This window comes from Deltaproteobacteria bacterium, assembly GCA_020848745.1.
Classification (GTDB): Bacteria; Desulfobacterota; Binatia; order UTPRO1; family UTPRO1; genus UTPRO1.
In genome coordinates, this window is record JADLHM010000149.1 from 1 (window position 1) to 57671 (window position 57671).

53 protein-coding genes, 3 tRNA genes and 1 pseudogene (1 of these 57 running past the window's edge) are annotated in these 57671 nt (G+C 70.2%); 19 read left to right on the forward strand and 38 right to left on the reverse strand.

What is annotated here, in order from left to right; all coding sequences use genetic code 11:
- The 9 genes and pseudogenes from IT293_21110 to IT293_21150 form a co-directional block, all read right to left on the reverse strand.
- On the reverse strand, window positions 1–1366 hold a 1366-nt coding region (locus IT293_21110), incomplete at its 3' end, for a transglutaminase domain-containing protein (protein MCC6767160.1).
- A gap of 218 nt (window positions 1367–1584) precedes the next feature.
- The gene (locus tag IT293_21115) at window positions 1585–2754 is read right to left on the reverse strand and encodes a hypothetical protein (protein MCC6767161.1); all 1170 of its coding nucleotides are present in this window, start codon (window positions 2752–2754) and stop codon (window positions 1585–1587) included.
- Window positions 2751–3917 (reverse strand): glycosyltransferase family 1 protein, encoded by a 1167-nt coding sequence (locus IT293_21120; protein MCC6767162.1) that lies wholly within the window; start codon window positions 3915–3917, stop codon window positions 2751–2753. Before IT293_21120 ends, IT293_21115 begins: the two co-directional genes overlap by 4 nt.
- A 56-nt stretch (window positions 3918–3973) precedes the next feature.
- On the reverse strand, window positions 3974–5131 hold the full coding sequence (locus IT293_21125; protein ID MCC6767163.1) for a hypothetical protein: 1158 nt from the start codon (window positions 5129–5131) through the stop codon (window positions 3974–3976).
- Entirely contained in the window at window positions 5128–6894 is a 1767-nt protein-coding gene (locus IT293_21130) for an ABC transporter ATP-binding protein (GenBank protein ID MCC6767164.1), read from the reverse strand. Before IT293_21130 ends, IT293_21125 begins: the two co-directional genes overlap by 4 nt.
- A 530-nt stretch (window positions 6895–7424) precedes the next feature.
- A pseudogene (locus tag IT293_21135) lies at window positions 7425–9503 on the reverse strand (glycosyltransferase).
- A gap of 169 nt (window positions 9504–9672) precedes the next feature.
- A complete protein-coding gene (locus IT293_21140) occupies window positions 9673–12060 on the reverse strand; it encodes a hypothetical protein (protein ID MCC6767165.1) in 2388 nt (795 codons plus the stop codon).
- 325 nt (window positions 12061–12385) lie between these two features.
- Window positions 12386–12459, reverse strand: a tRNA-Leu gene (locus tag IT293_21145).
- Window positions 12460–12486: 27 nt separating this feature from the next.
- Window positions 12487–12559 (reverse strand) — tRNA-Cys (locus tag IT293_21150).
- A 105-nt stretch (window positions 12560–12664) separates the two neighbouring features.
- Here IT293_21150 and IT293_21155 point away from each other — a divergent pair.
- From IT293_21155 to IT293_21165, 3 genes are all read left to right on the forward strand, one after another.
- Entirely contained in the window at window positions 12665–13453 is a 789-nt protein-coding gene (locus IT293_21155) for a DUF4124 domain-containing protein (protein ID MCC6767166.1), read from the forward strand.
- Between the two features lie 91 nt (window positions 13454–13544).
- Window positions 13545–14558, forward strand: coding sequence for a TIGR03617 family F420-dependent LLM class oxidoreductase (locus tag IT293_21160; protein ID MCC6767167.1), 1014 nt, complete (start codon window positions 13545–13547; stop codon window positions 14556–14558).
- Complete coding sequence (locus IT293_21165) at window positions 14555–14830, forward strand: hypothetical protein (GenBank protein MCC6767168.1); 276 nt, start codon at window positions 14555–14557, stop codon at window positions 14828–14830. Before IT293_21160 ends, IT293_21165 begins: the two co-directional genes overlap by 4 nt.
- A 371-nt stretch (window positions 14831–15201) precedes the next feature.
- On the opposite strand, the gene IT293_21170 is transcribed toward IT293_21165, so the two are convergent.
- Genes IT293_21170 through IT293_21180 form a run of 3 tightly spaced genes read right to left on the reverse strand, consistent with a single transcriptional unit; the run spans window position 15202 to window position 17264 of the window.
- Window positions 15202–15867, reverse strand: coding sequence for a uracil-DNA glycosylase (locus tag IT293_21170; protein MCC6767169.1), 666 nt, complete (start codon window positions 15865–15867; stop codon window positions 15202–15204).
- 22 nt (window positions 15868–15889) lie between these two features.
- The gene (locus tag IT293_21175) at window positions 15890–16228 is read right to left on the reverse strand and encodes a hypothetical protein (protein MCC6767170.1); all 339 of its coding nucleotides are present in this window, start codon (window positions 16226–16228) and stop codon (window positions 15890–15892) included.
- Window positions 16229–16283: 55 nt separating this feature from the next.
- Window positions 16284–17264 (reverse strand): hypothetical protein, encoded by a 981-nt coding sequence (locus IT293_21180; GenBank protein ID MCC6767171.1) that lies wholly within the window; start codon window positions 17262–17264, stop codon window positions 16284–16286.
- A gap of 172 nt (window positions 17265–17436) precedes the next feature.
- Between IT293_21180 and IT293_21185 the strand changes: the two genes are divergently transcribed.
- Window positions 17437–19242, forward strand: a complete 1806-nt coding sequence (locus IT293_21185) for a M3 family oligoendopeptidase (protein MCC6767172.1) — start codon at window positions 17437–17439, stop codon at window positions 19240–19242.
- A 16-nt stretch (window positions 19243–19258) separates the two neighbouring features.
- Here IT293_21185 and IT293_21190 read toward each other — a convergent pair whose 3' ends face one another.
- The 24 genes from IT293_21190 to IT293_21305 form a co-directional block, all read right to left on the reverse strand.
- Complete coding sequence (locus IT293_21190; GenBank protein MCC6767173.1) at window positions 19259–20539, reverse strand: patatin-like phospholipase family protein; 1281 nt, start codon at window positions 20537–20539, stop codon at window positions 19259–19261.
- A 54-nt stretch (window positions 20540–20593) separates the two neighbouring features.
- Window positions 20594–20667: transfer RNA gene (locus IT293_21195), tRNA-Gly, on the reverse strand.
- 23 nt (window positions 20668–20690) lie between these two features.
- Window positions 20691–21353 carry a CDP-diacylglycerol--glycerol-3-phosphate 3-phosphatidyltransferase gene (pgsA, locus tag IT293_21200; protein ID MCC6767174.1) on the reverse strand — a complete coding sequence of 221 codons (663 nt, stop codon included), beginning with the start codon at window positions 21351–21353 and terminating at the stop codon, window positions 20691–20693.
- A gap of 25 nt (window positions 21354–21378) precedes the next feature.
- Window positions 21379–22008, reverse strand: a complete 630-nt coding sequence (locus tag IT293_21205; protein ID MCC6767175.1) for a transglycosylase SLT domain-containing protein — start codon at window positions 22006–22008, stop codon at window positions 21379–21381.
- 116 nt (window positions 22009–22124) lie between these two features.
- On the reverse strand, window positions 22125–23741 hold the full coding sequence (nadB, locus tag IT293_21210; protein ID MCC6767176.1) for an L-aspartate oxidase: 1617 nt from the start codon (window positions 23739–23741) through the stop codon (window positions 22125–22127).
- Window positions 23742–23751: 10 nt separating this feature from the next.
- Window positions 23752–25176, reverse strand: a complete 1425-nt coding sequence (locus tag IT293_21215; protein MCC6767177.1) for an amidophosphoribosyltransferase — start codon at window positions 25174–25176, stop codon at window positions 23752–23754.
- A gap of 12 nt (window positions 25177–25188) precedes the next feature.
- The gene (gene purL / locus IT293_21220) at window positions 25189–27420 is read right to left on the reverse strand and encodes a phosphoribosylformylglycinamidine synthase subunit PurL (GenBank protein ID MCC6767178.1); all 2232 of its coding nucleotides are present in this window, start codon (window positions 27418–27420) and stop codon (window positions 25189–25191) included.
- Complete coding sequence (gene purQ, locus IT293_21225; protein ID MCC6767179.1) at window positions 27420–28163, reverse strand: phosphoribosylformylglycinamidine synthase subunit PurQ; 744 nt, start codon at window positions 28161–28163, stop codon at window positions 27420–27422. The genes purL and purQ overlap by 1 nt, the downstream gene beginning before the upstream one ends.
- Before the next feature lie 3 nt (window positions 28164–28166).
- Entirely contained in the window at window positions 28167–28427 is a 261-nt protein-coding gene (gene purS, locus IT293_21230) for a phosphoribosylformylglycinamidine synthase subunit PurS (GenBank protein ID MCC6767180.1), read from the reverse strand.
- A 54-nt stretch (window positions 28428–28481) separates the two neighbouring features.
- Window positions 28482–29846: an adenylosuccinate lyase gene (locus IT293_21235; GenBank protein MCC6767181.1), complete on the reverse strand. Its 1365-nt coding sequence runs from the start codon at window positions 29844–29846 to the stop codon at window positions 28482–28484.
- Window positions 29843–31156 (reverse strand): insulinase family protein, encoded by a 1314-nt coding sequence (locus tag IT293_21240; GenBank protein MCC6767182.1) that lies wholly within the window; start codon window positions 31154–31156, stop codon window positions 29843–29845. The genes IT293_21235 and IT293_21240 overlap by 4 nt, the downstream gene beginning before the upstream one ends.
- 4 nt (window positions 31157–31160) lie before the next feature.
- The gene (gene pnp / locus IT293_21245) at window positions 31161–33251 is read right to left on the reverse strand and encodes a polyribonucleotide nucleotidyltransferase (protein ID MCC6767183.1); all 2091 of its coding nucleotides are present in this window, start codon (window positions 33249–33251) and stop codon (window positions 31161–31163) included.
- A 95-nt stretch (window positions 33252–33346) separates the two neighbouring features.
- Window positions 33347–33628, reverse strand: a complete 282-nt coding sequence (gene rpsO, locus IT293_21250) for a 30S ribosomal protein S15 (GenBank protein ID MCC6767184.1) — start codon at window positions 33626–33628, stop codon at window positions 33347–33349.
- A gap of 70 nt (window positions 33629–33698) precedes the next feature.
- On the reverse strand, window positions 33699–34628 hold the full coding sequence (gene truB, locus IT293_21255) for a tRNA pseudouridine(55) synthase TruB (GenBank protein MCC6767185.1): 930 nt from the start codon (window positions 34626–34628) through the stop codon (window positions 33699–33701).
- Window positions 34621–34986, reverse strand: a complete 366-nt coding sequence (gene rbfA, locus IT293_21260) for a 30S ribosome-binding factor RbfA (protein MCC6767186.1) — start codon at window positions 34984–34986, stop codon at window positions 34621–34623. The genes truB and rbfA overlap by 8 nt, the downstream gene beginning before the upstream one ends.
- A gap of 5 nt (window positions 34987–34991) precedes the next feature.
- Complete coding sequence (locus IT293_21265; protein MCC6767187.1) at window positions 34992–35279, reverse strand: DUF503 domain-containing protein; 288 nt, start codon at window positions 35277–35279, stop codon at window positions 34992–34994.
- A 126-nt stretch (window positions 35280–35405) separates the two neighbouring features.
- Complete coding sequence (gene infB, locus IT293_21270; protein ID MCC6767188.1) at window positions 35406–38165, reverse strand: translation initiation factor IF-2; 2760 nt, start codon at window positions 38163–38165, stop codon at window positions 35406–35408.
- A gap of 14 nt (window positions 38166–38179) precedes the next feature.
- Window positions 38180–38443, reverse strand: a complete 264-nt coding sequence (locus IT293_21275; protein ID MCC6767189.1) for a DUF448 domain-containing protein — start codon at window positions 38441–38443, stop codon at window positions 38180–38182.
- 5 nt (window positions 38444–38448) lie between these two features.
- Entirely contained in the window at window positions 38449–39834 is a 1386-nt protein-coding gene (nusA, locus tag IT293_21280; GenBank protein MCC6767190.1) for a transcription termination/antitermination protein NusA, read from the reverse strand.
- 16 nt (window positions 39835–39850) lie between these two features.
- Window positions 39851–40387: a ribosome maturation factor RimP gene (locus IT293_21285; protein MCC6767191.1), complete on the reverse strand. Its 537-nt coding sequence runs from the start codon at window positions 40385–40387 to the stop codon at window positions 39851–39853.
- 260 nt (window positions 40388–40647) lie between these two features.
- The gene (locus IT293_21290) at window positions 40648–42489 is read right to left on the reverse strand and encodes a long-chain fatty acid--CoA ligase (GenBank protein MCC6767192.1); all 1842 of its coding nucleotides are present in this window, start codon (window positions 42487–42489) and stop codon (window positions 40648–40650) included.
- A gap of 8 nt (window positions 42490–42497) precedes the next feature.
- Window positions 42498–42989: a transcription elongation factor GreA gene (locus tag IT293_21295; GenBank protein MCC6767193.1), complete on the reverse strand. Its 492-nt coding sequence runs from the start codon at window positions 42987–42989 to the stop codon at window positions 42498–42500.
- A 111-nt stretch (window positions 42990–43100) separates the two neighbouring features.
- Window positions 43101–43550 carry a GatB/YqeY domain-containing protein gene (locus IT293_21300; GenBank protein ID MCC6767194.1) on the reverse strand — a complete coding sequence of 150 codons (450 nt, stop codon included), beginning with the start codon at window positions 43548–43550 and terminating at the stop codon, window positions 43101–43103.
- A 7-nt stretch (window positions 43551–43557) separates the two neighbouring features.
- A complete protein-coding gene (locus IT293_21305; protein MCC6767195.1) occupies window positions 43558–43722 on the reverse strand; it encodes a hypothetical protein in 165 nt (54 codons plus the stop codon).
- Between the two features lie 230 nt (window positions 43723–43952).
- Here IT293_21305 and IT293_21310 point away from each other — a divergent pair, with 230 nt between their 5' ends.
- From IT293_21310 to IT293_21330, 5 genes are read left to right on the forward strand one after another with little or no spacing between them, the layout of a single operon-like run.
- A complete protein-coding gene (locus tag IT293_21310) occupies window positions 43953–44672 on the forward strand; it encodes a ComF family protein (GenBank protein MCC6767196.1) in 720 nt (239 codons plus the stop codon).
- Window positions 44673–44715: 43 nt separating this feature from the next.
- Entirely contained in the window at window positions 44716–45309 is a 594-nt protein-coding gene (locus tag IT293_21315) for a methyltransferase domain-containing protein (GenBank protein MCC6767197.1), read from the forward strand.
- Window positions 45310–45342: 33 nt separating this feature from the next.
- Window positions 45343–46404: a phosphoribosylformylglycinamidine cyclo-ligase gene (locus IT293_21320; GenBank protein ID MCC6767198.1), complete on the forward strand. Its 1062-nt coding sequence runs from the start codon at window positions 45343–45345 to the stop codon at window positions 46402–46404.
- Window positions 46397–47062, forward strand: a complete 666-nt coding sequence (locus tag IT293_21325) for a phosphoribosylglycinamide formyltransferase (GenBank protein MCC6767199.1) — start codon at window positions 46397–46399, stop codon at window positions 47060–47062. Before IT293_21320 ends, IT293_21325 begins: the two co-directional genes overlap by 8 nt.
- Window positions 47059–48051 (forward strand): flippase-like domain-containing protein, encoded by a 993-nt coding sequence (locus IT293_21330; GenBank protein MCC6767200.1) that lies wholly within the window; start codon window positions 47059–47061, stop codon window positions 48049–48051. The genes IT293_21325 and IT293_21330 overlap by 4 nt, the downstream gene beginning before the upstream one ends.
- Before the next feature lie 4 nt (window positions 48052–48055).
- Here the strand turns inward: IT293_21330 and IT293_21335 are convergent, their stop codons facing one another.
- Window positions 48056–49333 (reverse strand): CDP-alcohol phosphatidyltransferase family protein, encoded by a 1278-nt coding sequence (locus tag IT293_21335; GenBank protein MCC6767201.1) that lies wholly within the window; start codon window positions 49331–49333, stop codon window positions 48056–48058.
- A 61-nt stretch (window positions 49334–49394) separates the two neighbouring features.
- Between IT293_21335 and IT293_21340 the strand changes: the two genes are divergently transcribed.
- The 9 genes from IT293_21340 (at window position 49395) to IT293_21380 (ending at window position 57076) form a co-directional block, all read left to right on the forward strand.
- Entirely contained in the window at window positions 49395–50102 is a 708-nt protein-coding gene (locus IT293_21340; protein MCC6767202.1) for an HAD family hydrolase, read from the forward strand.
- Window positions 50099–50797, forward strand: a complete 699-nt coding sequence (locus tag IT293_21345; GenBank protein ID MCC6767203.1) for an NTP transferase domain-containing protein — start codon at window positions 50099–50101, stop codon at window positions 50795–50797. The genes IT293_21340 and IT293_21345 overlap by 4 nt, the downstream gene beginning before the upstream one ends.
- Window positions 50797–51609, forward strand: coding sequence for a hypothetical protein (locus tag IT293_21350; GenBank protein MCC6767204.1), 813 nt, complete (start codon window positions 50797–50799; stop codon window positions 51607–51609). The genes IT293_21345 and IT293_21350 overlap by 1 nt, the downstream gene beginning before the upstream one ends.
- Window positions 51602–52924: an aspartate aminotransferase family protein gene (locus IT293_21355; protein MCC6767205.1), complete on the forward strand. Its 1323-nt coding sequence runs from the start codon at window positions 51602–51604 to the stop codon at window positions 52922–52924. The genes IT293_21350 and IT293_21355 overlap by 8 nt, the downstream gene beginning before the upstream one ends.
- 35 nt (window positions 52925–52959) lie before the next feature.
- Entirely contained in the window at window positions 52960–54000 is a 1041-nt protein-coding gene (locus IT293_21360; protein ID MCC6767206.1) for a Gfo/Idh/MocA family oxidoreductase, read from the forward strand.
- Window positions 53993–55111 (forward strand): CDP-alcohol phosphatidyltransferase family protein, encoded by a 1119-nt coding sequence (locus IT293_21365; protein ID MCC6767207.1) that lies wholly within the window; start codon window positions 53993–53995, stop codon window positions 55109–55111. The genes IT293_21360 and IT293_21365 overlap by 8 nt, the downstream gene beginning before the upstream one ends.
- Window positions 55112–55183: 72 nt before the next feature.
- Window positions 55184–55594, forward strand: coding sequence for a hypothetical protein (locus IT293_21370; GenBank protein ID MCC6767208.1), 411 nt, complete (start codon window positions 55184–55186; stop codon window positions 55592–55594).
- 44 nt (window positions 55595–55638) lie between these two features.
- Window positions 55639–56445, forward strand: a complete 807-nt coding sequence (locus IT293_21375) for an alpha/beta fold hydrolase (protein ID MCC6767209.1) — start codon at window positions 55639–55641, stop codon at window positions 56443–56445.
- 85 nt (window positions 56446–56530) lie between these two features.
- The gene (locus tag IT293_21380) at window positions 56531–57076 is read left to right on the forward strand and encodes a hypothetical protein (protein ID MCC6767210.1); all 546 of its coding nucleotides are present in this window, start codon (window positions 56531–56533) and stop codon (window positions 57074–57076) included.
- Window positions 57077–57091: 15 nt separating this feature from the next.
- Here IT293_21380 and grxC read toward each other — a convergent pair whose 3' ends face one another.
- The gene (gene grxC / locus IT293_21385; GenBank protein ID MCC6767211.1) at window positions 57092–57343 is read right to left on the reverse strand and encodes a glutaredoxin 3; all 252 of its coding nucleotides are present in this window, start codon (window positions 57341–57343) and stop codon (window positions 57092–57094) included.
- A 97-nt stretch (window positions 57344–57440) separates the two neighbouring features.
- On the opposite strand from grxC, the gene mazG reads away from it, so the two are divergent.
- Window positions 57441–57671, forward strand: partial view of a nucleoside triphosphate pyrophosphohydrolase gene (gene mazG / locus IT293_21390; protein MCC6767212.1) — the 5' portion only. The gene runs 627 nt beyond the window's last position; only the first 231 of its 858 coding nucleotides appear in the window; its start codon is at window positions 57441–57443; the stop codon falls past the right edge of the window.

Below are 57671 nucleotides of genomic sequence, written 5' to 3' on the forward strand. Positions count from 1 at the left end.
GCACGTCGTCGGCGTCGATGACCTGCGGGCGCAGGTCCCAGAGCGACGCCGCCTCGACCATGGGCACGCCGTCGATCAGGTTCGCCCGCGCCATGCTCCAGAGCGAGAGCAGCGGCGCCTGCGGATTGACCAGCACCAGCTCGCCCGGCGCGACCAGGCGATAGAGCACCGAGCCCAGCACCTTCCCGACCGATCGCGGAAACCCGCCCGCCACCACGAGCCGCGCGTCGCGCAGCGCCACGCGGTGCTCCCCGAGCTGCAGGAGCGCGTAGAGTCCGGCCTCGTCGCGCGTCGACACGAGCAGCAGGTGCGCTTCGGCGATCGCGTCGAAGTTGCTGGCGATCAGCCGTTGCAGATAGTGCTCGCGGAAATAGCGCGACTCGAAGCTCGCCGAGAGGAACACGACGCTGATCGACCGCTCGCGCGCGTCGGCCACGATACGCTCGATGATCGCCGGGGCCACCGGCACGTCGGTGATCAGGACGACCGACGCGACCGGTTTCTCGGCGTAGAACGCGTAGGTCTTCACGCGCTCGGTCTCGAGGTTCGCCTCGCGGACGCGGTTGATCGTGGTCGTCGGCGGCTCCGCCTCCTGCGCGAGCAACGCTTGCCGCGTCACCTGATGGATCAGCATGTCGTACCGGAAGCCGAGCTTCGCGGTGTGCTCGATGAGCGGCAGGTCGCCGTAATAGAGCGCGAGATGGTTCGCCGGCAGCGTCGCGTAGTGCCCGTTGGCGGGATCGAACGGCAGCCACCGGCCCCCGAGCCACGCTTCGACCCACGAGATCGTCGCGCGCTTGCGAGCCCCGTCCTCGAGGCGCAGGCCGCCGACGAGCCGCGCCGGGATGCCGGCGGCGCGAAAGAGCGCGACGAGCAGCCGGGCGCGTCCGCTCGGGCTGCCGCGCTCGCCATTCAGCACCGAGACCGCGTCGTCGGGCGCGTCCCGGCTCTCGCTCCGGAGAAAGGAGGCCGCGTACTGGAAGAGCGACCACGTCGTCTCGTCGACGCGCCCGGCGTCGCGCGTCAGCGCCGCGACGCGCCGGACGATCGCCGGGTCGGTCGACTGCACGCGCTCGCTCGGCCGCAGGTGCATCGGGTCGGGAGGCGGCGGGTTGTCCGCGAGCGCCAGGCGCGGCACGTCGTACCAGACGTCGGTCGTGCGCGCGGTGTAGCTGTACGCGATGGCGCCCTTCTGCGGCTTCACCGCCGCCGCCTCCCAGCCGACCCACTGGTTCGGGGGCTCGGCGTCCTCACGGAAACGAAAGGCGCTCGGGCGCACCGTGCGGCCGAGGATCGCCTGCCGGCCGTCCGACACCGGGACCAGCATACGCACCGACGCGACGTCATCGGTCGGATCGACGTCCATCGACACCGTAACGGTCCAGTATTGGATCGTCGGCTTGCGGGGGCGGACGCGCGCCTCGTCCGCCGGACTGAAGATGCGACCGTCCGCCGCCGGCGTCGGCGCGGCGCTCGGCTCGGCCTGCGGACGCTCCGCCCACGCGAGAAGCGCCGCGAGCACGAGGACGCCCCGGGCAAGGAACGGCCCCGCGCGCCGGATGATCTCCGCCCCGCGCCCCATCGTCACCGCGCGAGGTCGAGCATCGGCCCGAGGACGCGCGCCGGCGCGAAGTACTCGAGCGCGAGCGCGCGCGCGGCCCGGCAATGCCGCGACGGATCGGACGCGATCGCGGCGAACGCGGCGCGCGCGTCGTCCGCCGTCCGGAAGGCGAAGAGCCCCTCCCCGACCGGCAGGTGAACGTCGAAGCCGGTGTCCTGGTTCACGACCGGCCGTCCGGCCGCGAGGTAGCAGGCGCTGCGGTCGCTGAACCACCCGCTCCGCAGGCGCACGTTGACGTCCTTCGCGACCGTGAACTCTCCGCGCGATCCGCGGACGAACGCGCGATAGACCTCCGGGTCGCTCGACACGGCGAGCGGGTCCACCACCTCCCATCCGGCCGCGAGGAGTCGCGCGAGGTCGTCCGGCCGGTTGGCGACGTCCATCGCCACCCGGAAGCGCTCGCCGGTCGCGCCCGGCAGGTCGAGGAACCCGAACCACTCGGTCCGCTTCCGCCACGCGAAGGTCTCGCCCTCGAACGTCACGTCGCGCCCCGTCGCGTCCCACTTCCCGATCGTCGTGAACGCGGCGGCCGGATCCATCGGCAAGGGCTCCCACAGCTCGGCGACGATCGGCTGGCGGATGGGCCGCCAGCGCACCCCGCCGGTCGGGACGCGGCACGCCGCCGTCCCGATGTTCTCGCCGAGCGTGAAGTGCGCGTCGTGCTCGGCCACCACGGCCGCGAGTCCGGCGTCGCCCCCGGCGAGGCGGAGCTGTGCATAGGCCGGGTCGAGGTCGACGTACGCCGCAACGGCCCGCGGCCGCCGGGCGCGCGGCACCCGGTTCACGCCCGCCACGTTCACGAACACGTCGGCCTCCGCGAGCGCGGCGCGCGTCCGTGCCTCGCCGGCCCCGTGCCAGCGGTCGGCGCCGGCGTCCCAGAATCCCCACGCATCGCCGAAGCCGTGCGCGCCGAAGAACGTCGCGGCCGCGCGCACGCCGTGGTCGTAGTCCCCGCTCCGCATGCCGTCCGCGCCCGGCACGTAGGCGTCGGCGTAGTACGCGGTGTCCTCGTAGAAGAAGACGTCGCATCCGAGCGTCCGAAAGCCGGCGAGGAAGTGCAGCGCCTGCCACGCGTAACCGCCGAGCGGATAGCGGACGAAGTACCCCGCGACCACGACGCGCGGCGCGCTCACGCGCACCCCGCGTCCGCGAGCAGGCGCCCGAGGACGCGCTCGGCGCCGAACGCCTCGGCCGCGACGGCGCGCGCCGCCGCGCAGCGCCGCGCGTAGCCCTCGCGCACGCTCCCGAGCGCCGCTGCCGCGTCGGCGAGATCGGCGAAGGGCAGGATCGCCTCGCCGAGCGGATAGTGCGGCGCGAGCCCGGTGTCCTGCACGATTACCGGCCGGCCGAGCGCCAGGTACGCCGTCGAGCGCGAGCTGAACCACCCGCTGCGGGTGGCGACGTACGCCTCCTTGGCGACGCTCAGCTCGCCGCACGAGGCCGCGAGGTACGCGCGGTACGCGGCCGGAGTCGCCGACGCCTCACGCGCGTCGCGCAGGCACCAGCCGGCCGCCGCGAGCCGCGCGCGCGGCGCCGCGCCCGCGAGCGCCACCTCGAGGCGCTCCGACGTCCGTTCCGGCAACGCCAGAATCTTCGCGAACTCGACGTCCTTCCCTCCGTACACCCGCCCGTCGATCACCGGCGGCGTCACGTCGATCTTCCACGACATCACGGTCGTGAAGGCGCCGTGGTCCGGCGGCGCCGACGCCGGCCAGTCGTCGAGCACGATCGGCGGCCGCGTCGGATGCCAGGAGAGTTCGACGGTCGGGATCGCGCAATCCGGCGCGCCGAGATTCGCGGCGTAGGAGAAGAAGACGTCGTGCGACCGGATCATCGCCGCCGACTCGCGCACCGCCGCGGCCGCATCGCCGGTCGTCGCGGCGGCGAGCTTCGCCTGGCTGTAGCACGGGTCGGTGTCGACATAGGCGTGGACGCCGCGGCCGCGGTACTCGTCCCGCAGCCAGCCGCTCCCGGACACGTTCAGGAAGAGATCCGCCTCGCGGCACCGGCGCACGAGCGCCTCCGCGCCGAGCCCGTGCACGACGCCGCACGGGTCGCGAAACGCCCAGGCGACGCCGTCACCCGCGGCGCCCATGGCGCGCGACAAGTAGCCGACGTTCTCCTCGCAGGCGTCGGTGAACGTCTCGCGACGCGGCGAGTACACCCACTGACCGGTATCCTCGAGGTAGGTCACGTGGTGCCCGAGCGCCACGAGGCCGTGCACGTACTGCAGGTAGTCCCACGTCACGCCTCCCACCGGATAGGTGGCGATGAGACCGGTGACCACGATGCGCACGGCGCGCACTGTAGCGCCAGACGCCCGGACGGTCACGAGGGGCGGCGCCACCGCGCTCAGCGGAGCCCGGCGGCGCCGAGCATCGCGCCGATCACCTTGTCGGCCGCGAAATGCTCCTCGGCGATGGCGCGCGCCGCGCGCGCGTGCCGTGGCCAGTCGGCGACCACCGCGCGCACCGCGGCGACCGCCTCCTCCGGCGTCGCGAACGCGAGGAGGCCTTCGCCGCTCGGGATGCGCTCGCTGAAGCCCGTCTCCTGCGTCACGACGGGCCGGCCGGCGGCGAGGAAGCAGACGCTGCGATCGCTGAACCATCCGCTGCGCGGCCGGACGTAGATGTCCTTCGCGACCGTGAACTCCCCGCGCGACGCCTCGACGTACGCGCGATACGCCTCGATGTCCGCCGAGATCGGCCGGGGATCGACGAGCGACCAGCCGCGCCCCGCGAGCTCGGCTCGCACGCGGTCGTCACCCGGGTCCATCGCCAGCTCGAACGGCACGCCGCTCGCGCGCGGCACGTCGATCATGGCGAGGAAGTTGAGGTGCTTCGACCAGCGATAGGTCTCGCCGCGGAACACCACGTTCTTCCCCTTGTTCTCCCAGGTGGCGACGCTGGTGAACGCCCGTCCTTCCGGCGCGGGCCGCCAGAGCGCGGGAACGACCGGCGGACGCGTCGCGATCCAGGTGAAGCGTTCCGCCGGCACCCGGCAGGAGGGCGTCCCGAGGAGCTCGCCGTAGGTGAAGAGCACGTCGTGCGAGGCGAGGAACCTCATGCTGTCCTCCTCGCCGTTCGCCACGCGCATCTGCTCGTACATCGGATCGGTCTCGACGTAGCAGATCTTCGCGCCCTGCCGGTGCTCGTCGCGGAGCTCGGTCGCGCCGCAGAGGTTGAAGATGGCGTCGGCGCTTCGATAGAGGGCGCACACGGCGGCGTGATCGCGGCCGTGCCAGCGGTCCGCGAGCCCGTCCCAGTAGGCCCAGCGGTCGGCGAAGTCGAAGCGCCGCATGACGTCGGCCAGGTAGGCCACGTTGGCGTCGGCCGCGACCCCGAGGCCGCCGCTTCCCGGGTCGTAGGGCGGCGCGCCCGAGTCCTCGACGTAGTACACGTCGCAGCCGAGCGCGCGCAGGCCGACGAGATAGTGGATCGCCTGCCAGGCGACGCCGGCGAGCGGATACTGCCCGGCGATGCCGAGCACCACGACGCGCGGACCGCTCACGCCGGCTCCGCCCCCTCCCGGCGGCCGAACTGCGCTTCGTAGAGACGCGTGAACGCGCCGCCGCGCGCCACGAGCTCGTCGAAGGTCCCCTGCTCGGCCACCGTTCCTTCACGCAGCACGACGACCCGATCCGCGTGCCGGATCGTCGAGAGCCGGTGCGCGATCACGAACGTGGTCCGGCCGCGCATCAGCTCGCGGAGCGCGGCGATGATGAGCGCTTCGGTCTCCGTGTCGAGCGCCGACGTCGGCTCGTCGAGGATGAGGATCGGCGCGTCGCGAACGATCGCGCGCGCGATCGTCACCCGCTGCTGCTCGCCGCCCGAGAGCGTCGCGCCCTGCTCGCCGACGGGCGTCGACAGCCCCTGCGGTAGTCGCGCCAGGAGCCCGTCGAGCTGGGCGAGCCGCGCCGCCCGCGCGATCTCGAGCTCGGTCGCTTGCGGCCTGCCGTACGCGATGTTCTCGCGCAGCGTCGTCGGAAAAACGAGCGCCGGCTGCAGCACCATCGCGATCCGGCTCCGCAGATCCCGCAGGCGGTACTCGCGGAGGTCCACGCCGTCGAGCAGCACGCGCCCTTCCACCGGATCGTAGAAGCGGCCGACGAGGCTCACGAGCGTGCTCTTGCCGACGCCCGTCGGCCCGACGATCGCGACCACCTGCCCCGCCTCCGCCACGAAATCGACGTCGCGCAGCACCGGGCGGTCGGCGGCATACGCGAAGTGCACGCGCTCGAAGCGGACCTCTCCGCGCGGGACGGTCGCGAAGGTCCGCGCGCCGTCGCGGAGGTCCGGCGCCGTCGCGAGGATCTCGAGCGCCCGCGCGGCGCCGGCCCGCGCGCCGTGGACCATGCCGATCGTCTGACTGATGCTGTTGATGGGCGCGTAGAGCGAGGCGAGGTACGTCGTGAAGACGAGGACCTGACCGATCGTGAGGGTTCCGCTCAGGACCTTGGTCGCGCCCACCCAGAGTACGAGCGCGGTCCCGACGGCGATGATCACGTTGATCGCGCCCGAGTAGAACGTCTGCATCATGTACATGCGAAGATTGGCGCGCAGACTCTCGGTGCTCGACGCCGCGAACTGCCGCGCTTCCTCCTCCTCGGTGGTGAACGCCTGGATCACGCGGATCGCCGCGATCCCGCGCTGCGTCACGGTGTAGAGCCGGCTCTCCTTCTGGCGCGCCTCGGTCGCAATCGCGTTGATCCGGCGGCCGAGGATCGTGATGCCGAGGAAGATCACCGGGCAGATCGCGAGCGCGACGGCCGTCAGGAGTCCGTCCATGCGCCCCATCACGACGACCATTCCGCCGAACAACACGAGCGACGTGATGATGGGGAACACCCCGTTCATGCTGAGCGTCTGGATGGCGAACGTGTCGGCGGTCACGCGATAGAGGAGGTCGCCGACGTCGCGGCTGGTGTGGAACTTGAGCGAGAGCCGCTGCAGGTGCTGGTAGAGATCGAGACGGAAGTCGTTGACCATCCCCTGCCCGATCGTGATCGTCGTCGCGTTGTTGAGCGTACCGAGCGCGGCGAGCGCGACGTACAGCAGGACGAGGCCGAGGCAGGCGGCGAGCAGGAGCTGCATCGGTCCGAGGCCGGCGGCCGGTCCCCAGGCGATCGGCGCGCCCGTCAGCACGTTGTCGACGACGATCTTGAGGGGCCAGGGCTTCAGAAGCTCGCACGCGCCGATCAACACGACTTGCGCCAGGGCGAACAGGAAGGCCGCGCGGCGCGGGCGAAGGTAGTGCGCGACGGCGCGCAGCAGCGGGAAGCGGGGAGCGCGCGCGGCGCCCCCCGTCGCGGCCGCGGAGCTCAGAAACCCGCCTCCATCGGCCCGAGCCCGATCTGCTGCGCCACGATCTCGAGCACCTGGTACATCGTCCGGCCGAGCCGGACGGCTTGATAGAAGATCGAGCCGGCCACGAGGGCGGCGAGCACCAGCGCGACCGTCAGCAGCTCCGGCACGAACAGGTACGCGCCGATCGCCACGAGCCCACCGGCGCACCAGAGCGCCAGCTTCGCCGCGCGCGACGTCTTGATCGCGCAGCGCACGTTGAAGAGCCGCTTCGTCCCGCCGTGGTTCTCGACCGCGACCCGCAGCTGCGACTTGGTCGCGATGCCCCGGCGGATCTCGAGGTCCCAGTCGCTCCAGCCGAGATCGTGCGCGATGAGGTACTTGCGCGGCAGCAGGAACCGGATCACCCCCTCGAGGAGCTCCTCTTTCTCCTGGCCGCCCTCGCTCCAGTAGCGCAGGAAGAACTCGCGGCCGAGCCAGCGGATGCGCGGCGCCTGGCGCATCTCGGCGAAGCGGATGCGCTCGACGTCGGTCAGCCCCTTCACGCGCCAGCGGTAGCGCTCGTAGCTGCGCAGGAGGGGCCCGAGGTAGATCAGCATGGCGACGAGCAGCCGGCCGCGCCAATGGTCGAAGCGCGGGTCGATGCGGGCGTTGCGGGCGCTCGCGGCGGCGGACACGAGCGTGATCGCGAGGGGCAGCGCGGCGAGCGTCAGGTACTTGCCGGCGGCGAGCGCCGCGATCAGCAGCACCGCGGCGACGGCGTTCCACTCCAACGTGAACGGCAGGAAGGCGAAGATCGACGACGGCGGCTCGTAGAGCGTCTGGAAGAGCCCGCGTCCGAACGTCCCCGAGTAGATCACCGGCCGGCGCGAGAAGAGCGAGGTCGTGAACTCGCCGTAGATCCGCCCGAGCCAACGCGACTGCCCGAGCATGTTGAAGCGATACGGATGCTTGAAATACAGCAGCGCCTCGGCCTTCCCGTAGCCGCGCTGTTGACTGAAGTAGTCCTTCACCGTGTTGCGGCGGAAATGCCAGACCATCGCCGAGGGGCTGAAGCCGATGACGTGCCCCTGGTTCTGGAGACGCCAGCAGAGATCGACGTCGTCGCCCGCGGCCGTGAAGATCGGCTGGAAGCCGCCGACCTGCTCGAGCGCCCGCTTCCGGAAGGCCATGTTGCAGCCCGGGATGTGCTCGGCGATCTCGTCATTCAACAGCACGTGGGTCGGTCCGCCCGGTGACGCCGCCACGTAGGCGGCTACCGCGCTGTCTTCCGACGGCGGGAAGTTCGGGCCTCCCACCGCGACGAACCCGGCCTGGAACTTGTAGACGAGATACGTCAGCCAGTCGGGATCGACGACGCAGTCGGAGTCGGTGTAGGCGACGATGTCGCCCGACGCCGCCTCCATGCCGACGTTGCGCGCGACCGAGAGCCCCTTGTTCGGCTGGTTGACGAGGGTGAAGAGGCTCGGACGGGCCTCGACGTACCGTTCGGCAATCGCCTGCGTCGCGTCGCGCGAGCCGTCGTTGACGATCACGACCTCGTAGTTCGGGTAGCGGATCCTCTCGAGCGACGCCAAGCAGGCGTCCATCGTGCGCTCCGCGTCGTAGGCGCAGATCACGACCGACACCTTGGGATACTGGCGAAGGGCCGGCGGCAGGGGCGCCGCGTACTGCGCCCGGATCGCGTGGAACGCGGGCTTGCGCTGCCGCTCGCGCGTCACCAAGCCGAACGACCAGTCCTCGATCTGGAAGCCGCCCGTGAACCAGTCGTCGGTCCACGAGAAGATGCAGGTGCCCGCGAGCCCCGACTCGAAAGCGGCGCGCACCTGCCACGCGAGGGTCGCGGCCTGCGCGTCCTCGCCGAGCCGCACCGAGTCGATGCCGTGCTCCGTCAACACGAGCGGCCGGTCGCCGGCGATGTTCTGCAGGCGTCCGAGATAGCGCCGGAACGCGTCTTCCTGGTGCAGGTAGACGTTGAAACAGACGAAGTCGAGGAACTCGAGGTCCAGATACTCCGTCGGCGGAAAGTTCGCGTAGCTCACGAGCGCGTGCGGCGCGAGCGCCTTGATGTCGTCGTACAGCGCGCGCAGGAACGCCTGCATCCGTTCGGGACCGTACCAGCGGACGATGTCGGGCGGGATCTCGTTGCCGATCATGTAGGCGAACACCGCCGGGTGCCCGGTTGACTCGCGCACGGCGCTCCGGATGGTCTCGCGGATCCCGGCAGCGACCGCCGGCTGGTCGAGGAAGCAGACGTGCTCCGCCCATGGAATGCCGACCATGACGCGGAGGTCGTGCGCCTCGGCGCGGTCGAGGAGCCAGCGCGGCGGGACCGTGAACGTCCGCAGGACGTTCACGCCGAGCTCGCCCATGAGCGCGAAGTCGCGCTCGACCATGTCGCGCTCGGGAAATTGCGTCCCGTGCGACCCGTCCTTGAAGGGCCCGTACGAGACGGCCTTCATGAAGAACTTGCGGCCGCCGGCGAAGAAGAACTTCCCCTGCACCTGTAGCGGTCCGGCGTCGCTCGCCGCCGCGAGCGCCACGGTACGAGCGGCGTGGCTCGCCTGCGCCGGTGTCATGCGGTCGGCGAGGCCATCGGAGACATTCCCTGCCCTCTTTTCACATGGGTCGGGGACGGACAAGCCGAGGCGCCGCTCGCCCTCGCGGCGTCAGCGCGGACCGACGCGCGCAGGGCCGCCCCTCCGTGCAGAGAGGTCCGGCCCCGCGCCGCAGGGTCGACGGCCTATCTTACGGCAGGCCCTTCGCGGTGCCCTTGATCGTCACGCGCCCCGGACCGGGCAAGCCGGCGACGTTGTTGACGGCCGCCGCACCCGTCGGACCGACGCAGAACACCGCGCCGAGCGTCGGATGGGACGTGTCGTTCATCGGCGTATCCTCCATGCCGACGGCGACGAGCGTATCCGTGCCGTCCAAGGCATTCGCTTGGAAGGTGCCGCCGCCGGTGAGGAAGCATTGGCGACTCGCGACCTGGCAGCTGCCGGACCCGCCGCCGCAGTCGGCATCGGCGAGGCAGCCCCGCTGCGCGTGCCCTGACGCCACGCTGCAGTTCTGATCCGTCGGCCCGACCGAACACTCGCCCTCGCCGTCCCCGTCGCCGTCGAGGCAGTCGAGGGTCGCCGTGTTGGTGTTGTCGAGGCACGACGCCGGCTTGGTCGGCTCGCCCGGTCGCGCGCAGCTGCCGCCCGGGCAGGCCGCGTTGTTGCTGCACGGCGCGCCGTTGTTGGCTCCCGAGAGGCAGCGTTTGCCGCCGCACTGGGTGGCGCCGACCGCGACGCAATCGGCATTGGTGCTGCACGGCGACGCCGCCGCGTTGTTGCACGTGTCGCAGAGGCACTTGTTGCCCGGCGCGTTGGTGCAATTCGGACTGTCCGCCGTGAGCGTCTTGATGACCGGATCGGTCTTGCTCGAGAGGTCGATCGGCAGGGTCGCGATCACGCCGCCCGGGGCCGGCGGGCAGTCGAGGCTGGTCGTCCCGAAGTCGGCGCGGCTCGGGATGGTGCCCCCACCGTCACACCCGAGCCCCATGCGCTGTCCGCCGTCGCAGGTCCCACCGGCGACCCCGTCGTTGTTTGCGGCGTCACCGATGCAACGCGGACACGGGTTGTCGATCGCGATGCCGTTGAACACCCGCGAGCGGAGGTTCACGACCGTATTCGCCTCGCCGCTCTCGATGTTCGCGGTGCCGGAGACCGGGCCGAAGAACTGATTCAGCACGCAGGTCGTGACGCCGCCCGCGGCGAGCGGCAACGGCGAGCCGAAGTAGTACTCGCAGGTGCCGCCGCCCGCCGTGCACGGCGCGTTGCTCGTACACTTGATCGACTGGTCGTTGCTGCAGCGCCGGTCGTTCAGCTGCCCCGTGAGCGCGTTCGCGATCGGTCCGGAGATCGGACACGTGCCGCACGGTCGCTTGGTCGCGGCGCAATTGACGGCCACCGTGACGTCCCCGTTGCTGATCACGGGCGCGCGGTGCGAGATGCCGGTCCACCCGGTGTCGAGGATGCTCGCGGGGTCCGCCGCGTCGCCGCTGAACGTGATCTTGGTCGGGCACGCGCAGGTGCACGACATGCTGCAGACCTCGAGCCCGTTGCCGGAGCCCGCGCAGGTGCTCGAGCCCGGCGGGTCGCACTGCTCGTTGCCATTCACCTGACCGTCACCGCAGCTCGGCGTGCTCGTCGCGATCGGCGTCGGCGTCGCGGTGCGCGTCGGCGTCGGCGTCGCAGTCGACGTGCGCGTCGCGGTGACGGTCGGCGTCGCCGTGCGGGTCGGAGTCAGGACCGGCGTCGCGGTCACGGTCGCGGTCGCGGTCGGAACCGCGGTGAGCGTCGCGGTGGGCGTGGGCGCCTGAGTCTGCGTCGCGGTCGGCGCGACCACCGTCACGGTCGGCTGTACGGCGGTGGCGGTGACGGTCGGCGCGACGACGGTGGCCGTGGCCGTGGGAGCGACGACCGTCGACGTCGCGGTCGGCTCGGGGGTCGCGGTCGCGGCGACCTCCGTCGGTGTCGCCGTCGCGACGGGCGTCTCCGTCAACGTCGGCAGGGGCGTCTCGGTCGCGACGGGCTCGGGGGTCACGGTGACGGTCGCCGGCACCTCCGTCAGCGTCGGCAGCGGCGTCTCGGTCGCGACGGGCTCGGGGGTCGCCGTCAGCGTCGGTACGGGCGTGGCGGTCTCGGTCGCCGTCGGAACCGGAGTCGCGGTCGGCGTCGCCGTCGGATCCGGCGCGACGCAGCTGTCGCAGCACGACTCGACCACGGTGCCGCCGCGGCTCGTACAGAGCGACGCCGACGCGAGCGGCCGACAGCGGCTCGTCACGTCCGAGCCGGGAAGCTTGCATGCGACGGTCCCGTCGCGCTTGCCGCAGACGGAGCGGATCGCGCAGCCTTCGATCTTGGAGCGACACTTCTTCGGCAGCGCCCCCTCGCGCGCGAGGCGATTGACCACCCGGCTCACGCATGCCGTGTAGCGGCTGTGATTCTTGGCCTCGACACACGGGCATTCGGCGTCGATGGTCGCCTGCACGACGCAGCGCGCCGCCTCGCAATCGACCGGCGCGGCCTCGGCGCGCACGACAGGTAAGGCCAGGAGCATGGTGGCGAGAACGGCGGTGACGAGCTTCATGACGACTCCCTGGTTGTGCGACCCGTGTGGTTGCGGGCCTCGATTTCGGCGCGATCGCGCGCTCGGGTCATTGGCCTGGCTCGATGAACGGATTGCGGCGGCACCCGCGCAGACCTGTCATCTGCCAGACGAAGGGCCTGCGGCGCAACTATTTTCGCCCGCGATGACGGCCGTGTGGACGCGGCGGACGCCCTCGCCCTCCGTATGGCGGATGCATTGCCCGGCGCGTCGAACCTCGGCGCCACGGGTCGCTCGAGACGCGCGGTGCTCCGAGCAGCGGCCACGTCCCCGCGGCGCGCGCTGCGGCTCACCGCTCCCCAACTGATGCTGGTGGAGGGATTCGAACCCCCACTGGGCTGATTTTAAGTCAGCTGCCTCTGCCGCTTGGGCTACACCAGCGAAGGACGAAACACGGAAGGAAACGAGAGGCGGCGAGCGGATTCGAACCGCTGCATCGAGGTTTTGCAGACCTCTCCCTTAGCCACTTGGGTACGCCGCCCTAGGGAGGCGACGTCGTACCATGCGGTCGTCCCGACCGGCAAGGCGCCTCCGCCCGCCCGATCCGCGATTGCCTGGACGCCGCATCGGGCTTAGATGTCGAGACGTGCCGACGATCACGCGTCTCGCAACGGCTTGGCTCCTGGTTCTCCTGATCGGCCCTCCGGCTCGCGGCGAGGTCTACCGCTGGGTCGACGAACACGGAGTGACGCATCTCGACGACACGCTCGGGAACGTCCCCGAGACGGCGCGGGGCGACGCGAAGGTCTTCCAGTCGCGAGCCGCTCCCGCCCCGGCGAGCCCTTCGGGACCCGCGCAAGCCGCCTTCGCGAACGGGATCGCGCGCGACCTCGGGCTCGTCGCGAGCGACACCCAGGACGCGGTCTCCACGCTCGGGCTCGTCGGCATCTATCCGAGCGCGGGATGGCATCCGGCCGGGCCGCTGACGCCGACGATCGTCGAGGAAGTCGCGCGCGCGGCGCGCGCGGCGGCGCGGGCGCGGCGACTGCCGCAGGCGGAGGCGAGCGTCGAGGCCTCGGTGCTGCGCATCGCTGCGGGGCTCGGCGTCGCGGGGCCGCCGCCGAGCGCGGCGCCCGAGCCCGCGGTCGCCGAGCCTCCGACGATCGTCGTCGCCCCCAACATCGTGGTCGAGCCTCCGCCCCAGCAGACGGTCGTCGTCCACACCGTCGAGCGCGAGCGCACGCCGGTGCTGACGCATTGGGGCTGGGATCCTGGGTTCGGTGGCGGCATCCCGTTCGCGCCGATTCCGAGCGGTCCACAGGGGCCGATTCCGGATCGGATCACGCCGCTCTCGAACCCCGCCGGGCACCTGCGCGGGCCGGCCGTGCCTCCGCGTCCCGGTCCGCAGCCGTTCCGCCGCCCGCTCACGTTCTGAACGACGCACCGCCCGTCGCTGGCGCCGCGCCGCGCGTCTGGCTATCACGCCGAAGGCGCCCGCCCGTGCGGGTCTCGCCCTGGAGGATGCCATGAAGCTCGATACGGTCTTCGCCCCGACCTCGCTGGCCGACGTTCCCGCGCTCGCGCGCGCCGCCGACGAGATCGGCTTCGCCGGCCTCTGGACCGCCGAGACGAGCCACGATCCGTACCTGCCGTTGGCGCTCGCGGCGGAACACAGCGAACGCATCGAGCTCGGGACGTCGATCGCGGTCGCGTTTCCGCGCAGCCCGCTCGTCCACGCGCAGATCGCCTGGGACCTCGCGGCGCAGTCGAGGGGCCGGTTCGTCCTCGGTCTCGGCACGCAGGTCAAGGGCCACAACGAACGGCGCTTCGGAATCACCTGGGATGCGCCCGGCCCGCGCCTGCGCGAGATGATTCTCTGCATCCGGGCCATCTGGGACTGCTGGCAGAACGGCACGAAGCCGCGTTTCGAGGGCAAGCACTACCGCTTCACGCTGATGACGCCCTTCTTCAGCCCCGGCCCCATCACGCACCCCCGCGTCCCGATCTGGATCGCGGGCGTGAACACCTACATGCTCGAGCTCGCGGGCGAGCTGTGCGAGGGGCTCCACGTCCATCCGTTCCACTCGATCCGCTATCTGCGCGAGTCGCTCCTGCCCGAGGTCGAGCGCGGCCTCGCCAGGGGCGGACGGAAGCGGAGCGACATCGCTCTGGCGACCAGCGCCTTCGTGATCGCGGGCGACACCGACGAGGAGATCGCGCGCGCGAAGGACGCCGTCCGGATGCAGCTGGCGTTCTACGCGTCGACGCGCGCATACGCACGCGTGCTGGAAACGCACGGCTGGAGCGCTACGTCCGCGCGACTCAACGAGAAGGCGGCCAAAGGCGACTGGGGCGGCATGGCGAGCGAGATCACCGACGAGATGCTCGACGTCTACGCCGTGACGGCGCGGTGGGACGAGGTCGCGGGCAGGGTCCGGGCGCGCTACGAGGGCATCCTCGACCGCGTCGCGCTCTATCTGCCGTTCCGTCCCGGCGACGACACCGAGCGCTGGCGCCGGATCGTACGCGCGTTCGCGTGAAGCGTCCGCGCCTCGGCGGGGTCACGCGCATCGTCTTCGCGCTCGAGGGCGGCCGCCGCATCGTGAAGGTCCAGGGCGCCGGCCTGGCGGAGGCCGAGCGCCGCCATCTGCGTCAGCTGGTCCGCCCGCTCGCGATCCGGACCGGGGTCGTGACGATCAAGCGGGACTGGCTCGGCCGGCGGCGCGTCGCCTTCAGCCGCGACATTCCGGACCCGATGCAGCAGGTCGTCCGCAATCTCGTGGGCAACTTGTCCCGCCTGCGCTCGCTCTGACACACGGGCTGTGCCGCCCGCGCGCCGCCGCGTACCACACGCGCGGGAAAACCCAGGAACGGCGCATGCACCGGCGGTGGCATGGACTTCGCACTCGCAAAAGCACGTCCGCGGCGAGCGGAACGACTCATGCCGATGCCGACTGCCCACGCTTCCGTCTCCTCCTCCTCCCCCGCTCACGACCTTCCGCTCGCCGCGGCCGCCGCATTGCTCTCTCTCGTCGCGTACCTCGAGCCCGCCGCCCGCGTCCCAGCGGGTGCGCTCACCCTTTCCACCCTCCTCCTGCTGTGGCTCGGCGCCGTGCGCCGCCGTAGCGCGTCGATCCGCCCCCCCAGGATCTGACGCGGCGGCGGTGACCGGCGCCGAGCGTTTCACTCCTTCCCGACGAGCACGCGGGCGCGGTCGAACACCGCGGCGAGCATCGCCGCCGTGAGCTTGCCCGTCTGGGTGTTCTGTCGGCTCGGGTGGTACGACGCCACCACCATGAGGCTCCCGAGCATCGCTTCCGCGCCGTGTCCGAAGCGCGGCAACGGCCGCGGCAGCTCGCTCCCACGGGCGCGCTCCATGGCGAGCACGGTCGCGAAGGCGATCTGGCCGAGCGCGACGACCACCCGGACCCGCGTCAGGAGCGCGCGCTCCTCGAGGAGGAAGCCCCGGCAGCGGGCGAGCTCGTCGACGGTCGGACGGTTGTCCGGCGGCGCGCAGCGCGCAGCAGCCGTGACGTAGGCGTCGCGCAATCGCAAGCCGTCGTCGCGGCGCTCCGAGCGCGGGATGCTCGCAAAGCCCGCGCCGTGCATGGCGCGCATCAGCCAGAGGCCGCTGTCGTCGCCGGTGAACATGCGTCCCGTACGGTTGCCGCCATGTGCCGCGGGCGCGAGGCCGACGACGAGCAGGCGGGCGCGCGGATCGCCGAAGCCCGGGAGCGGCCGGCCCCAATAGACTTCGTCGCGGAACTGGCGGCGCTTGATCCGCGCGACCTCCTCGCGATACGCGACGAGCCGCGGACAGGCGCGGCAGCGGATGATCGCGTCGGCCAGCCGGCCGAGCGCGGCGCGGCGATCAGTCGCCGACGTAGCGAACCTGGTTGTCGCGGACCATCACCGCAGAGGGAATCTCCTCGTCGGCGAGGCCATGTTTGACGCTCAGGTGCTCGACGAACGCGGCGCGCGCGCGGAAGCTCTGCGCGTGCGGGGCACAGTAATACGGCGCCTTGTTGATGCTCACGACGCCGGGCACCGCGTGGTGCGCGCCCCCGAACGGGAACGTCACCCCCGTGTCGTACTCGAGCGGCACGTCGATGAAGAGATCGGCCCGCGGACCGCCGCGCCAGCCTCGCGGTCCGTCCGCATGGGCCGTCATCGCCCCGACCAGTATGCCGAGGAGCACCATCGCCCGCATCGCCGGCGAGTATGCCAGCCGCGCGCCGGACGCGGAACGTCGATTCGCCGCGCGCTCACCGGCTTCCGCCCCACGCCCCGAGTCGCGCCGCCGCCTGACGCGCGCGCTCCCACAGGAGCTCGACCGCCTGGTCGGGATTCCAGCGCCCTGCCATCTCGCCCGGCAACAGCATGTGCGTCGTCCGCGGCGCCTGCTGCAGGCTTTCGTCAAGGAAGGGATAGCGCTCCATCCAGCGCGGCACTTCGGAGTCCGAAAAGTACGCGAGCGACAGGGCGCCGGCACCACGTTGATCGACGCGTGCGTGCGCGAGCTCCGCGGCCTTGTAGCGACGGATGTCGCGCGCCGTCTCGTGATAGCCGACGGCCTCGGCGATCACGCCGCGCACGGCGGCGCCGCCTTCGCCATCGATCGAGAGCGCGGCGATCGCGTTGGTCGCCTCCGTGAGCCGCCGCTCGTACGCGGCGAGCGGCACCGCCAGGCGCGCCGCCTCATCGACGGTGCCCAGCAGCGCCGCCGCGGCGACGGCCTTGGCCGCGAGCTCCGCCGATGTTCCGTCGCGCGCCGGCAACGCCGCTTCCCGCAACGGCGTCGGCGTCGCGCGCGGGGTGGCCACGGGCGAAACCGCGGACGGCGGAACGCGCGCCCGTTCCGCTTCCGGCGTGCTCGCCGGCTCGGCGAGCACAACCGCCGGCTCGGGCGCGGCGAGCGCCGCCATGACGAGCTTTCCGTCGCGCTCCGCCGCGACGAGGACGAGAAGCCCCCTGGCGAGCGCCTCGGCGGCGGCCGCCTCGAGGTCCGCGCAGCCGGTGATGCGGCGGCCGTTCGCCTGCCTGACGACGTCGCCGACGCGCAGGCCGCTGCCGGGTGCGGGAGAACCCCCGACGACCACTCCGCCGCCGCCGTCCAGAAGAGGACGCTCCTCGACGGCAAGCGACACCGCGGCGGGGAGGTCGCACTCGCGCGCCGCCTGCGCCGGCGAGGCCAGCGTGAGCGTGAGCGCGACGGCGTTCCCGAGACGCGCGATGACCGCGACCATGCATCGGAACGGAACACCCGCCACTTTCCCCGCCGACTTCCCCTCCCTCGAGCATCGTCGAGCAGAGGCGGCTCCCCGCTCCGCTTCATTCGGCGCGCGTCCCGACCATGGCATGACGCGCGACCAAACCACAGCGCTCGCGCCATTGCCAGTCGGCTGCTACGTGTCCTGGATGATCGCTCGACACGGTGACGGCGCCGGCGCCGGGAGCGCGGCGACGCACGCGAGCGCGTCCGGCGTGCGCTGGAACCTCCGCGAACTCTATGAGGACCCCGCCGACCCCGCGCTCGAGCGCGACCTCGCGGCGGCCCGGGAGCGCGCGGCGGCGTTCGTCGCGACGTGGCGCGGACGCATCGCCGCCGCGTCCGCCTCCGACCTGCGCTGCGCGCTCGAGGAGTACGAGGCCCTCCAGGAGCTCGCGCAACGCCCCGGCTTCTACGCATCGCTGCTGGCGGCGGCCGACACCCAGGACACCGTCGCGCTGGCGCTCGAGCAGCGCACCACCGAGGCGCACGCCGATCTGCGGACGACCCTCGTCTTCTTCGAGCTGGAGCTGATCGCGCTCGACGACGCGCGCGCCGACGCCCTCGTCGTCGATCCAGCGCTCGCGGACTACGCGCACTTCCTCACGCAACTCCGGCGCTTCCGACCGCACGTCCTGAGCGAGCCCGAGGAGCGCATCCTGACCCGCAAGGACCTCGGCGGGCGCGCCGCCTTCGTGCAGCTCTACGACGAACTGACCGGAGCCTTTCGCTTCCGCATCCGCGACGAGGATCTCACCGAGGGCGAGGTCCTTGCCCGTCTCCACCATCCGGAGCGCACCGAGCGGCGGTCCGCGCTCGCCGCCTTGCTCGAGCCGTTCGCGGCCGCCAAGGTCCCGCTCACCGCGATCATGAACGCCATCCTCCTCGACCACCGCATCGACTGCGAGCTGCGGAGCCACGCGGACGTGACGCACCCCACCCATCTCGCCAACGAGATCGCGCCCGAGGTCGTGGCGACGATGATGGCCGCCGTGGAGCGGCACCGGCCCGTGATCCACCGCTACCTGCGCCGCAAGGCGATACTCCTCGGCCTCCCGCGCCTCGGCATCGCCGACGTGTACGCCCCGCTCGACGATGCGGGCCCGGCCATCCCGTGGGAACGCGGGCGGACCATCGTGCTCGAGGCGTTCGGACGTTTCGACGGCGGGATCGCCGCCATCGCCGACACGCTGCTCGCGTCCGGACACGTCGACGCCGAGATCCGCCCGCGCAAGCGCTCCGGCGCCTTCTGCGCCGCGCTCGGACCGTCGCAGGCCCCGTACGTGCTCTCCACCTACACCGAGACCGGCCGCGACGTCGCCACGCTCGCCCATGAGCTCGGCCACGCCGTGCACTACGCGCTGGCGTGCCGGCAACGCCTCCTGCACTACGAGCCGCCGCTCGTCCTCGCCGAGACCGCGTCGGTGTTCGCCGAAATGCTCGTGACCGATCACCTCCTCGCCACGACGGCGGACCCGAGCATCCGTCGCCGGCTCCTCGTCGAAACGCTCGACGAGATGTACGGCACGGTCTTCCGCCAGCACGCACTCACGCGCTTCGAGATAGCGGCCCACGCGGCACGGCGCTCCCGCCGCCTCGACCACGACCAGATCTGCGAACTGTGGATGGCCGAGCAGCGCGCGCTCTTTGCCGACAGCGTGGACCTCGACCCGGCCTACCGCACCGGCTGGAGCTACATCCCGCACTTCATCCACAGCCGCTTCTATTGTTATTCCTACGCCTTCGGCGAGCTGCTGACGCTCGCGCTCTTCCAACGTTACAAAGAGGAGGGGGCGCGCTTCGTGCCCGCCTATCTCGAGCTCCTGGCCGCCGGCGGCAGCGCCACGCCCGAGGCACTTGCGAGCCGACTCGGCTTCGATCTCCGCGCGGCGGCGTTCTGGGACGGCGGCTGCGCCGCGATCGCCGCGATGGTCGACGAGATCGAGCGCTCGTAGGCACCGGCCGCTCGCGTCAAGCGGCGAAGAGCGCGGCGATCTCGTCGCCCTGGCTCGCAGCGTCGCGGCGACCGAGGGCGAAGAGCTGGCGCGTGTAGGCCGCATCGAAGAGCACGTAGGACAGGAGATCGGCCTCTCCTTCCGGCACGCCGTGCGCCGCCGAGCGCATGACCAGATCGGCGACCAGGCGCGCGGGGCTCAGCGACCGCGAGCGCTCCGCGTAGCATCGCCCCGCCAACCGCCCCAGATCCTCCGACGGACGAATCACGCAATCACGGACGACCCGATAATCGGTGCCGCGACTCGCCCGGATGATCTCGTTGATCCTCGGCAGGAACTCCGGCCCGAACGCCTGTTGGCCCCCGAGGAGAAGCGCGTTCATCAAGCGCATGCGTTGCAGGTCGTAGTCGACATGGTCGAGCAGCATCGCGTTCAGCACCTTGCCGACGAGATACGCCGGGTTGCCGTACGCCTGCTCGCGCGGGCTCGGAATCGGCCCCGGTGGGTCGGGATCGGGCGGGTGTCGGAGCGCGACCAGGAGCAGCCGATCCGCCCCGAGGCGCAGGGCCGGCGAGAGCGGCGTGTTCAAGCGCAAGCCGCCGTCGCAATAGAAATGCCGCCCGATGCGCACCGCCGGAAAGAAGAGCGGGATCGCGGCCGAGGCGAGGATGTGGGCGGGGCCGATCCCCGACGCGCGCGCGACGACGTAGGGGTCGTACTCCCAGGGCTTCAGGCTGACGCGCGCGCCGTCCACGAACACGACCGCGCGTCCCGACGCGATCTCGGTGCACGAGACGCAGAGTACGCCGCCGCGCGCGCGCAGATTGCCGCGCAGCTGCCGCCACGGAATCTGCTGCCTCACCATCTCCTCGAGCGCGCTCGTGTCGAGCAGTCCGGGAATTCGGCTCGGCATCGGGACGGAACTGCGGCCGCCCGCGGCGCCCGTCGTGAAGGGGAAGCTCACGAGTCGGGTCGGAATCCGGAGAAGATCACCGAGGCTCAGGCGATAGACGCGTTCGAGCGACATGGACTCCCACGTCGAGGCGAGGCGCGCCGCGCGGGCTGCCACCTCCTCCTGGAGCGTCGCCATCCAGTAGGCGGCATGGATGGATCCGACCGACGCGCCGCTCACGATGTCGAACGTCGGCAGGAAGCCGAGCCGTTTCGGCAGGTCCTCGATCAGGAACGCGAGGACGCCGGCTTCGTAGGCGCCGCGAGCGCCGCCGCCGGCCAGGATCAGCGCGATCCGCGGCCGGCGCTCGACCGCCATCGACGGCGTGTCCGACGGGATCGTCATGCGGCGCCCAAAAACGAAGGCCCCGGCGAGGTGCCGGGGCCTGGATGCCGAGAGAGCGGGTGAAGGGCTTCGAACCCTCGACCCCGACCTTGGCAAGGTCGTGCTCTAGCCAACTGAGCTACACCCGCAGAAGAGCGGCACCATATGGAGGTCATAGCGACCTGTCAACAATGTCGCCGTTCGCGACGTACCGCGCCCGCACCGCTCGATACACACGACAGTGGTAATCCACGGCGGACCAGAGCCCGAGGACGAGCGCGATCCAGAGGAAATACGTGCCGCCGAGTTGGAAGTCCACGTAGCAGTAGCGGTAGTGCAGCAGAAGGCCGGTGAGCGCGAAGATCTGAAAGATCGTCTTGTACTTGCCGAGCTCCTCGGCGCCGAGCGTGATGCCCTCGCTCGATGCGATGCTGCGGAGGCCCGTGACCGCGAGCTCGCGGCCGACGATCACGACGACGAGCCATGCGGGCACGCGAGCCGCGCACGGCACGTCGGGGAGCGGCACGCACGGCATCGCCACCAGCATGATCAGGACCGAAACGACGAGCAGCTTGTCCGCGAGGGGATCGAGGAACTTGCCGAGCGTCGTGACGATGCCGTACTTCCGCGCCAGGTACCCGTCGTAGTAGTCGCTCAGCGAGCCCACGACGAAGAGCACCGCGGCGACCGCACCCGCGGACGGTCCCGGATCACGCAGGATCCAGACGAGCACCGGCACCAGCGCGATGCGGAAGAGCGACAGGAGATTCGGCGTCGTCCACAGGCGATTCGCTGGATCGCGCGCGGCGGTCGGCGTCGGGGATGCTACGGCCATCGGGGCTCCGACGGCCGCGCCCGTCTCACCGCGCGCTGGCGATCGCCTGCTGGAGATAGTCCTGCCGGAAGCGCAGGACCCTGTGCACGTAGTTGCGCGTCTCCTCGAACGGCGGAATGCCGTTGTACTGATCGACCCATCCCTCGCCCGCGTTGTAGGCCGCCAACGCCAGGACGACGTTGTTGCGATAGCGGTCGAGGAGCATGCGCAGGTGCTGCACGCCGCCTTCGATGTTGTCGATCGGCGCGTGGATATTGCGGACCCCGTGCATCTGGGCCGTCCCGGGCATCAACTGCATCAGGCCGCGCGCGCCCTTCGGCGACACTGCGTTCGGCTGGAAGCCCGACTCGGCCTTGATGACGGCCTTCACCAAGGCTTGTTCCACGCCGTAGCGGCGCGAGACGTTCGTGATGATCGGATCGAAAGCCCGCGACTCGGCCCGTACCCGGCTCGGCCCGACGCGGAAGCTCGCCATGGCGCCGCCACCGAGCGCGCTGATGCTCGGAAGCTCGCGGATGACGACCCGGTAGAAACGCTTGTCGGTCGGAACGTTCGTGTAGTGGATGACGCCGAAACGATCGACCCGCTTGTAGATGTCGGCCGAGACGTCCGCCGCGCCGAGCAGCGCGAAGACGAGCGCCCCGCCGATCACCATCCACCCACCCCGGCGTCTTCCCAGACCCGCCGCCATCGCGATGCACCATAGTCAACTCCACAGCGGACCGTCAATGCGAATTCGCCGTCCCGTGGCCCGTCGAATCCGTCGCCGCGTCAGATTTCTGACCCCGGGAGGATGGTGTCGTGCCGCCAGTGGACGTCGTCCCGCTCGGGACAATCGATCGTGTAGTGCAGGCCGCGACTTTCGCGACGGGCCATCGCACAGCGCACGATGAGCTCCGCCACGGTCGCGATGTTGCGAAGCTCGAGCAGGTCGCCCGTGACCAGGAAGTCCCAGTAGTACTCACGAATCTCGTCCTGCAGCATCGCGATCCGCTTGCGCGCCCGCTCCAGGCGCCGGTTCGAGCGCACGATGCCGACGAAGTTCCACATCGTCCGCCGCACCTCGTCCCAGTTCTGCGTGACGACCACCGACTCGTCGCTGTTGACCGCCGTCCCGGAGTTCCATTCGGGCAGTCGCGGGGGCGGCGTCGAGTCCTCGGCGAGGCGGACCCGCGCGTGCCGCGCCGCGCGGTGTCCGAAGACGAGGCCCTCGAGCAGCGAGTTCGAGGCGAGACGATTGGCGCCGTGGAGTCCCGTCATCGCGACTTCGCCGCAGGCGTAGAGCCGCGGAATGGACGTGCGACCGTCCATGTCGGTCGCGACCCCGCCGCAGAGGTAGTGGGCGGCGGGAACGACCGGCATCCATTGCCGTGTCGGATCGATGCCGAGCTCTCGGCAGCGGCGGACGATGTTCGGGAACCGCTCCTCGATCCAGCTCGCGGGCTTGTGGGCGATGTCCAGGTACACGTGCTCGAAACCGTGCACCTTCATCTCGTGGTCGATCGCGCGCGCGACCACGTCGCGCGGCGCGAGCTCCGCGTCGCGATGGTAGCGCTCCATGAAGAACGAGCCGTCCGGCAGGCGAAGACGCGCTCCCTCCCCCCGCATCGCCTCGGTGATCAGGAAGGATTTCGCCTCCGGATGGTACAGGCACGTGGGATGGAACTGGAAGAACTCGAGGTTCCCGACGGTGGCTCCCGCCCGGTAGGCGATCGCAACGCCGTCTCCGGTCGCGACGTCCGGATTCGTCGTATAGAGGTACACCTTGCCCGCGCCTCCGGTGCAGAGGATCGTCGTGCGCGCACGCATCGCGCGGATGTGACCGGTGGCGCGCTCGTACACATAGGCTCCCCAACACGTCGGAGGGTCCGGCGCCCGACCGCGCTTGCGGTCGATCAGGAGATCGACGGCGAGCGCGTTCTCGAAAACCACGACGTTCGGATGACCGCGCAGCGCTTCGGTGAGAGCGCGGACGATCTCCCGGCCCGTGAGGTCACCGGCATGAAGGACGCGGCGCCGCGAATGACCCCCTTCCCTCCCGAGATCGTATTCGACGGCGTCGCCGGCGACATGCGCGTCGAAGCGCGTCCCGAGGGCGATGAGATCGCGGATGCGGTCGGGTCCCTCGCGCACGACCATCTGGACGACGTCCTCGTGGCAGAGGCCCGCGCCAGCGACGAGCGTATCCTCCGCATGGGAGGTGAACGAGTCCTCGGGGCTCCAGACGGTCGCGATGCCTCCCTGGGCATACGACGAATTGCTCTCGCCGCTTTGGTCCTTGGTGACGAGAGCCACGCGCCCGTGGTCCGCCACGCCGAGCGCGAAGGTCAGGCCCGCGATGCCGCTGCCGATGACCAGGTACTCCCAGGTGTCGTCGGACGGCGCCATCGACGGCGGCTCAGCGCTCGTCCTGCGCTTCGAACAGCACGAGCTGGCGCGGCGCGCCGGTGTCCTCGAACGGCACCGGGTAGCGCCCGGTGAAACAGGCGTCGCAAAAGCCGGGGTGCCGCCCGCCGAGGAAGGCGTACATGCCCTCCTCGGTCAGATACGCCAGCGAATCGGCGGTGATGTAGCGCCGGATCTCGTCGACGTCGTGCGACGACGCGATCAGCTCCCCGCGCGTCGGGGTATCGATGCCGTAATAGCAGGGATTCGTCGTCGGCGGCGAACTGATACGCACGTGCACCTCGCGTGCGCCGGCATCGCGGATCATCTTGACGATCTTCCGACTCGTGGTGCCGCGCACGATCGAGTCGTCGACCACGACCACGCGCTTGCCCTCGAGCACGTTGCGCTGCGCGTTCAGCTTCACCTTCACGCCGAAGTGGCGGATCGCGTCGCGTGGTTCGATGAAGGTGCGTCCGACGTAGTGGTTGCGGATGAGGCCCATCTCGAACGCGATGCCGGCCGCTTCCGCGTAGCCGATCGCCGCCGGCACGCCGGAATCGGGGACCGGGATCACGATGTCCGCGGGGACTCCCGACTCGCGCGCCAGCGTCCGCCCGAGCTCCTTCCGCGCCTGGTAGACGCTGCGCCCGAAAACGATCGAGTCTGGACGCGCGAAATAGATGTGCTCGAAGATGCACGCAGCGCCCGGCGTCTTGGCGAACGGGTGGTACGAGACGAGCCCCTCCCCGCTCATGACGACCACTTCCCCGGGCTCGATCTCGCGCTCGTACTCAGCGTCCATCAGGTCGAGCGCGCACGTCTCCGACGCGACGACCCACGCGCCCTTCACGCGCCCGAGCACGAGCGGGCGGAACCCGTGCGGGTCGCGGACCGCGATCAGCTTGTCGGGCGAAAGGAACACGAGGGAGTACGCTCCCCGCACCTGACGCAGGGCCTCGACGACGCGGTCCTCGAGCGTATCGGCCACGGCGACCGCGATGAGATGGATGATCACCTCGGTATCGACGGTCGATTGGAAGATCGATCCCCGCGCTTCGAGCTCTCCGCGCAACCGTTCGGCGTTCACCAGGTTGCCGTTGTGCGCGAGCGCCAAACCGCCGCGCCCGTACTCCACGACCAGCGGCTGCGCGTTCTTCAGATGCTGCGACGCGCCCGTCGTGGAGTAGCGGTTGTGACCGATCGCGGCCCGGCCACGCAGCTTCCGGACGATCGCTTCCGGAAAGATGTCGGTCACGAGCCCGAGGCCGCGATGCGAAACGAGCACCTGGCCGTCGGAGGAGACGATGCCGGCGGCCTCCTGGCCGCGATGCTGTAGGGCGCAGAGACCGAGGTATGCGAGATTCGCCGCCTCGGGGTGACCGAAAACCCCGACGACGCCGCATTTCTCGCGAAAGCCGCCCTCAGTCGTGGGCATCCTTTTCGCGTATCACGACCCGCACGAGCCAGCGAGCGCCTTGGCGAGGCCGGTTCGCCACGTCTCCCGGAGCGTCGCCACGTCGACTCCGACGAGGTCCCCGATCTCGAGACGTTGCCCGCGCACCTCGCCGATCACCGAGATCGGCACTTCCTCGCGACGCGCGATCTCGCGGAGCCGCGTCAGGTGTCGCCGTCGCACGGAGACGATCATGCGCGCCTGGCTCTCGCCGAAGAGCAGCGCGTCCGGCCGGAATCCGCCTTCGATCTCGACGCGCGCGCCAAGCGGCGGCGCCGTCTCGCTCGTGATGCAGCATTCGGCGAGCGCCACCGCGAGCCCGCCCTCCGCGACGTCGTGCGCCGAGCGCAGCAAGCCCTCGCGTGCCGCCGCGACGACCGCGCGGATCAGCCGCCGCTCGATCTCGAGGTCGATCCACGGCACCCCGCCCCGCACTTGATGGTGGACGACGGCCAGGTACTCGCTGCTGCCGAGCTCTTCGCGATTCCGGCCGAGCAGCACGACGGCGTCGCCTTCGCTCTTGAACCATTGCGTCACGTGCTGGCTCGCGTCCTCGAGCAGCCCGACCATGCCGATCACCGGCGTCGGCGGAATGCTGCGGCCCTCGGTCTCGTTGTAGAAGCTGACGTTGCCGCTGATGACCGGCGTGCCGAAGGCGAGGCATGCATCACGCAGACCGGCGATCGCCTGCTGGAACTGCCACATCACCTCGGGCTTCTCCGGACTCCCGAAGTTCAGGCAGTTGGTCACGCCGATCGGCTCGGCGCCGCTCGCCGCGAGGTTGCGTGCCGCTTCCGCGACCGCGCTCACCGTCCCCACGTACGGGTCCACGAGGCAGAGCCGGCTGTTGCAGTCGACGGTCATCGCGACCGCCTTGTCGGTGCCCGGGAGGCGGACGACCGCGGCGTCGGAGCCCGGACGCACGACGGTCCCGCCACCGACGTAGCTGTCGTACTGCCGGTATACCCACTCGCGCGAGCAGAGGTTCGGCGATTCCAGAAGCCGGACCAGCGTCTGGTTGTAGTCGGCCGGCTCGGTCAGATCCTTCAGTTGCAGCTTCGCGCTCTCGTCCGTCTCTCGAGGTTCGATCGCGGGGCGCTCGTACACCGGGGCGTCGTCGGTGAGCGGCGCGATCGGCAGGTCGACGACGACGCGGCCTTCGAACGTGCAACGCAAGCGCCGGGTGTCGGTGACGCGTCCGATCACGGCCGCCTCGAGGTCCCACTTGTCGAAGACGGCCTTGACGGCGTCCTCGGAGCCCTGGCGCACGACGAGCAGCATGCGCTCCTGGGACTCGGAGAGCAGGATCTCGTACGGCGTCACCCCCGGCTCCCGCAGCGGGACGCGCGACAGGTCGAGGTCGATGCCGGTGTCGCCGCGCGCCGCCATCTCCGTCGAGGACGACGTGAGACCCGCGGCTCCCATGTCCTGGATGGCGACCAGGTGGCGGCTCATCTCCGGCGACATGAGCTCCAGACAGGCCTCGAGCAGGAGCTTCTCGGTGAACGGATCACCGACCTGCACCGTCGGGCGCTTGCTTTCCGACTCGGCGTCGAATTCCGCGGAGGCAAGGAGGCTCGCGCCGTGGATGCCGTCGCGGCCCGTACGCGAGCCGACGTACATCACCGGATTGCCGACCCCCGTAGCCCGCGCGCGGAAGATGCGATCGGCCTGCACGACCCCGAGTGTGAACGCGTTCACCAGGATGTTGTGGTCGTACCCGGGATCGAAGGAAACCTCGCCCCCGACCGTCGGCACCCCGATGCAGTTTCCGTAGTGACCGATGCCCGCTACGACGCCGCGCACGAGGAACGCCGTCCGCGAGTGATCGATCGATCCGAAGCGCAGCGAATTGAGATTCGCGATCGGCCGTGCGCCCATCGTGAAGATGTCGCGCAGGATGCCGCCGACACCAGTGGCGGCGCCCTGGAACGGCTCGACGAACGACGGGTGGTTGTGGCTCTCGATCTTGAAGACGACCGCGAGGCCGTCGCCGACGTCGATCGCGCCCGCGTTCTCCCCGGGCCCCTGCAGCACGCGTGGACCGGTCGTCGGCAGGCTGCGGAGATGGACCCGCGAGCTCTTGTAGCTACAGTGCTCGGACCACATCACGGAGAAGACGCCAAGCTCCTCGATGGTGGGCGCGCGTCCGAGCGTGGACTCGATGTGTTCGTACTCCTGGACCGTCAGCCCGTGCGCCAGCCCCGTCTCGACCGTGACGCGCATCAGGGACCCGACAGCACTTTCGAGCTGGTCGGCGCGGCCGACACGTCGACCGCCCCACTCGCGCTGGCGATGATCGAGAGGAAGATCTTCCGGCCGTCCTCACCCCCGACGATCCACTCGCACGCGTGCTCGGGGTGCGGCATCAGGCCGAAGACGTTACCGCGGGCGTTGCGCACTCCGGCGATCGCCCCGAGCGACCCGTTCGGATTGGCTTCGGGCGTGACCCGCCCCTCGGCATCGGCATAGCGGAGCACGATCTGCCGACCGGCCTCCAAGGACCGCAGGGTCGCCTCGTCGGCCACGTAGCAGCCTTCGCCGTGCTTCACGGGGAGATCCAGGACGTCGCCGCGCCGGCAGCGGTTGGTGAAGATCGTGTCCGCATCCTCGACACGGACGTGCACCCGGCGGCACAGGAAGTCGAGCTCGCGGTTGCGGATCAGCGCGCCCGGAAGCAGGCCTGCCTCACAGAGGATCTGGAAGCCGTTGCAGATCCCGAGCACGACTCCGCCCTCGTTCGCGAACCGCTCGACGGCCCGCATGATCGGCGAAAACCGCGCCACCGCGCCGCATCGAAGGTAGTCCCCGTACGAGAAACCCCCGGGCAACACGACGCAATCGAGGCCGTCGACGCCCGTGTCCTTATGCCACAAGCGCACCACGGTCTCGCCGAGCAGGCGCTCGAGGACGTACACGGTCTGGGCGTCGTCGTTCGACCCGGGAAAAGTGATCACGCCCCAGCGCATGACTCAGCTCGCATCGGCGACATCGACCTCGAAGCGGTAGTCCTCGATCACCCGGTTGGCGAGGAGACGCTCGCACATCTCGCGCAATCGCGCTTCGGCGCTCTCCCGACTGACGTCCACCAGATGGAGTTCGAGATACTTGCCGATCCGCACGTCGCCGACCTCCGGGTACCCGAGCGCGTGCAAGGAATGCTGCACGGCCTTTCCCTGCGGATCGAGGACTCCCGTCTTCGGGGTCACGTACACGCGCGCTAGCCAACCCATGCTGCCGTCCTCGCTGCGAGAAGTCGCCCGTGCCCCGTCACGCGCCGGCAAAGATCATCTGGCCCGCCCACGCGACGTTCGGACCGCGGGCCGTTGGCGCGTCTGTCGACGCCGAGAAGCCACACTGGTACCCAAGCCCCGGCGAAAGAGCAAGTCGACGTGCTCGAGATGACGCGCGGGATCGAGCAGCCCTGCGAGCTCGCGCGCCGTGAGGCGCTTGCGGATCTCCGGCTCGGCTGCGAGCGCGTCGACGAATCGCGCCTGGCCGGCGAGCGCGGCGTGCGCGGCGCGCTGCACCCAGCGATACGCATCCTGCCGGATGGCGCCCTTCTGCACGAGAGCGAGCAGCACGTTCTCGGACAGTACGACGCCGGCGCTGAGGCCGAGATTGGCGCGCATACGCTCCGGACGCACCACGAGATTCTCAAGTACGCCGGTCATGCGGGCGAGCATGAAGTCGAGAGCGATCGTCGCATCCGGCGCGATCACCCGCTCCACGGACGAATGACTGATGTCGCGCTCGTGCCAGAGCGCGACGTTCTCCAGCGCCGCGCCGGCATACGCGCGAAGCAGCCTCGCCAACCCCGTCACGTTCTCCGACAGAATCGGGTTCCGCTTGTGGGGCATCGCCGAGGAGCCCTTCTGCCCCGTCGTGAACGGCTCCTCCGCTTCGCCGACCTCGGTACGCTGCAGGTGACGGATCTCGACCGCGATGCGCTCCAACGAGGCGCCGAGCACGGCGAGCGTAGCGAAGAACGTCGCGTGGCGATCGCGGGCGACGACCTGGGTCGCAACCGGCTCCGGAGCCAGGCCGAGCCGCGTCAGGACGTACGTCTCGACCTCCGGGGCGACGTTCCCGAAGATGCCGACCGCACCCGACAAGGTGCCCACCGAGATCTCGCGGATGGCGGCGACGAGGCGGTCGAGGTTGCGCACCGCCTCGGCGTGCCAGCTCGCCACCTTCACGCCGAACGTGACCGGCTCCGCGTGCATTCCGTGCGTACGGCCGATCATGAGCGTCTTCTTGTGGGCGAGCGCGAGGCGCCGCAGCGTCGCGATCAACCGTTCCTGGCCCCGCACGAGGAGCTCGCCGGCGGCTTTCAGCTGCAGAGCGAACCCGGTGTCGAGCACGTCCGACGACGTCAGGCCGAGATGCAAGAACCGGCCATCGGGGCCGATCGTCTCCGCCACCTGCGTCACGAAGGCGATGATGTCGTGCTTCACCTCCGCCTCGAGCTCGGCAATGCGGACGGGATCGATGCGCGCGCGTTTGCGGATGGCGACGACCGCCTTCATGGGCACCGCCCCGCGCTTGGCCATCGCCTCGCAGGCGAGGATCTCGACCTCGAGCCAGCGGCCGTAGCGCGCGGCATCCGTCCAGACCTCCCGCATGGCGGGCAGCGTGTACCGATCGATCATGCGAGCAGTCCTCCGAAAACGTCCGTGTCGAGGACGCGTTCCTTCACGTCGCCGAGCAGCACCAGCGCGCATGACTCCGGCGTGAAGAGCCGCGCCGCGGTCGCCACGACCTGGTCGTTGGTGACGGCCTCGAGGCGCGCCGCGAGCTCGTCGGTCGCCACCTGGCGCCCGAAGTACATCTCGTGCAGCGCCAGGCGCTCCATGCGTTGATCCGAGGTCTCGAGGCCGAGCAGCAGCGTCCCCCTGAGCTTCCCCTTGGCTCGCGCGAGCTCTGCGGTGGGGATTCCCTCGCGGCGAATCCGCCGGAGCTCGCCGACCACGATCTCCACGACCTCCGCGACCCAGCGCGGGCGCGTCCCGGCGGCAATGCCCAGATAGCCGGTGTCGCGGTACGAGCAGAGGAACGAGTCGATCGAGTAGGCGCGACCGCGGCGTTCACGTACTTCCTGGAAGAGCCGCGAGCTCGGGCTGTCCCCGAGGACGGAGTTCAGCACCACGGCCGCATCACGATCCGGATCGCCGACGGCGACCCCGCGCGTTGCGAAGCAGAGCTGCACCTGCTCGAGCCGCCGCCGGTGCACGGTCACGCCCCGCGCCGGCACCGGCCAGTCCCCATCTTCCACCGGCGCCGAACCGGACAGGTCGCCGAATCGCCTTGCAATCTCCTCGACCAAGGCGTCGTGCTCGACGTCTCCGGCCGCCGCGACGACCAGCCGGTCGGGCCGATAGCGCCGCTGCACCCAGGCGCGGCACACGTCGCGATCGAACCCGGCTACCGTGTCCCGTGTCCCGCAGACCGGCCGACCAAGCGCGTGCCCGGGCCAGTACGCCTGATGGAAGAGATCGTTGATCAGATCGTCCGGCGTGTCCTCGATCTGCGCGATCTCCTCGAGAACCACGTCCCTCTCGCGTGCGATCTCCTCGGGCGCGAAGCGCGAGGCGAGGAAGATGTCGCTCAACAGATCGACTGCCAAGGGGACGTGCTCACCGAGCACCTTGGCGTAGTAGCACGTGTGCTCGCGATCCGTGTCGGCATTGAGCACACCGCCGACGGCATCGATCGCCTCCGCGATCTCGGCGGCGCTCCGCCGCTCGGTGCCCTTGAAGAAGAGGTGCTCGAGGAAATGCGAGAGCCCGTTCTCCGTCGCGCCCTCGTAGCGCGACCCGCTCTCGATCCAGAGCCCGATCGCCGCCGAGACCATCCCCGGCGTGCGCTCCGACAGGATGCGGATCCCGTTCGGCAGCGTCGTCTTGTCGATACGAACGCCTGCCGCCGCGTCGACCGACGCGGCGGCGTCTTTCGACACCATGGCGTTACCGCGCGTCGCCCGCCGCCGCCAGGGCCTCCTTGCGCGAGAGACGGATCTTGCCCGTCTTGTCCACCTCGAGCACCTTGACCATCACCTCGTCGCCCTCCTTGAGAACGTCGCGCACTTCCTTCACGCGCTCGGGTGCGAGCTGAGAAATGTGCACGAGGCCATCGGTCCCGGGAAGAATCTCGACGAACGCGCCGAAGTCCATGATCTTCTTGACGATGCCCTTGTAGATCTTCCCGACCTCGGCCTCGGCCGTCAGGCGGTTCACCCAGTCGATCGCCTTCTGCATCGCGACGCCGTCCGACGACGCGATATAGATCGTGCCGTCGTCCTCGACGTCGATCTTGACGCCGGTCTCCTCGATGATGCCTCGAATCACCTTACCGCCGGGTCCGATGACGTCCCGGATGCGGTCCACCTTGATCTTCAGGGTGGTGATGCGGGGCGCGTACGCCGACATGTCGCTGCGCGCCTCGGCGAGTGCTTCCTTCATCTTGCCGAGAATGTGCAGGCGGCCTTCACGCGCCTGGTAGAGCGCGTCGCGCATGATCTCGCGCGTCACGCCGCCGATCTTGATGTCCATCTGCACGGCGGTGATGCCGTCGCCGGTGCCGGCGACCTTGAAATCCATGTCGCCGAGGTGATCCTCGTCCCCGAGAATGTCGGACAGCACGCGGATCTCGTTGCCTTCGCGGATGAGCCCCATCGCGATGCCCGCGACTGGCGCCTTGATCGGCACCCCCGCGTCCATGAGCGCGAGCGAGCTGCCGCACACGCTCGCCATCGACGAGGAGCCGTTCGACTCGAGAATTTCGGAGACCACGCGCACGGTGTAGGGGAAGCTCGACCCGTCGGGCATCACCGCCGCCACGGCCCGCTCCGCGAGCGCCCCGTGGCCGATCTCGCGCCGACCCGGCCCACGGAGGAACTTCACCTCGCCGACGCTGTACGGCGGGAAATTGTAGTGCAGCATGAACTTCTTGTAGACCTCGCCGCCGAGCGCATCGATCTTCTGCTCGTCCGACGACGTGCCGAGCGTCGCCACCACGAGCGCCTGCGTCTCGCCGCGCGTGAAGAGCGCCGAGCCGTGGGTCCGCGGCAACACTCCCACCTCCGACGTGATCGGCCGGATGTCGGTCAGACTGCGTCCGTCGATGCGACGTCGCTGCTCGACGATCAACCCGCGAACCGCATCGTAGTGCGCGTCCTCGAACGAAGCCTTGATCTCGCGCTCCTTCTCGGGGAACTCGGCGGCGAGCGTCGCGAGCAGCTCGGTGCGCACCAGCCGCACGGCGTCACTCCGCTCGTGCTTGCCGGCCGTCTCCATCGCGGTCCGAATCTTCGGAAGCGCGAAGTCGCGGACCCGCTTCTGGAGGACGGTATCGACCGCCGGCGGAACGACCGTCCGCTTCGGCTTACCGAGCGCCTTTCGCAGCTCGTCCTGGAGATCGAGGATCTTCTGCATCTCGCGATGTGCGGTGAACAGCGCATCGAGGATCACGTCCTCGGAGAGCATCTTCGCGCCGCCTTCCACCATCACGATGGCGTCGCGGGAGCCGGCCACGATCAGCTGCAACTCGCTGTCGCCGTACTGCGAGGTCATCGGGTTCACGACGAGTTGGCCGCCGATGCGCCCCATTCGAATGCCGGCGATGGGACCGTGGAACGGGATGTCCGAGACTTCGAGAGCCGCCGACGCGCCGATCAACGCCGGCATGTCGGCGTCGTTCTCCTTGTCGAACGACAGCACGGTCGCCACGATCTGCGTCTCGCAGCGGAAGCCGTCGGGGAAGAGCGGTCGCAGGGGACGGTCGATCAATCGCGAGTTGAGGATCTCCTTCTCGCTCTGTCGACCCTCGCGCTTGAAGAAGCCGCCCGGGATCTTGCCCGCGGCGAACGTCTTTTCCTGGTAATCGCAGGTGAGCGGGAAGAAATCGACGTTCTCGCGCGCCTCCCTGGCGGCCGTCGCGGTGACGAGGACGACGGTCTCTCCGTACTGCACCAGCGCGGAACCGCCGGCCTGCTTCGCCATCCGCCCGACCTCGATCGAAAGAGGCCGTCCGTGGAAATCGATCGCGACTTTTTTCATCTCACCTGCTCCCGTCCCGTGTCGGAACATTCCCTGAAGACCGTGTGGTAACGCAGCGAGAAACGGGATGGGTAGAGAAGTGAAAAAAAAGACGCTTACTTGCGGATGTTGAGACGTTCGATGACGGTCTTGTAGCGCTGGAAATCGATGCGTTTCAGATAGTCCAGCAACCGCCGCCTCTGCCCCACCAACTTCAATAAGCCGCGACGCGAATGATGATCTTTCGCGTGGGCTTTGAAGTGTTCGGTCAAATACCCGATGCGATCACTCAGCAGTGCAATCTGGACCTCGGGCGAACCGGTATCGGTCTCGTGCCGTCGGTAGTCCGCCAGGATCCCCTGGGTACGCGCTGCCGCGCCGCTCGTTCCTTCTCCCATGTCGTTTCTCGTCAAGTGGGCAGCAGTACCATGCGATACCCGGGATGTAAAGTGAGCGCGGGCCTCACGCTCATTCCGGCTCGCCTCGCGTGCGCTCGACCATCACCCGCGCCAGCTGCCAACGGGACCCATCCGACGTCGCCGTCGCGATCGCGACCAACTCCCCCCGCGCGCTCGCCAAGCGCACCACCTCGCCCGCTCCCCGGGGAGGCCCGAGCGTCCCGAGCACCCGCTGCTGTCCGCGCCGGATCGACACGATGGTGCGCGAATCGACCTCGACCGCCCGCAGCGTCCCGAGCGCCTCCGAGGGGGTCACGAGCGCCAGCGCGCCCTCGGCCGCCACCCGCGCGAGATCGTCGAGCCTCACGGCGTCCCGGACGTCGAAGGGGCCGCAGCGCGTCCGGCGGAGCGCCGCCAAGTGCGCGGCCGTTCCGAGGGCCCGCCCCAGATCCTGCGCCAGAACCCGTACGTAGGTGCCCCGCGAGCACGTCACCGCGAACGCGAGGCGATCAGCGGCGAGCCACGCCACGTCGAAGGCCGCGATCCGGACCGGACGGGGGGCCCGCTCGACGGTCTGCCCTGCGCGCGCCAGGCGATAGAGCGGCACGCCGTCACGCTTCAGCGCCGAGTACATCGGCGGCGTCTGCAGGATCTCACCGCGCAGCCCGGCAACCGCGGCCGCCAGGTCGGCCGTGGTGAGCGGCGGCAGCGGTCGTTCCTCGAGCACCGCCCCGGTGCGGTCGAGCGTGTCGGTCGCGGTCCCGAGCGCGATCTCACCGACGTACCGCTTCTCGTCGTCGGCGAGAAAGGCCGCGATCTTCGTTCCCTCGCCGATGCAGATCGGGAGAAGCCCGGTCGCGAAGGGATCGAGCGTCCCGAGGTGCCCGACCTTGCGCTGCCGCAGCGTGCGCTTCACGAACGCGACCACGGAGGCCGACGTCACACCCTCCGGCTTGTCCACCAGAAGCAGCCCGTGCAGCTCCGAGCGGGGCTCAGGCATCGTCGTCTTCCTCGCGCGGGCCACGCGCCTCGCGCAGCAGCCGTTCGAGGCGCTCCGCGTTGCCGATGGTCGGATCGATCTCGAAGCGCAGCTCGGGAGTGAAGCGGAGGCCGAGCCGCCGCCCGATCTGCGACTGCAGATACGCACGCGCGCTCGCGAGGCCCGCGAGCGTGCTCCGCTCCGCCGCCTCGCCCCCGTGCACCGCCACGTACACGGTCGCGTGCTTCAGATCGGGCGACATACGCGCGCCCGTCACGGTGACCATGCCGACCCTGGGGTCCTTCACCCCGCGCAGCAGGACGTCCGAGAGCGCCGCTTGCAGCAACGCTCCGACGCGATCGGTTCGATGTCCGGCCATGGCTCTCAGTAGTGCAGGAACTCGAGCTGCTCCTCGCCGAGCTCCGCGACCTGCATGTCGTCGATGCAACGCACGACCTCGCGCAGGGCCCCGTCGACGAACGCCTGATCGGTGCCGACCTGGCTGATGCCGAGCACCGCACGCTGCCAGAGATCGTGGTCGTCGGCTTCGGCGATCGACACGTTGAACTTGTTGCGCACCCGCGCCTTGATGGTGCGGAGCACGCTCCGCTTGCCCTTGAGCGAATGGTTCTCGTGCAAGTAGAGCGTGAGACGAAGTACGCCGACGGTCACGACTCGCTCCGTTGCAACGCGCAGCCGAAGCCGCACGCCGCGTCCAAACCGGCTCGCTCCCGCGTTTCGTCAGCCGAGATGCGGTCTGCCGGCGGCGGAGCCCCGTGATGAACGACAGCGCGGGGGCTAGACCCGCCGCTCGACCGACGCCTGCCCGCCACCGATCGACCGGGACGACGGCGTGAGCTGCCGGGCCACGGCCTCCATCTCATAGACCTCGACGACGTCGCCTTCCTTGACGTCCTGGAAATTCTCGAGACTGAGACCGCACTCGTAGCCGGACGCGACCTCGCGGGCATCCTCCTTGAAGCGACGGAGCGTATCGATCTTCCCGTCGTACACCACGACGTGGTCGCGCACGACGCGCGCCTTGCCACCGCGGACGATCTTGCCGTCGACCACGAAGCACCCCGCGATGCGGCCCGCGCTCGGAATGCTGAAGATCTGGCGAATCTCCGCACGCCCCACGGCGCGCTCGCGCAGTGTCGGCTCGAGGAGACCCTCGAGCGCGTCGCGGATGTCGCTCACGACCTCGTAGATGATGTTGTAGAGTCGGATGTCGACGCCTTCACGGCTGGCGAGATCGGACGCCTTCGATTCGGGCCGGACGTTGAAGCCGAGAACGATCGCGTTGGACGCGGCGGCGAGGAGCACATCCGACTCCGTGATGCCGCCGACCGATGCATGGATGACCGTGAGCTTGACCTCGTCCGTCCCGAGCCGCGTCAGGGCGTCACGAATCGCCTCGACCGATCCCTGGACGTCCGCCTTGAGGACGAGTTTCAACTCCTTCACGCCGCCCGCCTGGATCTGTGAGTAGAGGTCCTCCAGCGAGACCTTGCTGGTGGTCGCCAGCTCGCTCTCCCTCTGCTTGGCGCGTCGATGCTCGGCCACCTGACGCGCCTTCGCCTCGTCGGCGACATCGATGAAGGTGTCGCCCGCCGCCGGCACGCCCGTGAGGCCGAGGATCTCGACCGGCGTCGACGGCCCGGCCTGATCGATCTTGCGGCCCTGGTCGTCGATCATCGCGCGCACTCGGCCATACTCGAGGCCGCACACGAACGCGTCGCCGACCTTCAACGTTCCCTCTTGCACCAGGACGGTCGCGACCGGACCTCGGCCGCGGTCGAGCTTCGCTTCGACGATGGTTCCGCGGGCACGCCGATCGGTGCGCGCGGTCAGCTCCAGGACATCGGCTTGCAGAAGGATCATCTCGAGGAGCTGGGGGATGCCCTGCCGCGTCTTCGCGGAGACCGGAACGACGATCGTGTCGCCGCCCCATTCCTCGGGTGCGAGGCCGAAGTTGCCGAGCTCGCGCGTGACCCGATCGAGATCGGCCTCGGGCTTGTCGATCTTGTTCACCGCTACGATGATCGGGACTTCCGCCGCACGCGCGTGATCGATGGCTTCTTGCGTCTGCGGCATGATGCCATCGTCGGCGGCGACCACGAGGACGACCAGGTCCGTGACCTTCGCGCCACGGGCGCGCATGGCCGTAAAGGCTTCATGACCCGGCGTGTCGAGGAACGCGACGCGGCGATCGTTGACCTTCACTGAATACGCGCCGATGTGCTGCGTGATGCCGCCCGCTTCACCGGCGGTGACGTTGGCTTCCCGGATCGCGTCGAGAAGCGACGTCTTGCCGTGATCGACGTGACCCATGATGGTCACGACCGGCGGTCGCGGCGTCCGCTCCTCCTCGCCGCCTTCCTCCTCGAGGCCCGCCTCCAGCAGCGACTCGACGTTCAGCGCCACGTTCTCGACCGTGTAGTCGAACTCGGCCGCGACCAGCGTCGCCGTGTCGACGTCCAGGATCTGATTGACGGTGGTCATCATGCCCATGTCCATGAGCTTGCGGATGACCTCGCTCGACTTGACACCGATGGCCTTCGACAGATCACCGACCGTGATCGCCTCGGAGATCTTGACGACGCGCTTGCTCGCCTTCGGCGTCGTGATCTCGGTGTGGTGCTGCTCCTTGCCGGGCAGCGCCCGCTTCTTTCGTCGGAGCTTCCCCGGGCGCCGATCGCGCTCGAGCGTCTCGAGCATGTCGGTCTTCTTGATGACCTTCCGCTTCTTGCCGCTCTTCTTCGCGAACTCGTTCTCTTTGGCCTTCGGCGCCTCGGAAGGTGCCGGTGCCCCCGGGGCGGGGCGCCCTCCGGCGTCGGCGCCGGCGTCGGTCCGGCGTGCCGCGGTCCGCGGCGGGGGCGCCGCGGCCTTCCTGAGATCGATGCGTCCGAGGACGCGCACCTGCTGCGGCTCGTCGTCGCGTCGGACCGGCGCAGCCGCCTGAGCCGCCGCCTCGGCCTCGGCCGCACGCGCCGACTCCTCCGCCGCGAGGGCCTCCGCCTCGGCCGCCGCCGCGGCCGCGGCCGCCGCTGCCTCGGCCGCCTCCGCCGCGGCACTCGCTTTCATCAGCTCCTGCTCGATCTCCCCCATCTCCGGAATGTCCGGCTCCGGAACGACGGGTGGTGGCGACTCGACCGGCGCCGGCATCTCGAAGGGCGTCAGCTCGACGGCCGGCATCTCGACCGGCGCGAGCGCGGGGGTCACGTCGGGAAGCGGCTCCGCGACCGGCTCCTCACGCTTGACCACCTCCTCGCGCTTCGTGCGGCGGCGGATGACGTTCGTACCGACACGATTCTCCACGACCTGCTCGCGAGCCGTCACCACGGAGTCTTCCGAGGTCACGACGCGCTCCAACACCACGCGCTCCGTGCCGATCGCGACGGCCGCCTTGTCCCGTAGCCCGAGCACATCGCGCACCGGAGGAATCTGCTCGTCCGCGAGCGTGCTTTGCGATTTCTTGTTGCGAATCCCGACCTTTTCGCACGCGGCCAGCACGTCCTTGACGGGACGGTCCCACTCCTTCGCGAGCTCGTGGATGCGCTTCTTCCCGTTCAAGCATGCACCTCCGGGAACCGGGCGCGAAAGGATTCGCGCGCGGGCTTAGGTACCACGCACCCCAACGAGCGTACAAACCCGCCCCGGCGCGTGAACGTGTCGGCGCACGTGCGATCGGCGTGGAAATACCCGCCGCGACCGCCGAGCCGTCCGGCGCCGTCGAGAACGAGCGTCCCCGCGCGCGCGACGACACGCACGAGATTGGATCGCGCGTCGCGCGCACGGCACCCGAGACAGGTTCTGGTCGGTTCGTGTCGCATCGGCCTCAGCCGTCGCTCCCGGCTCCGTCGCCGCCGTCGCCGGTGGAGCCTCCGCTCGATTCGGCAGCCGCCGAGAACGCCGCGGCCGCCTCAAGGGCAGCCGCCTCCGCCGCCGCCGCTTCTTCCGCGACACGAGCCTCGGCTTCCAGGCGCTTCTGCTCGACGTGCGCCTTGGCCGACTTCACGATGCCCGACGCCTTGTCACTGCTGACTCCCTCGACCTGGCCGACCCGATCGGGATCCGCGTCCGCAAGCTCCTCCGCCGACTTGAAGCCGTCCTGGTAGAGCAGCTCCGCGGTCACGTCGCCGATCCCCGGGATCGCCATGAGCGACTGGCGGGCGTTTCGCGCCTCCTCTTCGGCCTCGGCCTCGCCCTTCACGTCGAGACGCCATCCCGTCAACCGGGACGCGAGGCGAACGTTCTGGCCCTTCTTCCCGATCGCGAGCGAGAGCTGATCGTCGGGAACGATCACCTCCATGGCCCGCTCCTCCTCGTCCATGATGATCTTGGAGACCTTCGCTGGGGACAACGCACGACACACGTACTCCGCCGGATCCTGGATCCACGGCACGATGTCGATCTTCTCGCCGCGCAACTCCTGCACGACCGATTGCACGCGCGTCCCGCGCATGCCGACGCAGGCCCCGACGGGATCGACGTCGCGATCGTTCGAGTAGACCGCGATCTTGGCGCGCCCACCGGGTTCACGCGCCGCGCCCTTCACCTCGACGATGCCCTCGTAGATCTCGGGAACCTCCTGCTCGAAGAGCTTGATGAGCAACCCGGGATGCGTGCGCGACAGCACGATCTGCGGTCCCTTGCTGGTGAGCTCCACGTCGAGGATGTACGCGCGGATCCGGTCGCCCTGACGATACCGCTCGCGCGGGATCTGCTCCTTCTCGGGCAGGATCGCGTCGGTGCGACCGAGGTTCACGATGATGTTCTTGCGCTCGAAGCGCTGCACGATACCCGAGAAGAGCTCGCCCTTCCGATCCTTGAACTCGTTGAAGATGATGGTGCGCTCGGCCTCGCGAACTTTCTGGATGATGTTCTGCTTCGCCGCCTGCGCCGCGATGCGGCCGAACTTCTCCTGGGAGAGCTTGGACAGGAGCTCGTCGCCGACCTCGGCTTCCGGATCGAGCGTCGCCTTCGCGTCCCTCAATGTCACCTGATTGGCCGGATCGGTGATCTCGTCGACGACCGTCTTGATCTCGAACAGCTCGACCTCGCCGATGTCCGGATTGAACTTGGCCTCGATCTGGTGCTCCAGACCGAAGGTGCGACGCGCGGCCGAGAGCATGGCCTCCTCGAGGGCGGCGACGATGATGCCCCTGTCGATCCCCTTTTCCTTGCTCACCTGCTCGATGACGCGATTCAGATCGGGTTGCATGTCGTCTCCTTCCCGCCTACCGAGACCCGGCCCGCCGCGCCGGCCGCTGCGCACCGCGATCCCGACGCCGCTGTCCGAGCACGGGAAACTCGTGCTGGTAGTTCGCTCGGGTGATGGCCTCGTACGCGATGTCGTGGGCGATCCGATCGTCCCCGGTGATGGTGATGCCGTCGCCCCGCGCCGCCGTCAGGACTCCCCGGAAGGAGTGCCGCGTGCCGATGCCCTTGCGCGTCTGCACGTGCACCTTCTTGCCGACGAAGGCCTCGAAATGGCTCGGACGCGTCAGGGGCCGGTTCACCCCCGGCGAGGACACCTCGAGCGTGTAGGCGCCGGGAACGGCGTCGCCCCGCACGTCCAGGGCATCGGAGAGCTGCCGGCTCACCGCGGTGAGTTCGTCGAGCGAAACGCCCCCGCCGAGCTCGTCGATCAGCAAACGCAGGACGTGCCCGCACCCCTCGCGCCGCAGCTCGACGTCCACGAGCTCCAGCCCGAGGTCGAGCACGATCGGCTCGGCGATGGCCCACACGGCCGCGATCTTCGGATCGATTTCCATTTGTCGAGGTTGTCTGCGTACCCCTCCCCTCCGCCGAGTCTCCGCGACCGGGGTGAGGCACTGCATCGGCTGCGTTCAAGGAACCCCGGCAAACAGAAGGCTGGGCGAGAGTGGAGAGCGCCTTCTCAGAACAAAAAAAGCGGGCACGGGCCCACTTCTTTGAAGCAGTTCGCGGCAATAACACGAGCCTTGCGAAGGCGCAAGCCTGGGACGCGGTGCGGCAAGCGTACCGTTCCCGACCGCCGCGACGGCAGCCAACCTCAGGAGCCGTACATCTGGTCGATGACCTCCCGGTAGCGCTCGGTCACGACCTTGCGCTTCACCTTGAGGCTCGGCGTGAGCTCCCCGGTCTCCTGGGAGAAGTCCCCTTCGAGAATCCGGAAGTACTTGATGCTCTCGTACGAGGCCAGGTGCTTGTTGACGTGCTGCACCTCGCGATCGACGAGCGCCGTGATCTCGGGATGGCTTGCTGCCTGCGCCCGGGTGCGTAGCTCGATGCCGGCCGCCGCCGCGTAGCGTTCGACCTCCTCGAAATCGAGCGTCAGGAGCGCCACGACGTACTTTCGATTGTCCCCGATCACGACCGCCTGACTGATGTGGAGCTGGGTCTTCAAGAGGTTCTCGATGTTCTGGGGCGCGACGTACTTTCCGCCCGAGGTCTTGATGAGGTCCTTCTTGCGGTCGGTGATCCGCACGAACCCATCCGCGTCGATCTCACCGATGTCTCCCGTATGGAACCAACCCTCGGCGTCCCAGGACTCGGCCGTCGCCTCCGGACGCTTGTAGTACCCCTGCGCGACGTTCGGTCCCTTGGCGAGGATCTCGCCGTCGGGAGCGATCCGCAGTGTGACGTTCGGGATCGCCGGGCCCACGGTCCCGAACCTGAACTGGTCCGGCCGGTTGCAGGTCAGGATCGGCGTCGTCTCGGTGAGGCCGTAGCCTTCGAGGATCAGCAGCCCGACGGCGTGGAAGAACTCCATGATCTCGCGCGCGAGCGGCGCCCCGCCCGAGACCATGAGACGGACGCGCCCGCCGAGCGTCTGGTGGATGCGCGAGAACACCAGCCGGTCGGCGATCATGCCCTGGAACGAGACGAGCAGCGGGAGCGCCTCACCGCGCTGCAGATAGGCGCTGCGCTCGCGCCCCACCCCGAGCGCCCAATCGAAGATCGCGCCCTGCAGAAAACCGCTCTGCTGACGCGTCCCCATGATCCGCGCGTAGATCTTCTCGTAGATACGGGGCACCGACGGGATGAGGTGCGGTCGCGACTCGCCGAGCTCCTGCGTCAGCGTGTCGATCGACGTGGCGAAGGCGGTGACGGTTCCCAGCAACAGCCCGAGATACTCGACCATGCGCGCGAACGAGTGCGCGAGGGGCAGGAAGAAGAAGTCCACCTCGCCTTCCGCGACGACCCCGAGCGCGCTCACGGCCTCGATCGCCGCGAGATGGTTTCCGTGGGTCTGCATCACCCCTTTCGGCGGACCGGTGGTCCCCGACGTGTAGACGATCGTCGCGAGGTCGTCGCGCCCGACGGCCGCCATACGCGCGTCGAGGATCGGCTGCGCGTGCTCCGACGCCGCCCGCCCCCGCGCGCGCAGGTCGGCGAGGGCGACGACGTCCGCGCCGTCGGGCTCGCCCTCCATCAGGACGAGCAGCCCTACCGCGATGGACACCCGCTCGCCGTCGAGCTCGAACCCCTCGCGCTGGACGGTACGGACCTTCGCCAGCTGCTTGGCGTTCTCCACGAAGCACACCCGCGATTCGGAGTTGGCGAGGATGTAGCCGCACTCGTGCGGGAGGTTCGATTGGTAGATCGGCACGCTGATCGCGCCGCACGCGTAGATCGCGATGTCCGCGTCGACCCATTCCGGTCGCGTCCCGGAGAGGATCGCGACCTTTTCGCCGGGCTGCAGGCCGTGCTCCACGAGGCCGGCGGCGATCTCGCGGATCGCGGTCGCGTCCTCGTCCCACGAGACTTCGCGCCACGCACCGTCGCGCTTCACGCGATAGCGCGGTTTTTCAGCGCGTACCGCGGCCCGGTCGAAGTACATCTGCGCGAGGTTCCGGAAGGCGGTTCCGCGCGACGTCGACTCGGTCGGCACCGGCGCGATCAGCTCCCGCCGGAAACGTTGGCCGTCGCCTCGTGCAGGGTCACGAGACCGACGATCTGATAGCTCCGCTTGCCGACCGGCGCCTGTACCTCGACCTCGTCGCCGACCGCCTTGTTGAGGAGCGCCCGTCCGATCGGCGAGCTCAGGGAGATCGCCCCGCTCGCGGCGTCGACCTCCTCGGGAAAGACGATCCGGTACTCGGACGTCGTCCCCTCTTCGCCGTCCATGACGGTGACCCGGCTCCCGTACGCCACCACGTCGTGCGGAATGGACGCGAGCGTGTACATCGAAAGCTCACGAATGCGATTCTGGATCTGCCCGATGCGCGCCTTCAGGAACTCCTGCCTCGCCTTGGCGGCATCGTATTCCGCGTTCTCCGAGAGGTCCCCGTGGGCCGCGGCTTCCTGCAACTCCTTCGGGACCTTCACGGTGAGCTCGTGCTTGAGCTCCTGAAGCTCCTTCTTGAGGCGAGTGACGACGGGCAGCTCCATGCGCTCCTCCGAGGCGAGGGATGCTAGCCGCATCCCTTCGCGCAAGTCAAAACGCGCGTCCGACGATCCACACGACGCACGCCGCGGGGCGCGGTCCGGTCCAACGGTGGTCTAGCGGGAGGCGAGCAGGCCGCGCACGATCTCGCTCGCGCGCTTGCCGTCGTACCGACCCGGGTGTCGATCCTTGAGGCGAGCCATGAGCGGGCCCATGGCATCGACGCCTTCCGCGATCCACCCCTGGAGGAGCGCGGTGAGCTCGACGTCGCCGAGCACGGTGGGCAAGTAGCGCGCGAGGATCGCCCGCTCCGCGGCATTCTCGGCCACGAGATCGTCGCGCCCGGCGCGACGTGCGAATTCCCCGGCCTCCTCCCGCTTCTTCGCTTCGCGCTGGACGAGCGCCAGGATCTCGCCGGCCGGCAGCTCGCCTCCCCCGGCGTCGATCCGTCGATTGGCCACCGCGGCGAGCAGGCCGCGCAGCACGTAGACGGTCACCCTGTCGCGCTGCTTCATCGCGTCCTGCAGCTGTTGCCGCAGTTGCGCCTCGGAGAGCCCGTCCGCCATCCCCGCCTTAGTGCCTGCGGGAGATCATCTTGTCCATCTTCTCCTTGGCGTCGGGATCGGCCGACGCTTCGGCAAACCAATCGCTCGTCGCCTGGAGGAACGCTTCCTTCTGATAGGCGTACCAATACATCGCCGCCAACCCGAGCAGGAGCCCTGCCACAAATTGCCGCATGACGGTCCTTTCGGCCCCTCCGAAAGTGCCGCGCCGCAAGAGTGTACCGGCCGGCCCCGCAGAATGTCCAGACGACTTCTCGGACGCGACCGTCGGCGCTCGCACGCCAAACCCAGTGCGGCCTCTCATACGATCCGTCGTCACACGAGCGCGCGAGGCCGTCGGGGTTGTCCCCCCGCTCTCCCGCGCGTAGCGTGTGACTCCCCCGTGCCCTGGCCCAGGAGCGTCACGTGCAGATCCTCCGATCCGCCCTCCGGTTTCCCACCGACCTGCTCTGTCCCGAACGATGCGCCGCGTGCGACGCGCTCGTCCACCCGATCGATCTCCTCTGCGCCGCTTGCCTCGTGGCCACACGCCGCCTCGGACCTCCGGAGTGTCCGGGATGCGGCGCTCCCCGGACGACCGACGCCCGTTGCGCCCTCTGCGCGCCGCCCGACGCGCCGATCCGCACCGCGCGGGCGTGGGCCGCCTACGACGGCAGCACGGGGCCGAGTCCGGTCGCGCGCGCGATCGCCCGTCTCAAGTATCAAGGAGCGCGCCGGCTCGGACGGCGCTTCGCCACCGTCCTGACCTCGCGGGTCTCCACGGCGGACGCCGCGCTCGTCATCCCGGTGCCCCTGCATCCCCGACGCCTGCGCGCACGCGGGTTCAATCAGAGCGCCGTGATTGCTCGACACCTCGCACGTGACCTCGGCCGACCGGTCGGGCTCGGAGCGGTCGTCCGCGTCCGCGATACTCCGAGCCAGGTCGGAAGCACGACCGTCGCGGCGCGCGCCGCGAACGTCGCGGGCGCCTTCGCGGTTCCCCATCCCGCGACCGTCCGAGATCGTCCGATCCTGCTCGTCGACGACGTGTGGACGTCGGGGGCGACGGTGCGAGCCGTGGCACGGTGCCTCCGCGACGCAGGAGCGACCGCCGTCGACGTCGTCACGATCGCGCGCGTCCTCTGAGCGGGGATCCCGTAGCATCCGCGACCGCGCTATAGCGTGCGACGTGGACGAAGATCGCCGGCGGCTCTGGCAGGAACGCCACCGGACCGACGAGGAACTCGGGGCGCCGTCCCCGTTCGTCGTCGACGCGCTCGATCTGCTCGGCGCCCCGACACGTCTGGCGGGCGCGCGCGCTCTCGACCTGGCGTGCGGACGGGGGCGCCACGCGCTGCTGCTCGCCGAGCGCGGCTATCGCGTCGACGCGATCGACTTCGCGCTGGCCGCGCTCACGGCCGTCCACCGCCACGCCGCCGCGCGGCGCCTCGACGTCCGATGCCTCGCGGCGGACGTCGCCACCTGGCCGTTGCCGACCGATCACTACGCGCTGGTGCTGGTCGTGAGCTTCCTCGACCGCTCTCTCTTCCCTTCGTTGCGCGCGGCGGTCGCGCCGGGCGGCGTCCTGCTCTACGAGACGCACGCACGCGGGACGGGCATCGCGCCGGCGGTGCGCGCCGAGTTCTGCCTCGAGCCGGGCGAGCTCGACGTCCTCTGCCGCGACTGGGAGATCCTGCTGCGGCACGACGGCGACGCGCGACATCGCGGCCGGCGCGCGCCGCGCGCCGGCATTCTCGCGCGCCGCCCCGCCTCCGCGCATTGACAGCGAGGACGCTTTCCGATGCTATCCGCCGCGATGCCGAGCCCCGTTCGCGCGCTCACCTACGCCGACGCCGGCGTCGACATCGACGCGGGCGATCGGCTCGTCGCCAACATCGGCTCCTTGGCCCGCCGCACGCGCCGCCCCGAGATCGTCGCGGGCGTCGGCGGGTTCGCCGCGCTCGCGCGCCTGCCTCGCGGCTACCGCGAGCCGCTGCTCGTGACCTGCACCGACGGCGTCGGCACGAAGCTGCGTATCGCCTTCGCGCTCGACCGCCACGACACGGTGGGCGTCGATCTCGTCGCGATGAGCGTCAACGACCTCCTCACGATCGGCGCCGAGCCCCTGCTCTTCCTCGACTATTTCGCGACCGGACGTCTCGACGTACGTCGCGCGACCGACCTCGTGCGCGGCATCGCGCGCGGCTGTCGCGAGGCCGGGTGCAGCCTCGTCGGGGGCGAAACCGCCGAAATGCCGTCGTTCTACCCCGACGGGGAGTACGACGTCGCCGGTTTCGCCGTCGGTGTCGTCGAGCGACGGCGGGTGATCGACGGAACGGGCATCCGTCCGGGCGACGCACTGATCGGCTTGCCGTCGAGCGGCTTGCACAGCAACGGCTTCGCCCTGGCACGCCGCGTCCTGCTCACGCGCGCGAAGCTCCGCCTCGACCGACCGGCTCCGGGATTGCGCGGGACGCTCGGAGACGAGCTGCTGCGCCCCACGCGCATCTACGTCCGGACGGTGCGAAAGCTCCTCGCCGCGGCGCCGCGAGGCGCGATTCGCGGCATGGCACACATCACGGGGGGTGGCCTCCCCGGCAACCTTCCCCGCGTGTTGCCGGCGGGCTGTCGGGCGGTGGTTCGCCGCGCATCGTGGCGCGTGCCGCCCATCTTTCCGCTCATCCAGCGTCTCGGCGGCGTGGCGCGTGCCGAGATGGACCGCACGTTCAACAACGGGGTCGGCTACGTGCTGGTGGTGGCGGCCTCCCGGGCCGAGCGCGTCCTCGCCCACCTGCGTCGCCAGCGCACGGGGGCATGCCGCATCGGGGTGGTCGAGCGCGGCACCCGCGGACTCGAGTACGTCGAACGCGATGCCTGAGCCGTTGGCGCTCGGCGTGCTGCTCTCCGGGAGCGGCACGAACCTCCAGGCGCTCATCGACGCCATCGCCGCAGGCACGCTCGACGCTCGCATCGCGGTCGTCGTGAGCAACGTGGCCGACGCCGGCGGCGTCGCGCGTGCGCACCGTCACGGGCTCCCGACCGTCGTGCTGCGCCACCGCGAGGCGCCGTCGCGCGAAGCCTACGATGCCCGCGTAGCGGAGACGCTCCGCGAGCACGGCGTCCGCCTCGTCGTACTCGCGGGCTTCATGCGCCTCGTGACGACGGTGTTGCTGCGGGCCTTCCCCACCCGCGTTCTGAACATCCACCCGGCCCTCCTCCCGGCGTTTCCCGGCTTGCACGCGGAACGCCAGGCGCTCACCCACGGCGCTCGCATCACCGGCGTCACCGTGCACTTCGTCGACGAGGAGACCGACCACGGACCGATCCTCGCGCAAGCGGCCGTCCCGATCCTGCCCGACGACACCGAGGAGACGCTCCACGCGCGTATCCAACGCCAGGAGCATCGCCTGTATCCGTTCGCCATCCAGCTGATCGCGGCGGGACGCGTGCGCGTCGAGGGGCGTCGCGTGCTCGTCGACGGCGGCGCCTGCGCCACCGATGCGGTGCTCGCCAACCCGATGCTGCCCGCCGCGTGATCCGCGGCGCGCGCGTCGCCCACGCCGCCATCGTGCTGGCGGGATTCGGCGTGTTCGCGGCGCTCGTACAGCACGTCGGCCCCGCACGCCTCGTGGACGACCTCCGTCGCTTCGGCTGGGCCATCCTCGCAGTCGTGGCGTTCGAACTCGTGATCGACGCCTGCAACACGGCGGCCTGGCGCGCCATCCTGCCGCCGGGGTCGCCCGTCGGCTTCGGACGCCTGTATTGGGTGCGGCAGGCCGGCGTCGCGATCAACCAGGTCACACCGACGGCCACCGTCGGCGGCGAGGTCGTCAAGACCCTCCTCCTGCGGCCGTACCTGCGGACGGCCACGACGGCGGCCTCGCTCGTCGCCGCCCGCATGAGCTACGCGCTCGGCCAGACGATCCTCGTGCTGCTCGGCCTGTCGGCGGTGTTGAGCCGGACCGGCGATGCCCCCGACCTCCGGGGCGCCATCGTCCTGACGGTCGTCGCGACCGCCGGCGGCGTCCTGAGCTTCGTCTGGCTGCAACGCGGCGGCATCTTCGCGCGCCTCGCGAACGGCCTGCCGCGACTCGGCCTCGCCGAGCGCCTCGTCGAGCGCGCGCGCGCCGCCGCGCGCGCACTCGATCGTCAGCTCGCGGCCTTCTACCGGGAGCGACCGGGCGCGTTCGTTGCATCGGTCTCCTGGCACGCGCTCGGGCAGATCGTCGGCCTCTTCCAGCTCTCGTTCACCCTGACGATGCTCGGCATGCCGGTCTCGATCGCCACCTGCCTCGCCATCGAGGCGTTCGCGCTCGTTCTCGATTCGGCGGCGTTCCTCGTTCCGGGGCGCGTCGGAGTGCAGGAAGCCGGCCGCGTGCTGGTGTTCACGACCTTCGGCTTGAGCGCCACGACCGGCCTCGCGGTCGCGGTGATCGTCCGACTCAGTCAGCTGACGGTGGTCGCGCTCGGGCTCGCGGCGTATGCCGTGCTTTCCATGCGCGCGCCGGCACCCGATCGGGCCTGAGCGCTCACCTCGGACGCGCCGCGCGCGGCGCTGTCGCGAACACCCAGGCGACGCGGAACGCGTGCACCGCGACGGTCGCCACCGCCCACGCCACGACGCCGACGAAGGCCTCGGCGGGACGCCCGGTGAAGAAGCCCCCGACCAAAATCATCACGTACACGTTGCGCCGACCGGCAACGGCGCGGAACCGACGATCGAACGGCGTGAGCTCGTCGAGCATGCGGCCGGTCGCCCGCTGCGCCGCGAGGTACAGGAGGTTGTCCACCAGGTCGCAGGCCACGAGCAGCCAGCCCGCATACCAGAGATCCGCACGGCCCCCGGCGCGCCCGAAGTGCGACGCCAGCGCGAGGTACCAGCCGTTCTCGTAGAAGAAGTCCCCGACGTGCTCGAGCTCGCCGAGCTTCGAAGTCTGGAGCTTCAGACGCGCAAGCTTGCCGTCCACACCGTCGAGCACGCCGACGACCAGGGCCAGGAGTACGCCGACGCGCAGCCAGCCACCGTAGAAGAGCGCGGCGACCACGCCCGCCAGCACCAACGTGAACAGCGTGATCTGGTTCGGCGTCACGCTCGTCGGTGCGAAGCGTCGGACGAGGAAGTTCTCGAAAGGCGCGTCGAAGTATTGCCCTGGGAGGTCGAGTGCGCGCTTCTGCACATGATCCAGCAGCACGTCCCATCCGGCCCGGCGCTCTTCCGTCGTCCCCACGGTGACGACGTACGGCGCCGCGTCACCACGAAGCTCCGCGCTGTAGGGATCGATCTCTTCGAGGAGGCAACGCTCCGCGTGCGCCGCGACCGCGGCTCCGTGGCGCGCGACGTCGGCCGCCCGGATCCATGCAACGGGCTCCTGCCGCGAGCCGTCGCAGCTCACGAACGTGGTGCGATCGCGGTCGAGGAGCGCGCGCAAGACGCGGAGATCGACCAGCCGATCGGCCGCGAGGGCGAGGAAGACGTGCGGACGGTCGGGCGTCGCCGCGACCGCACCGGCGAGATCGCCGACGCCCTCCGGCACGCGTCGCACGCTCACGATCGCGCCCGGCACACTCACCGCGGGCTCCGGATCCCCGTCGCGTACCAGCAGCACGACGCGGGCGCGATCGAGCTTCACGAGCTGCTTCAACTGGCGCTCGAGCAGTGAGAGACCGCCGGGCGTTCCGGCACGTCGCCACGTCGCGTCCGACGGCACGAAGATCATGACGTCCACGGCCGGCGCGTCGCGCGCCGCCGCGGCGGCGGCGCCGTCGCGGCGCCCTGCCTCCGTCCGCCCCTCCACGATCCGCGCCACGTATCGTCCGTCCGGAACGGCGTCAATTGCCGGTCTCCGCGACGCCTGGTACGTCTCCCGCGTGGCACGCTCCGCGAGCGCAGCGCGACGCGCCGAGGGTCTCGTCGCGATCCTGCTCGACTACGGCGGCACCCTCGACGGCGACGCGCAGCACTGGTTCGATCATTTCGTGCGCCTCTGGGGTGAAGCGGACGCCGCCGTCCCGCTCGCGACCCTGAAGGACGCGTTCTATGCGGCCGACGCCGCCATCACCCGCGACCCGGAGATCCGCGGGTTCGGTCTCGCGCGCATGATCCGCACGCACGTCGACCTCCAGCTCCGGCATCACGGCCGCCGCGACGACGTGCTGGCGACGCGGCTGGCCGATGCCTTCATCGCCGATACGCGCGCCGCCTGGGACCGCAACCGGCCGCTCCTGCGCGCGCTCGCCCGCCGCTTCCGCCTGGGCGTCGTCTCGAACTCCTACGGCAACATGCCCGCGCTCCTCGCCGAGGCCGATCTCGCGCCCTTCGACGTCGTCGTCGACTCCGCGATCGAGGGCCTCGCGAAGCCCGACCCTGCGATCTACACTCTGGCCGCCGTGCGGCTCGGCGTGCCGGCCGCTGCCGTGCTCCACGTCGGCGACTCGTGGGAGCGCGACGTGGTCCCGTCCGCCATCGTCGGCATGCGAAGCGCGTGGCTGGCGCGCCCGGGAGCGGCGACACCGCGCACACCCGCAAACGTCTGGCGCCTCGACTCCCTGCTCGATCTCGAGGCGCTCCTCGCATGATCGCCGGCATCATCGCGGCGGGGCTCGGCGAGCGGCTGCTGGCGCGCGGCATCCGCACCCCGAAGCCGCTCGTCGAGATCGCCGGCCGCCCGCTGATCGCGCGCACCATCGACGCCCTCTACGCCGCCGGCGCTTCGCGTATCGCGTGCATCGTGAACGCCGAGACCGATCGCGTGCGGGAGTACCTCCACGACACGCCCTGGCCCGTCCCGATCGACGTCCTCCAACGCACGACCGCGAGCTCGGCGGAGAGCTTCCTCGCGCTGCGCCCGTTCCTCTCGAAGGCGCCGTTCCTCCTCACGACGGTCGACGCCATCTGCGCCCCGAGCGCGTTGGTCGCGCTGGCAGCGCGCGGCCGCGCCCTCTCGCCGACCGCGAGCGTCCTCGGCGTGACCGCGACCGTCGACGACGAGAAGCCGCTCTGGGCCGAAGTGGATGCGGACGACCGCATCCGATCGCTCGGCGACGCGACGCGCGCACGTCACGTCACCGCCGGCGTTTACTTCCTCCAACCCCTAGTATATTCGCTCGCGGATGAAATCGCCCCGCGCGTTTTCACCGCGTTTCGCGCCGTGCTCGGGGCGCTTCTCACGCACGGTCACCCGCTCTACGGGTTCGACGTCGGCGCGGCGATCGACGTCGATCGCCCCGAGGACATCGTGGCCGCCGAGCGCCTGCTCGGCCTGAACGTCTGATGCGGAGCCTCGTAGGCGTATTCCGCGAGCCCGAGTATTCCCCGGGTCGTGTCGACGACGACGCCGCGATCCTCGAGCGCACGCGGGACGCGTTGGCGGCGCGCGGCCTGACCATGCGGCTCGGCGGCATCGAGCTGCTCGCCGACGGTGCGCCGGCGGCCGTGCTCGCGATGTGCCAGTCGGATCGCGCCCTCGCCGTGCTCGACCGGGCGGCGGCCGCCGCGACCGTCATGAACCACCCGAACGCGATTCGCGCCTGCCATCGGCACGAGACGATACGCCGCCTCACCGCCGCCGGAACCCCGTTTCCGGCGACGCGCATCGTCCCAACCGCGACGGAACGACCGCGCGGCGCGCGCGCGCCGTGCTGGGTGAAGCGTGGCGACGTCCATGCCATGACCACGGACGACGTCGTCTTCGCGCCGACGCGGGAAGCGCTCGACGCGACGCTCGCGGACTTCGCCGCGCGGGGCATCACCCACGCGGCGCTACAGACCCACGTCGAGGGCGTCGTCGTGAAGTTCTACGGTGTGGCCGACGGGCGCTTCTTCCGCTGCTACACCCGAGAAGGAGCCGTTCCGGCTCCGATCCCGGCCTTGTGGAGCGTCGCGCACGCGGGCGCCGCCGCGCTCGGGCTCGACGTGTTCGGCGGCGATCTCGTCGTCACCCCCGACGGACGTCCCTTCCTCATCGACGTGAACGACTGGCCGAGCTTCGCGCGCTGTCGCGACGAGGCTGCCGACGCCATCGCCGGCTACGCGATCGACCGCCTGATCGACGTCGCGCCGGCCGCGCAAGGACAGCATGGATAAGAAACCCGGCCCGAAGTCCCGCTCGGTGTTCCACGAGGAGCAAGCCGTCGTCGCGCCCGGACAGCAGCGCATCGCGCTGCTGTCCGAGCTGACGCTCGCATCCGGGCGGGGCGCGACCATCACGGATCTGGACGGCAACACCTACCTCGACTTCTTCGCGGGTGTCGCCGTCGCGAGCCTCGGCCATGCGCATCCCGCCTACATGGCCAAGGTGGAGGCGCAGCTCCGGCGCATCTCCGTCGGCAGCTTCACGACCGAGAATCGGCTGAAGCTGCTCAGGCTGATCGCCAAGCTGGCGCCCGGGAACCTCGCTCGCACACAGCTCTTCAGCGGTGGTGCGGAGGCGGTGGAGGCGGCGTTCCGGCTCGCGATGTCCGCCACGGGCAAATACGAGATCGTCGGGTTCTGGGGTGGGTTCCACGGCAAGACGGCGGGCGTCATGGGCCTGATCGGCGACGAGTCGAAGCACGGCTGGGGCCCCCTTCCCGGCGGCCGGTTCTCCGTGCCTTACGCCGACTGCGCGCGCTGCCCATTCAAGCTTCGTCATCCCGACTGCGGCCTCGCCTGTGCGGACTTCGCGCGGCAGGCGATCAAGCGCACCACCTCGGGGGCGGTCGCGGCGATCGTCATCGAGCCGATGCAGGGCACGGCCGGCAACGTCGTCCCTCCGCCGGAGTTCCTCCCGGCGATCCAGAGCATCGCAAAGGAGATCGGCGCGCTCTTGATCGCCGACGAGATGATCACCGGCTTCGGACGCACCGGCCGCTGGTTCGGGTGCAACCATTCCAACGTGGTCCCCGACGTCATGACGGTCGGCAAAGGGATGGGGAACGGCTTTCCGATCAGCGGCGTGATCTCGTCCGACGACATCGTGAGAGCCGAGCCATTCTCGCGAGCGAGCGCGTCGTCCTCCAGCTACGGCGGCAATCCGCTGGCGGCGACGGCCGCCCTCGCGACACTCGAGGCGATGGTCGACGAGGGGCTGGTCGAGCACGCCGCGACGATCGGCGCGCACATGCTGGATCGCCTGCGCGCCATGCGGGAAACGTACCCCTTCATCGGCGACGTTCGCGGCGCCGGCTTGATGATCGGCGTCGACCTCGTCGCCGACCGCAGCACGAATGAGCTCCTCGGGCGCGCCGCCACCGAGCGCATCTTCCTCGATGCGCTCCAGCACGGCCTCTTGATGATGGGATACTTCCCGCGCATCCGCATCAATCCCCCGCTCACGATCACGCGCGAGCAAGCCGATCGGGGGCTCGACATCCTCGACCGGGTCTTCGCCCGCGCCGCCAAGGAAGTTCCGGCGTCGTGAAGGGGAGGCGGCCACGCCCGCTGCGCGGGGCGATCGTGGGATTCGGCAACGTGGCGGTCGAAGGCCATCTGCCGGCCTGGCGCGAGCACAAGCTCTTCGACATCGTGGCGGTCTGCGACCCGAACGAGACGCGGCTGGCGCTCGCGGCGGAGGCGCTGCCGACGGCGCGCCGCTACGCCGACATCGACGACCTCCTGCTGAACGAGCGTCTCGATTTCGTCGATGTGGCGACGCCGCCCGCGAGCCACGCCGCGATCGTGCTCGCCGCGCTGGCCAAGCGCGTGGCGGTCCTTTGCGAGAAACCCCTCACCACCACGTGGGACGTTCTCCGGCAGATCCGCAACGCCGCGAGCGCCGCACGCGCGGTCGTCTTCACGACCCACAACTGGAAATACGCGCCGATCATCCGCACCGCGAAGCGCACGCTCCGCCGCGGCGACATCGGCGCCGTGTCGCACGTCCGTCTCGAGACGGTCCGCACGACGCCGCCGACCGACGCGGGCACCGACGGCACGTGGCGCCTCGATCCGGCGGCCGCCGGCGGCGGCATCCTGGTCGACCACGGATGGCATGCGTTCTACCTCGCCCGCCACCTCGCCGATGCGGACCCGGTCGCGATCTCCGCCGTGACGTCGCAGCGCAAGTTCACGGCGACCAGCGTCGAGGATACCGCCGAATGCACCATCGAGTTCCCGCGGGCACGCGCCGAGATCTTCCTCACGTGGGCGGGCGACGCACGCCGGAACTCCGGCACGGTGACGGGAAGCCTCGGCACGCTGACGATCGCGGACGGCACCCTGATCACCACCATCGGGAACGGGCCTCCCGTCGAGACGCGCTTCGCGCAGCCGCTCTCGGCCGGCTCGTACCATCCCGACTGGTTCGCCACGATGCTCGACGATTTCCACGCCGAGCTGCACGATCCGGCGACCCGCGGCGGCAACCTCCGCGAAGCCGAGGCCTGCTGCCGCCTCCTCGAGCGCGGCTACCAGTCGAGCGCGGGCGGCGGCGTGCGTCTCGCGCTGGCGGAGGTCCCATCCGCCCCGGCGGGAAGCCCCGCGACCCCCGGTGAGTGACGGGGTCGCGGCGCGACCCTTCGACGGGATCATCGTCGCGAACGGCGGCGCCGACCACGTCGTCGGCGGGATGCGGCTGGTGGAACGCGCCGCGTTCGCCCTGGCGCGCGCCGGGGCCACGCGTCTGCTGCTGCTCGGTCCAGGCCGCGACGCCGCCCTCAGGATGCCCCCGGTGGACGTGCAATGGAACGTGCCGCCGGCGACGTGGGTCGGTGCGGCGGGTGACCCGATCGTCGTGATCTCCGCCACCACCGTCGCCGCGCCGGCCACGATCGCGGCGCTCGCGGAGGAGCCGACGCCAGGGCCGCACGCCGCGCCCCGCGGCGTCCTCTGGCGCGCCGACCCCTGCTGCCCGGCCGCGCTCGACCCTCGGACTCGACCAGGCCTGCAACCTCCCGCAGACCTCCCGCGCTGGACCCCGCCGAAGGACGCGCTCCTCGTTCCGGCCAGCGACGCGACCGGCCGCGCCGCCGCCGAGCGCGCGCTCTTCACGCGCCTCGGCCGGAGCGGCGACGGCTGGTTCACGCGGCTCGTCGACCGCCGCCTGTCGCGCAGCCTCACCCGCCTCCTCCTTCCCACCGGGATCGCGCCGAACGTCGTGACGCTCGCCTCGATCGCGATCGGCATCGCGGGCGGCTGCTGCTTCGCGCGCGGCACGCCGAGCGCGGCCGTCGCCGGAGCCCTCCTCTTCCTCTTGTCGACGATCGTCGACGGCTGCGACGGGGAGATCGCGCGCATGACCTACCGCGAGAGCGCCTTCGGAGCGAAGCTCGACATCCTCGGCGACAACCTCGTCCACCTCTTCCTCTTCGGCGGGATCGCGATCGGCCTCTACGCCCGGAGCGGCGACGCGATCGTCGCCGCTCTGGGCTGGGCCCTCCTCGGCGGCGTCCTGCTCGCCATGGCATCGGTCTACGCCTGCGTCGTCCGCCGTCCTCCGAGCCCCGCTCAGCGCGCGCTCTACGAGGCCTTCGCGAGTCGGGAGTTCGCGTATCTGCTCGTCGTCCTGACACTCGCCGGCCGCCTCGACTGGTTCCTCTGGATGTCGGCGATCGGGACCTACGTCTTCGCCCTCGGGCTCCTGATCCTGGGCGTCCTCTCCCGGCGCTGACGCGCCGCGCCAGCCCGCCTCGCGAAACCTCTCGCCGGGCTCGGCCGTACTCCCGGCAGAGAGGATAACGCCATGTCGAACCCCGCAATGCTTCGTCGAGGGGACCATCGGTGGGACGACGCGTTCCCGCTCCTGCCCGAGCAGTTTGCCGAGACTACTCGGGTGCTGGAGGTAGCGGAACCCGAACGTCGACTCCTGCTGGCGGTGCTCTGCGACGCCATCGTCGTGTTCCAACGACGCGTCGTCGGTACGGGGGGCTCACCGCTGCCACCCGATGAGGCCGAGCGTTGGATCCTGTCGAACGATCGCCGCTGGATCTTCTCGTACGTGAACGTGTGCGAGGCCCTCGGACTCGCACACGAGCCCCTGCGCCGCGCGCTCATCGCGTGGCGTTGGCGCGTCGCGAGCGCGAGTCGGAGCCCCGCGGCCCGGCGGCGTCTCCTCGCCGGAAAGCAGCCGATCTCGCCGCCGACGTCGAGCTGACCCGGCTTCCTCGAACGGATCGTCTGGGATAGTGCTCGGCGCCGGTGGAGGCCAGCGTCGACGGCATTCGTCTGCACTACGAGCTCGCCGGTGAAGCCGGCCCGCTCGTGGTGTTGACGCACGGGCTCGGAGGTCGTCTCGGCTTCTTCGATCCGCACGTCGAAGTCCTGGCGCGCCGGTATCGCGTCCTGCGTTGGGATCTCCGCGGCGCCGGCATGTCGGCGAAGCCCGCGGGACCCTATTCGCCCGAGCTCTTCGCACGCGACCTCGCGGGGTTGCTCGACGTGCTCGGCGAGCCGTCGGCACATCTCGTCGGTCATTCCGGTGGGGGCGCGGTCGCACAGCGCTTCGCGCTCGACTGCCCGCGGCGCGCGTCGTCGCTGGTCCTCGCCAGCACCTCGAGCGAGGTCGGGCCGAAGGCCGCAGCGGCCTGGACCCGCCTCGCCGAGACCATCGAGCAGCGCGGCTTCGGCTCGGCGGACTCCGATCCCGACCCGCGCGGCTTCGGCCCGTCGTTCGCGGCGGCGCATCCCGAGGTCGTCCGGGAGCTCGCCGCGCAGACGCGTGCGAACGATCCCCGCGCCTATGCCGCCAGCGCGCGCGCGTTCGGCTCCTACAATTTCACGGACGAGCTCCCGGCGCTCCGCGCTCCGACGCTGATCCTGCAGGGCCTCGCCGACCAGATGACGCCTCCGGGAGGCTCGGTCATCCTGTCGCGCCGCCTGCCGCGGGCACGACTCGTGATGGTTCCCGACGCCGGTCACAACCTCCCGATCGAAGCCCCCGCCCTCTTCACGACGGCGATACTCTCCTTCCTCGGCGGCCTCGAACTCGCGGGCGCGGCCGAGTGACGGCGCGCCCGTCGCACACGCGCGCTCCCGTCGCGGCCCCCGGCCGCAATTGACCGCCACCGCGGCGGCGGCTATGCGCGTCGCCATGAAGAGCTGGTACGCGCTCTCCGCGATCGGTCGCGACCGCCCCGGCATCGTCGCCGACCTCGCGGAGCTCATCTACGAGTGCGACTGCAACCTCGAAGATTCCAGCATGACGATCCTCGGGAGCGAGTTCGCCGTGCTGCTCCTCTTGTCGTCCGCAGGACCCGACGCCGAGCAACGTCTCTCGTCGGGCTGCAAGCGGCTCGAGTGGGAGAAGCGCCTGACCGTGTTCTTTCGGCCGCTCGAGGGCGAGCCCGTTCCGTACGCGACGCGGGCCCGCGCCCGCCGCTACGGCCTGCAGGCGATCGGCGTGGACCGCGCGGGCATCGTCGCGAAGATCGCCCGCTGCCTCGCCGATCACGCCGTCACCATCGCCGCCATGACGACGCAGTCGCGCCCGGAGCCGGAGAGCGGGACGCCGCTCTATACGATGCGCATGGAGCTCGACGTTCCGGAGCACGTGGACGCGACCGCGCTCGGCAAGCGGCTGCAGGCCATCGGCGAGGAGCTGCAGATCGACGTGGCGTTCGGCACCGACGCCCGCTGACCGGCCGCGCCGCGGTTACGGTAGGCCGGCGAGACCGCCGCGGTCGGCCAGCGCGCGCAGCTCCGTGTAGCCGCCGACATGCGCACCATCGATGAAGATCTGCGGCACCGTGCGCCGCCCGCCGGCACGCGCGATCATCTCGTCGCGCAGGGCGGGATCGTTTCCGACGTCGACCTCTTCGTAGGGGATCGCGCGCTCTCCGAGGAGCCGCTTCGCTTGCACGCAATACGGACACATCTGGGTCGTGTACACGGTGACTCTTGCCATGCGGGGCAGCCTAACCACGGCCCGATCCTCCGGCAACCGTTCGCGCGGCGACGTCGGTGAGTTGACAATCCGCGGCGACCTCGGAACGGTGCCGCGGATGAACCGATTTGGCGAGCTGGTGGGAATCTTACGGCGCCTACGCGGTCCGGACGGATGTCCCTGGGATCGCGAGCAGACGCCGCAGAGCCTGCGCGGGTGCCTCTTGGAAGAGTCGTACGAGACGCTCGACGCGCTCGATCGCGACGATCCGAACGACTTGCGCGACGAGCTCGGTGACCTGCTCCTGCAGATCGTCATGCAGGCGGACATGGCCGCCGAAAGCGGCGGT

Excerpts from the sequence above, each read along its gene's own strand:
- IT293_21140 (MCC6767165.1), bottom strand. The coding sequence starts at position 12,060 with ATGAAGCTCGTCACCGCCGTTCTCGCCACCATGCTCCTGGCCTTACCT.
- IT293_21160 (MCC6767167.1), top strand. The coding sequence starts at position 13,545 with ATGAAGCTCGATACGGTCTTCGCCCCGACCTCGCTGGCCGACGTTCCC.
- IT293_21175 (MCC6767170.1), bottom strand. The coding sequence starts at position 16,228 with ATGCGGGCGATGGTGCTCCTCGGCATACTGGTCGGGGCGATGACGGCC.
- IT293_21180 (MCC6767171.1), bottom strand. The coding sequence starts at position 17,264 with ATGGTCGCGGTCATCGCGCGTCTCGGGAACGCCGTCGCGCTCACGCTC.
- IT293_21185 (MCC6767172.1), top strand. The coding sequence starts at position 17,437 with ATGATCGCTCGACACGGTGACGGCGCCGGCGCCGGGAGCGCGGCGACG.
- IT293_21190 (MCC6767173.1), bottom strand. The coding sequence starts at position 20,539 with ATGACGATCCCGTCGGACACGCCGTCGATGGCGGTCGAGCGCCGGCCG.
- pgsA (MCC6767174.1), bottom strand. The coding sequence starts at position 21,353 with ATGGCCGTAGCATCCCCGACGCCGACCGCCGCGCGCGATCCAGCGAAT.
- IT293_21205 (MCC6767175.1), bottom strand. The coding sequence starts at position 22,008 with ATGGTGATCGGCGGGGCGCTCGTCTTCGCGCTGCTCGGCGCGGCGGAC.
- nadB (MCC6767176.1), bottom strand. The coding sequence starts at position 23,741 with ATGGCGCCGTCCGACGACACCTGGGAGTACCTGGTCATCGGCAGCGGC.
- IT293_21215 (MCC6767177.1), bottom strand. The coding sequence starts at position 25,176 with ATGCCCACGACTGAGGGCGGCTTTCGCGAGAAATGCGGCGTCGTCGGG.
- purL (MCC6767178.1), bottom strand. The coding sequence starts at position 27,420 with ATGCGCGTCACGGTCGAGACGGGGCTGGCGCACGGGCTGACGGTCCAG.
- purQ (MCC6767179.1), bottom strand. The coding sequence starts at position 28,163 with ATGCGCTGGGGCGTGATCACTTTTCCCGGGTCGAACGACGACGCCCAG.
- purS (MCC6767180.1), bottom strand. The coding sequence starts at position 28,427 with ATGGGTTGGCTAGCGCGCGTGTACGTGACCCCGAAGACGGGAGTCCTC.
- IT293_21235 (MCC6767181.1), bottom strand. The coding sequence starts at position 29,846 with ATGATCGATCGGTACACGCTGCCCGCCATGCGGGAGGTCTGGACGGAT.
- IT293_21240 (MCC6767182.1), bottom strand. The coding sequence starts at position 31,156 with ATGGTGTCGAAAGACGCCGCCGCGTCGGTCGACGCGGCGGCAGGCGTT.
- pnp (MCC6767183.1), bottom strand. The coding sequence starts at position 33,251 with ATGAAAAAAGTCGCGATCGATTTCCACGGACGGCCTCTTTCGATCGAG.
- rpsO (MCC6767184.1), bottom strand. The coding sequence starts at position 33,628 with ATGGGAGAAGGAACGAGCGGCGCGGCAGCGCGTACCCAGGGGATCCTG.
- truB (MCC6767185.1), bottom strand. The coding sequence starts at position 34,628 with ATGCCTGAGCCCCGCTCGGAGCTGCACGGGCTGCTTCTGGTGGACAAG.
- rbfA (MCC6767186.1), bottom strand. The coding sequence starts at position 34,986 with ATGGCCGGACATCGAACCGATCGCGTCGGAGCGTTGCTGCAAGCGGCG.
- IT293_21275 (MCC6767189.1), bottom strand. The coding sequence starts at position 38,443 with ATGCGACACGAACCGACCAGAACCTGTCTCGGGTGCCGTGCGCGCGAC.
- nusA (MCC6767190.1), bottom strand. The coding sequence starts at position 39,834 with ATGCAACCCGATCTGAATCGCGTCATCGAGCAGGTGAGCAAGGAAAAG.
- IT293_21285 (MCC6767191.1), bottom strand. The coding sequence starts at position 40,387 with ATGGAAATCGATCCGAAGATCGCGGCCGTGTGGGCCATCGCCGAGCCG.
- IT293_21295 (MCC6767193.1), bottom strand. The coding sequence starts at position 42,989 with ATGGAGCTGCCCGTCGTCACTCGCCTCAAGAAGGAGCTTCAGGAGCTC.
- IT293_21300 (MCC6767194.1), bottom strand. The coding sequence starts at position 43,550 with ATGGCGGACGGGCTCTCCGAGGCGCAACTGCGGCAACAGCTGCAGGAC.
- IT293_21305 (MCC6767195.1), bottom strand. The coding sequence starts at position 43,722 with ATGCGGCAATTTGTGGCAGGGCTCCTGCTCGGGTTGGCGGCGATGTAT.
- IT293_21320 (MCC6767198.1), top strand. The coding sequence starts at position 45,343 with ATGCCGAGCCCCGTTCGCGCGCTCACCTACGCCGACGCCGGCGTCGAC.
- IT293_21325 (MCC6767199.1), top strand. The coding sequence starts at position 46,397 with ATGCCTGAGCCGTTGGCGCTCGGCGTGCTGCTCTCCGGGAGCGGCACG.
- IT293_21345 (MCC6767203.1), top strand. The coding sequence starts at position 50,099 with ATGATCGCCGGCATCATCGCGGCGGGGCTCGGCGAGCGGCTGCTGGCG.
- IT293_21350 (MCC6767204.1), top strand. The coding sequence starts at position 50,797 with ATGCGGAGCCTCGTAGGCGTATTCCGCGAGCCCGAGTATTCCCCGGGT.
- IT293_21355 (MCC6767205.1), top strand. The coding sequence starts at position 51,602 with ATGGATAAGAAACCCGGCCCGAAGTCCCGCTCGGTGTTCCACGAGGAG.
- IT293_21370 (MCC6767208.1), top strand. The coding sequence starts at position 55,184 with ATGTCGAACCCCGCAATGCTTCGTCGAGGGGACCATCGGTGGGACGAC.
- IT293_21380 (MCC6767210.1), top strand. The coding sequence starts at position 56,531 with ATGAAGAGCTGGTACGCGCTCTCCGCGATCGGTCGCGACCGCCCCGGC.
- grxC (MCC6767211.1), bottom strand. The coding sequence starts at position 57,343 with ATGGCAAGAGTCACCGTGTACACGACCCAGATGTGTCCGTATTGCGTG.